General features: G+C 49.3%; 42 protein-coding genes (2 of these 42 cut by a window edge). 19 read left to right on the top strand and 23 right to left on the bottom strand.

From position 1 onward, the window contains the following. From glnE to glnA (PHQ97_04165), 4 genes are all read left to right on the top strand, one after another. Positions 1 to 630, top strand: partial view of a bifunctional [glutamate--ammonia ligase]-adenylyl-L-tyrosine phosphorylase/[glutamate--ammonia-ligase] adenylyltransferase gene (gene glnE / locus PHQ97_04180; GenBank protein ID MDD4391934.1) — the 3' end only. The gene continues 2271 nt to the left of window position 1, outside the view; only the last 630 of its 2901 coding nucleotides appear in the window; its start codon lies off the left edge, out of view; the stop codon is at positions 628 to 630. 200 nt (positions 631 to 830) lie between these two features. Next, positions 831 to 3452, top strand: coding sequence for a [protein-PII] uridylyltransferase (gene glnD, locus PHQ97_04175; GenBank protein ID MDD4391933.1), 2622 nt, complete (start codon positions 831 to 833; stop codon positions 3450 to 3452). A 90-nt stretch (positions 3453 to 3542) separates the two neighbouring features. Further along, positions 3543 to 3881, top strand: coding sequence for a P-II family nitrogen regulator (locus PHQ97_04170; protein MDD4391932.1), 339 nt, complete (start codon positions 3543 to 3545; stop codon positions 3879 to 3881). Positions 3882 to 4177: 296 nt separating this feature from the next. Next, positions 4178 to 5590, top strand: coding sequence for a type I glutamate--ammonia ligase (gene glnA, locus PHQ97_04165; GenBank protein ID MDD4391931.1), 1413 nt, complete (start codon positions 4178 to 4180; stop codon positions 5588 to 5590). Between the two features lie 203 nt (positions 5591 to 5793). Here the strand turns inward: glnA (PHQ97_04165) and purF are convergent, their stop codons facing one another. From purF to PHQ97_04125, 8 genes are all read right to left on the bottom strand, one after another. After that, positions 5794 to 7203 (bottom strand): amidophosphoribosyltransferase, encoded by a 1410-nt coding sequence (purF, locus tag PHQ97_04160; GenBank protein ID MDD4391930.1) that lies wholly within the window; start codon positions 7201 to 7203, stop codon positions 5794 to 5796. Continuing rightward, the gene (gene carB, locus PHQ97_04155; protein ID MDD4391929.1) at positions 7196 to 10429 is read right to left on the bottom strand and encodes a carbamoyl-phosphate synthase large subunit; all 3234 of its coding nucleotides are present in this window, start codon (positions 10427 to 10429) and stop codon (positions 7196 to 7198) included. The genes purF and carB overlap by 8 nt, the downstream gene beginning before the upstream one ends. 259 nt (positions 10430 to 10688) lie before the next feature. Further along, the gene (carA, locus tag PHQ97_04150; protein ID MDD4391928.1) at positions 10689 to 11828 is read right to left on the bottom strand and encodes a glutamine-hydrolyzing carbamoyl-phosphate synthase small subunit; all 1140 of its coding nucleotides are present in this window, start codon (positions 11826 to 11828) and stop codon (positions 10689 to 10691) included. Positions 11829 to 11994: 166 nt separating this feature from the next. Beyond that, positions 11995 to 14346: an FAD-dependent oxidoreductase gene (locus tag PHQ97_04145; GenBank protein MDD4391927.1), complete on the bottom strand. Its 2352-nt coding sequence runs from the start codon at positions 14344 to 14346 to the stop codon at positions 11995 to 11997. Positions 14347 to 14678: 332 nt separating this feature from the next. Beyond that, the gene (locus PHQ97_04140) at positions 14679 to 16313 is read right to left on the bottom strand and encodes a glutamate synthase-related protein (protein ID MDD4391926.1); all 1635 of its coding nucleotides are present in this window, start codon (positions 16311 to 16313) and stop codon (positions 14679 to 14681) included. Next, on the bottom strand, positions 16277 to 17407 hold the full coding sequence (locus PHQ97_04135; GenBank protein ID MDD4391925.1) for a glutamate synthase: 1131 nt from the start codon (positions 17405 to 17407) through the stop codon (positions 16277 to 16279). The genes PHQ97_04140 and PHQ97_04135 overlap by 37 nt, the downstream gene beginning before the upstream one ends. Positions 17408 to 18087: 680 nt before the next feature. After that, positions 18088 to 19419 carry an ammonium transporter gene (locus PHQ97_04130; GenBank protein MDD4391924.1) on the bottom strand — a complete coding sequence of 444 codons (1332 nt, stop codon included), beginning with the start codon at positions 19417 to 19419 and terminating at the stop codon, positions 18088 to 18090. 89 nt (positions 19420 to 19508) lie between these two features. Continuing rightward, on the bottom strand, positions 19509 to 19847 hold the full coding sequence (locus tag PHQ97_04125; GenBank protein MDD4391923.1) for a P-II family nitrogen regulator: 339 nt from the start codon (positions 19845 to 19847) through the stop codon (positions 19509 to 19511). 744 nt (positions 19848 to 20591) lie between these two features. Here PHQ97_04125 and PHQ97_04120 point away from each other — a divergent pair. Genes PHQ97_04120 through glnA (PHQ97_04110) form a run of 3 tightly spaced genes read left to right on the top strand, consistent with a single transcriptional unit; the run spans position 20592 to position 23634 of the window. Further along, positions 20592 to 21809, top strand: a complete 1218-nt coding sequence (locus PHQ97_04120; protein MDD4391922.1) for an ammonium transporter — start codon at positions 20592 to 20594, stop codon at positions 21807 to 21809. A 32-nt stretch (positions 21810 to 21841) separates the two neighbouring features. Then, entirely contained in the window at positions 21842 to 22180 is a 339-nt protein-coding gene (locus PHQ97_04115; GenBank protein MDD4391921.1) for a P-II family nitrogen regulator, read from the top strand. A gap of 41 nt (positions 22181 to 22221) precedes the next feature. Then, positions 22222 to 23634 (top strand): type I glutamate--ammonia ligase, encoded by a 1413-nt coding sequence (gene glnA, locus PHQ97_04110; protein ID MDD4391920.1) that lies wholly within the window; start codon positions 22222 to 22224, stop codon positions 23632 to 23634. Between the two features lie 334 nt (positions 23635 to 23968). On the opposite strand, the gene PHQ97_04105 is transcribed toward glnA (PHQ97_04110), so the two are convergent. Genes PHQ97_04105 through mtnA form a run of 3 tightly spaced genes read right to left on the bottom strand, consistent with a single transcriptional unit; the run spans position 23969 to position 26954 of the window. Further along, a complete protein-coding gene (locus tag PHQ97_04105; GenBank protein MDD4391919.1) occupies positions 23969 to 25321 on the bottom strand; it encodes a radical SAM protein in 1353 nt (450 codons plus the stop codon). Positions 25322 to 25330: 9 nt separating this feature from the next. Next, on the bottom strand, positions 25331 to 25813 hold the full coding sequence (locus PHQ97_04100) for an Lrp/AsnC family transcriptional regulator (GenBank protein ID MDD4391918.1): 483 nt from the start codon (positions 25811 to 25813) through the stop codon (positions 25331 to 25333). Positions 25814 to 25838: 25 nt separating this feature from the next. Continuing rightward, positions 25839 to 26954 carry an S-methyl-5-thioribose-1-phosphate isomerase gene (gene mtnA, locus PHQ97_04095; GenBank protein ID MDD4391917.1) on the bottom strand — a complete coding sequence of 372 codons (1116 nt, stop codon included), beginning with the start codon at positions 26952 to 26954 and terminating at the stop codon, positions 25839 to 25841. Between the two features lie 243 nt (positions 26955 to 27197). On the opposite strand from mtnA, the gene PHQ97_04090 reads away from it, so the two are divergent. Beyond that, positions 27198 to 27632, top strand: coding sequence for a C-GCAxxG-C-C family protein (locus tag PHQ97_04090; GenBank protein ID MDD4391916.1), 435 nt, complete (start codon positions 27198 to 27200; stop codon positions 27630 to 27632). Between the two features lie 84 nt (positions 27633 to 27716). Here the strand turns inward: PHQ97_04090 and PHQ97_04085 are convergent, their stop codons facing one another. Further along, positions 27717 to 28391: a cytidylate kinase-like family protein gene (locus PHQ97_04085; GenBank protein MDD4391915.1), complete on the bottom strand. Its 675-nt coding sequence runs from the start codon at positions 28389 to 28391 to the stop codon at positions 27717 to 27719. A gap of 581 nt (positions 28392 to 28972) precedes the next feature. On the opposite strand from PHQ97_04085, the gene PHQ97_04080 reads away from it, so the two are divergent. Then, the gene (locus PHQ97_04080; GenBank protein ID MDD4391914.1) at positions 28973 to 30556 is read left to right on the top strand and encodes a DASS family sodium-coupled anion symporter; all 1584 of its coding nucleotides are present in this window, start codon (positions 28973 to 28975) and stop codon (positions 30554 to 30556) included. Positions 30557 to 30578: 22 nt separating this feature from the next. Then, positions 30579 to 31019, top strand: coding sequence for a response regulator (locus PHQ97_04075; protein MDD4391913.1), 441 nt, complete (start codon positions 30579 to 30581; stop codon positions 31017 to 31019). Positions 31020 to 31262: 243 nt separating this feature from the next. Here the strand turns inward: PHQ97_04075 and PHQ97_04070 are convergent, their stop codons facing one another. Next, positions 31263 to 31637, bottom strand: a complete 375-nt coding sequence (locus PHQ97_04070; protein MDD4391912.1) for a hypothetical protein — start codon at positions 31635 to 31637, stop codon at positions 31263 to 31265. A gap of 776 nt (positions 31638 to 32413) precedes the next feature. Between PHQ97_04070 and PHQ97_04065 the strand changes: the two genes are divergently transcribed. Next, positions 32414 to 35482, top strand: coding sequence for an MEDS domain-containing protein (locus PHQ97_04065; GenBank protein ID MDD4391911.1), 3069 nt, complete (start codon positions 32414 to 32416; stop codon positions 35480 to 35482). A gap of 159 nt (positions 35483 to 35641) precedes the next feature. Here PHQ97_04065 and PHQ97_04060 read toward each other — a convergent pair whose 3' ends face one another. Then, positions 35642 to 36616: a calcium/sodium antiporter gene (locus PHQ97_04060; GenBank protein ID MDD4391910.1), complete on the bottom strand. Its 975-nt coding sequence runs from the start codon at positions 36614 to 36616 to the stop codon at positions 35642 to 35644. 250 nt (positions 36617 to 36866) lie between these two features. Between PHQ97_04060 and PHQ97_04055 the strand changes: the two genes are divergently transcribed. After that, positions 36867 to 37022, top strand: a complete 156-nt coding sequence (locus PHQ97_04055) for a hypothetical protein (protein ID MDD4391909.1) — start codon at positions 36867 to 36869, stop codon at positions 37020 to 37022. Between the two features lie 89 nt (positions 37023 to 37111). Here the strand turns inward: PHQ97_04055 and PHQ97_04050 are convergent, their stop codons facing one another. The 3 genes from PHQ97_04050 to PHQ97_04040 all read right to left on the bottom strand — a co-directional run bounded on the left by PHQ97_04050 (position 37112) and on the right by PHQ97_04040 (position 41202). After that, the gene (locus tag PHQ97_04050; protein MDD4391908.1) at positions 37112 to 38476 is read right to left on the bottom strand and encodes a response regulator; all 1365 of its coding nucleotides are present in this window, start codon (positions 38474 to 38476) and stop codon (positions 37112 to 37114) included. Between the two features lie 328 nt (positions 38477 to 38804). Then, positions 38805 to 40016 (bottom strand): universal stress protein, encoded by a 1212-nt coding sequence (locus PHQ97_04045; protein MDD4391907.1) that lies wholly within the window; start codon positions 40014 to 40016, stop codon positions 38805 to 38807. A 532-nt stretch (positions 40017 to 40548) separates the two neighbouring features. Next, complete coding sequence (locus PHQ97_04040; GenBank protein MDD4391906.1) at positions 40549 to 41202, bottom strand: acetate uptake transporter; 654 nt, start codon at positions 41200 to 41202, stop codon at positions 40549 to 40551. 649 nt (positions 41203 to 41851) lie between these two features. Here PHQ97_04040 and PHQ97_04035 point away from each other — a divergent pair. Continuing rightward, positions 41852 to 42127: a hypothetical protein gene (locus tag PHQ97_04035; GenBank protein ID MDD4391905.1), complete on the top strand. Its 276-nt coding sequence runs from the start codon at positions 41852 to 41854 to the stop codon at positions 42125 to 42127. Beyond that, positions 42120 to 44543 carry a PBP1A family penicillin-binding protein gene (locus PHQ97_04030; protein ID MDD4391904.1) on the top strand — a complete coding sequence of 808 codons (2424 nt, stop codon included), beginning with the start codon at positions 42120 to 42122 and terminating at the stop codon, positions 44541 to 44543. The genes PHQ97_04035 and PHQ97_04030 overlap by 8 nt, the downstream gene beginning before the upstream one ends. A gap of 315 nt (positions 44544 to 44858) precedes the next feature. On the opposite strand, the gene PHQ97_04025 is transcribed toward PHQ97_04030, so the two are convergent. From PHQ97_04025 to PHQ97_04005, 5 genes are all read right to left on the bottom strand, one after another. Continuing rightward, positions 44859 to 45563 (bottom strand): ABC transporter ATP-binding protein, encoded by a 705-nt coding sequence (locus PHQ97_04025; GenBank protein MDD4391903.1) that lies wholly within the window; start codon positions 45561 to 45563, stop codon positions 44859 to 44861. Beyond that, positions 45550 to 46278, bottom strand: coding sequence for an ABC transporter ATP-binding protein (locus PHQ97_04020; protein MDD4391902.1), 729 nt, complete (start codon positions 46276 to 46278; stop codon positions 45550 to 45552). Before PHQ97_04020 ends, PHQ97_04025 begins: the two co-directional genes overlap by 14 nt. Before the next feature lie 23 nt (positions 46279 to 46301). Continuing rightward, positions 46302 to 47261, bottom strand: coding sequence for a branched-chain amino acid ABC transporter permease (locus PHQ97_04015; protein ID MDD4391901.1), 960 nt, complete (start codon positions 47259 to 47261; stop codon positions 46302 to 46304). Positions 47262 to 47272: 11 nt separating this feature from the next. Further along, entirely contained in the window at positions 47273 to 48148 is an 876-nt protein-coding gene (locus tag PHQ97_04010; GenBank protein MDD4391900.1) for a branched-chain amino acid ABC transporter permease, read from the bottom strand. 207 nt (positions 48149 to 48355) lie between these two features. Beyond that, positions 48356 to 49555, bottom strand: a complete 1200-nt coding sequence (locus PHQ97_04005; GenBank protein MDD4391899.1) for an ABC transporter substrate-binding protein — start codon at positions 49553 to 49555, stop codon at positions 48356 to 48358. 820 nt (positions 49556 to 50375) lie between these two features. Between PHQ97_04005 and PHQ97_04000 the strand changes: the two genes are divergently transcribed. Then, positions 50376 to 50774 carry an iron-sulfur cluster assembly scaffold protein gene (locus tag PHQ97_04000; protein ID MDD4391898.1) on the top strand — a complete coding sequence of 133 codons (399 nt, stop codon included), beginning with the start codon at positions 50376 to 50378 and terminating at the stop codon, positions 50772 to 50774. Positions 50775 to 51129: 355 nt separating this feature from the next. Here PHQ97_04000 and mobB read toward each other — a convergent pair whose 3' ends face one another. Then, positions 51130 to 51615, bottom strand: a complete 486-nt coding sequence (mobB, locus tag PHQ97_03995) for a molybdopterin-guanine dinucleotide biosynthesis protein B (protein MDD4391897.1) — start codon at positions 51613 to 51615, stop codon at positions 51130 to 51132. A gap of 705 nt (positions 51616 to 52320) precedes the next feature. Between mobB and PHQ97_03990 the strand changes: the two genes are divergently transcribed. The 4 genes from PHQ97_03990 to PHQ97_03975 all read left to right on the top strand — a co-directional run. Further along, positions 52321 to 53583: an ABC transporter substrate-binding protein gene (locus PHQ97_03990; protein ID MDD4391896.1), complete on the top strand. Its 1263-nt coding sequence runs from the start codon at positions 52321 to 52323 to the stop codon at positions 53581 to 53583. After that, on the top strand, positions 53580 to 55577 hold the full coding sequence (locus PHQ97_03985; GenBank protein ID MDD4391895.1) for an ATP-binding protein: 1998 nt from the start codon (positions 53580 to 53582) through the stop codon (positions 55575 to 55577). Before PHQ97_03990 ends, PHQ97_03985 begins: the two co-directional genes overlap by 4 nt. A gap of 19 nt (positions 55578 to 55596) precedes the next feature. Continuing rightward, complete coding sequence (locus tag PHQ97_03980) at positions 55597 to 56289, top strand: response regulator (GenBank protein MDD4391894.1); 693 nt, start codon at positions 55597 to 55599, stop codon at positions 56287 to 56289. A 235-nt stretch (positions 56290 to 56524) separates the two neighbouring features. After that, on the top strand, positions 56525 to 57671 hold the 5' portion of the coding sequence (locus PHQ97_03975) for a rhodanese-like domain-containing protein (GenBank protein ID MDD4391893.1). It continues 608 nt past the right edge of the window; only the first 1147 of its 1755 coding nucleotides appear in the window; the start codon lies at positions 56525 to 56527; its stop codon lies off the right edge, out of view.

Below are 57671 nucleotides of genomic sequence, written 5' to 3'. Positions count from 1 at the left end.
CATATTCTGACCGCACACACCCAGGCCGGTATTTTGTATGAAACCGATATGCGGCTCCGGCCCAGCGGCAGTGCCGGCATTCTGGTCAGCCACATTGAATCGTTTGAGGCTTATCAGCTTGAAACAGCGTGGGCATGGGAACACCAGGCACTGGTCAAGACACGGGCCATCACCGGAGACCCGCGTCTTACGGCCCGATTCGAATCTATCCGAAAAGCCGTCCTTTCCGCACCCCGGGACAAAAGCAGCCTTCGAAAAGACGTCATCGACATGAGAAACCGATTGGGAAAAGAGCTGCTCGTGCCGGACCCGGACATCTTCGATCTCAAGCAGGGTCCGGGCGGGATGGTGGATATCGAATTTCTGGTGCAGTACCTGGTGCTGCTCAATGCCTGCAACCATCCTGAACTGACACGATGGACCGATAATGTCCGGCTGCTTCAGACCCTGGCGTCTACAAAAATTATGGATCCATCCACGGCCCTCTTTCTCAGGAAGGCATACCTCAGCTACCGGTCCGTGGCTCACCGGCTCAGCCTTCAGGAAAAACCGGCCAGGGTGGAGGCCGGGCAGTTTGCAGACGTCAGAAAAGACATAACGCGCATCTGGAAAAAGGTATTCGACACCTGATTTTTTATCTTGCAGCTGCTGCAGGTTACATTGTAAAAACTCATATTCAGCCCTTGTTTGTCATTCGACTGAAAAGACAAGCCAATATATTTCAGTGTGTTATGAATTCACGCCTGCGCGGGAATGACGGGTTCGGACACTTTTTACGAATTCATCAATATTAAGCTTTCAAATTCCATTGCCCAGAGGGAAAAACGGATATGGCCCCACCCGATATGAAGACAATCATCAACACCCTGAAGGAAACCCGGCAGTTGCTCATTTCAAATTTTTTAAACTACACTGCCGTAAATTTTATGAAACATCATGCCGATGTTCTGGATGAATATTTCTGCGCCGGTTTTCATCTGAACCAGTCCCGATGCAAAACCCTATCCGCATTTCCATATGCCATCGTTGCACTGGGAGGTTACGGACGCAAAGAGCAATGCATCCATTCGGACGTGGATCTTCTGTTTCTGTTCAAACGAAGCATTCCTGACAAGGCCGTGCAGCTGATCCGGGACATGCTGTACCCGCTGTGGGATATGGGGCTCGATGTCGGCCATGCCACACGAACCTTGAACGAATGCCTCAGCCTGGCCGGTCAGGACATTGAAGTACTGACGTCTTTGCTGGATGCCCGGCTGGTATGCGGAAGCCGGCAATGGTACGATCAGCTGATGATGCAGCTGAGAAAAAAAGTTATAACCCCCGGATCCGACCGGATCATCCAGTCGCTGGTTCAGCGCAATGAAGACCGCCATCAGCATTTCGGTGATTCATCGTATCTGCTCGAACCCAACCTGAAAGATGGCCAGGGCGGATTAAGAGATTACCACACCATTTTGTGGATCGCCAAAATCAAATCCGGACTGAAGCAACCGGAAGATCTGGAAACAATGGGGTTTATGTCTCACGATGAATATCATTGTCTGACGGAGGCCCTTTCCTTTATCTGGCACGTGAGAAATATCCTGCATGCGCTTTCCGGCAGAGTATGCAACCAGCTGTATTTTGAATTTCAGATCAAGATATCCCAGGCCCTCGATATCAAAGAAAAAGATGGCCATATGCCGGTTGAAATTTTTCTGGGCACGCTTCACGAAAAAATGGACTGGCTCAAACATGAATTTTTATTGTTTCTCAATGAACAGGGCTACCGGCCCATAGGGAGGCTTCCCATGGATTCCATTGGCCGGACGGCTGACAGCGATCTTCGCCTCATCAAAAACACCCTGCACTTTGCCAGCCCGTTGAAAATTCTGCACCGTCCGGATCTGCTGTTGAAGATATTTGAAGAAAGTGCTCGTCTCAATATTCCGTTAAGCGCCGAAGCGATCCGCATGGTGAGGGAATTTTCCCATCTTGCCGATGACACCATTGTAAACTGCCCGTCGGCGGTTGAATCATTCAATCATATCCTGCTGTCCCCCGTTCGACACTTCAACGTTTTGAGTGAAATGATGACAACCGGACTTCTGGTTCAGATCATTCCCGAAATGGGGGCCATTGTCAACCGGATACAATATGACGAGTATCATCTGTACCCGGTGGACAAACACACCCTTCGGACCGTCAAAGCCGTCAAGCAGTTTACCCTTGCGCCGGAAAAGCCTGAAAACGAATTTCAGGAACAGGTATACAAAGAGCTGTCAAAGCCCCTGCTGCTGCTATGGGCCGCACTGCTCCATGATATCGGAAAAGGGGTTGCCGGAGAGGATCATTCTGACGCAGGCGCAAAACTCGTTCGGACGATTCTGGCAAAAAAAAAGTTCTCGCCGTCCGATATCGACACGGTGGCATTTCTGGTCCGGGAACATCTGACACTGATTACAACAGCGACCCGACGGGATATAAACGATGAAGAGACGGCCATCAACTGCGCGAGCAAAATCCGGGATATTGAACGGCTGAAAATGCTTTACCTGCTGACCGTTGCCGATTCCATGTCCACAGGCCCCAAGGCATGGAATGACTGGACCGGATCGCTGCTGAGAAACTTTTCCCTGAAGGTCCTCAACGTTCTGGAAAAAGGGGAACTGGCATCCAGCGAAGCCGTGGAAATCGTCCGGGAAAAAAAAGGACGGGTGCTGAATTCGATAACCGAACCGGAAGACAGAAAAAAGGCGGAATCTTTACTGAATTTTATGGCTCCCCGATATCTGCTCTACGCCAATGCAAACGATATTGTCACTCACATCCAGCTTTACAGCCGTCTGGAACATGCCGATTTTGTATGGGACATCAGCCGGTCCGAAGAAACCAATACCCGGACCGTCACCATCTGCGCCCGAGATTTTCCCGGTCTTTTTTCAAAAATCGCGGGTGTTTTCACCTTAAACCAGCTTGATATTCTTGACGTACAGGTATACACTTGGCGGAATAATATCGCGCTGGATATTTTTAAGGTCAAACCGCCGCCGGATCTGATATTTGAAAACGAACGATGGGAACGCGCAGAAGAACATCTGCAGTCGGTTCTTTCCGGCAAGCTGAATCTGTCGACTGCCCTTCAGGAAAAACTGGCAGATTACGGCAGATACATCCCCTATACATCCAAACGAAAGCATAAAATTGTCGTCGACAATGAAGGCTCCAGTTTTTTTACTATCATCGAAGTCTTTACCTATGATTTCCCCGGGCTCCTGTACCGAATTACCGATGCGCTTTTCAGATGCGGACTCGATGTCTGGGTCGCCAAAATTGCAACCAAAGTGGATCAGGTTGTCGATGTATTTTATGTCAGAGATTTTGACGGACAAAAAATCGATGCGCCGGATCAGGTGGAGGTAATAAAAATCGAAATCGCAAAGGTGCTGCCCGAAACGGGCTCACTGTAACCTGCGCCGGAAATTAAGATCAGGGTCCGGAATTGATCAGATATCCACACCCCGCGCACTTTATTTTCTGCTGTCAAAGGAGGTTTATTCATGAAAAAAATTGAAGCGATCATCAAACCGTTCAAACTCGATGATGTCAAAGAAGCCCTGAATGAAATCGGTATTCAGGGAATGACTATAACCGAAGTGAAAGGATATGGCCGGCAGAAAGGACACAAGGAGATCTATCGGGGAGCTGAGTATATCGTTGACTTCATACCCAAAATAAAAATAGAAATCATTGTGGAATCTGAAATGATCGACCGTGTTCTCGAAACGATCCGAAAAGCATCGAAAACAGGCAAACTGGGAGACGGAAAGATTTTTGTAACACCGGTTGAAGAGGTCATTCGGGTGCGTACCGGAGAAAAAGGCAAAGATGCCATATAGCCGCCTGCGCAATTTTCGTTTTTTCTGAAAACATTCACAAATCCCCCCTTTTTAAACGGGGGATTTTGTTATATAAGCATTAATTTTCAGTAACTGTACCGAGCCCGATGTCATGCACTCAAGGTAATGTTTTAAAACCTCTGTTGCGGACGGACATGCAACTCACTCGAATTGAAACGGGCCTGATGCCCCTGCGTTCAACGGCATTCAGTGTTTCAAGCTCTGATTTTCTGCGAACGCTGTGCTCTCTGTAGCAAAAAAAGGGCAGTTGATTTAATCTTAAGGAGTATAATGATATGACGCCTGAACAAGTACTTGAAATGGCCCGCACTCACGGCGCCAAAGTCGTGGATATACGATTTCTGGATTTACCGGGAGTCTGGCAGCATTTTACCGTCCCGATCAGTGAACTGACCGAATCGAGCATGGAAGAAGGATTCGGTTTTGACGCATCCAGCATCCGGGGCTGGCAACCGATTCATGCCAGCGACATGATCGTGATACCGGATCCGTCCACGGCCAGAATGGATCCGTTTTTTGAAGTCCCCACCCTGGTTCTCATCGGTGACATTGCCACCCCCATCACCATGGAACCCTATTCCCGGGATCCCCGCTATATTGCCCGAAAAGCCGAACGGTTTCTGCTCAACAGCGGCATTGGTGATACCGCATATATCGGTCCGGAAGCCGAATTTTTCATCTTTGACGACGTCCGGTTCGAGTCCCGGCAAAACGGCTGTTTCTATGAGATCGATTCTGTCGAAGGCATCTGGAACAGCGGCCGGCAGGAATCCCCGAACCTGGGGTACAAGACCCGATATAAGGAAGGCTATTTTCCGGTCCCCCCGATGGACAAATTTCAGGATCTCCGGACTGAAATGATGCTGACCCTTCAGGATCTGGGCATCGATGTGGAATGTCAACATCACGAAGTCTCTACGGCCGGCTCATCGGAAATCGACATACGTTTTAAACCGCTGGTGTTGATGGGCGACCAGCTCATGTGGTTTAAATATGTATTGAAAAATGTCGCCACACGCCACAACCGGACCGTAACCTTTATGCCGAAACCGATCTTTGACGACAACGGCAGCGGCATGCACATCCATATCAGCATCTGGAAAGATGGCTATCCCCTGTTTGCCGGAAATAAATACGCAGGGATTTCCCAGGAAGCCCTCTACGGGATCGGCGGCATCCTGAAACACTGCAAGGCCCTGTGCGCCTTTACCAACCCGACCACCAATTCCTACAAACGCCTTGTCCCCGGCTTTGAAGCCCCGGTCAACCTGGCTTATTCGGGCCGGAACCGCAGTGCGGCCATACGGCTTCCCATGTATTCATCTTCACCGAAATCAAAGCGGATTGAATTCAGAACCCCTGATCCGGCCTGCAACGGGTATCTGGCGTTTTCAGCCATCCTGATGGCAGTCATCGACGGCATTGAAAACAAAATCGATCCGGGCGATCCGATGGACAAGGACATCTACAACCTCCCCCCCGAAGAGCTGTCAGTGATACCGACAACACCGCCGTCTCTGGAAGCGGCTCTTCAAGCCCTGAAGGAGGACAATGCGTTTCTGAAAAAAGGGGATGTATTTACCCAGGACGTGATTGATATGTGGATTGAATACAAAACAAAATCCGAAATCAATCCGGTCAAATTACGACCCCATCCGCACGAGTTTTTTCTGTACTACGATATATAAAAAATGACTGGCCCTTCGGGCCTTGAGGAGCGCGCTTCGCGCTGAAGGGGCGCTTCGCTTGAGGGATGGCCCTTCGGGCCGGGTAAAAAACAAAAAGCGGCTGGAAACAGTGAAAACTTCCAGCCGCTTAAAATATATCCATCGACAACTTGTGACTCACGACTCTTGAGCCTCACGACGCACGACTCTCGACTCACGACTGCCTACCCCCGCTCCATACAATTCTTGCTCAGGCATTCATCAAAGGCTACCGGATATTTTCCGTCAAAGCAGGCTTTGCAGAAATGATCCTCCGGATTCGGGATACCGGTGGCACTCAGCAGCCCTTCCAGGCTCAGATAATGCAGGGAATCCAGGCCCAGAAACCGGGTGAGTTCTTCCTCTGTCTTGCTGGCGGCAATCAGCTCCCCCTTGGTGGAAAAATCAATGCCGTAATGGCACGGAAACCGGTGCGGCGGTCCGCTGACGCGCATATGCACTTTCCGGACGCCTAATTCGCGAAGGGCCTTGACCCGGGTTCGAACCGTTGTACCGCGGATAATGGAATCCTCGATGATGATGATATCCTTTCCCCTGAGCAGCTCCTTGACCGGATTTAACTTAACCCGAACGCCGAATTCGCGCATGTGCTGGGTCGGCTGAATAAAAGTCCTGCCCACATAGTGATTTCGGATCATTCCCATTTCAAAGGGAATCCCGGATTCTTCCGAATACCCCAGCGCGGCATAAGTCCCCGAATCCGGAAACGGCATGACCAGATCGGCATTCACCGGCGCTTCCTGCGCCAGCCGCCTGCCATGCGCCTTTCGGGTCAGATACACGTTCTGTCCGAATATCGTGCTGTCGGGCCGGGCAAAATAGATGAATTCAAAAATACAGAATGACTTTTTGGCAGTATTTGGCAGGCGGATACTCCGTATCCCGTCCTTTCCGATGATCACGATTTCACCAGGCTCAAGCTCCCGGACGAAGTCTGCCTGAACCAGATCCAGGGCGCAGGTTTCCGAAGCCAGAATATAGTGACCATTTAATTTGCCGAGGCACAGCGGACGGAATCCGTTGGGGTCCTTCATCCCGATGAGCTCTCCTTCACTGGTGAGAACCAGAAACGAAAACGCTCCCTTCAACTGAGAGGCCGTGTTCACGAGGGCCTTTTCCAGACCGAATTTCAAATTTTTGACAAACAGATGAAGAAACACCTCACTGTCGATGGTCGTCTGAAAAATAGACCCGGTTTCCTCAAGCTCCTGTTTCAGGGTATGGGCATTGACCAGATTTCCGTTATGAGCGACGGCATAGGATTTGTTTCTGTGGTGGGCCTCAAACGGCTGGGCATTGGACAGAATGGAACTGCCGGTGGTGGAATAGCGCACATGTCCGATGGTGCTTCCGCCCTGAAGCTGTCCCAGATGCCCCATGTGGAATACATCGGAGACAAGCCCCATGCCTTTGTGCGCGGTGATGTTATTTTCCCTCGCCACGGCAATGCCGGCGCTTTCCTGCCCCCGGTGCTGAAGGGCATACAGCCCGAAATAGGTCAGCTTGGCGGCATCCGGGTGGTCATAAATTCCGAAAAGCCCGCAGGCTTCCCTTGGTTTTTCCTGATCAAACATGATGATGATGGTACTCCTGAATGGGTTTTACGGTCAGCGGTTTTTCCATCCGGGCTTTAATCGCCGTGGACATGACCATGGCGCCGGCCGTAGTGGTCACATAGGGAATATTGTACTGGATGGCCGCCCGGCGGATCATATACCCGTCACGACGGGTTTCATGGCCGCTTCCCGTATTGATGATCAAATCAATGTCCCCGTTTTTGATGGCATCGACCACGTGGGGCCGTCCGGACGAAACCTTTTTGATCATGGTGTTTACTATACCCTGAGAACTTAAAAATGTCGATGTCCCCTTTGTAGCGACAATTTTAAATCCCAGGCTCCGGAACTGAGTTACTGCGGCAATCACCTTTTTCTTATCACAATCTTTGACGCTGATAAACACGGTGCCCCCTGAAGATGGCAGATTCTGAGCGGCACCGAGCTGGGCTTTGGCATAGGCCGCCCCGAATTGGGCATCGATCCCCATCACTTCCCCGGTCGATTTCATCTCCGGCCCCAGGAGGGTATCCACCCCCGGAAACCGGTTAAAAGGCATCACCGCTTCCTTGACCGCCACATGCGACAGAATCTTTTCCCGGCTCAGGCCCAGCTGCTCCAGGGTTTTTCCCAGCATCACTTTGGTGGCCAGGCGGGCCAGCGGAACCCCGGTTGCCTTACTGACAAACGGAACGGTTCGGGAGGCTCTGGGATTGACCTCCAGAATATACAGCCGGTGATCCTTGATCGCGTACTGGACATTCATCAGGCCGATCACATCAAGTTCGGCTGCCATGGCTTTTGTGGCCCGTGAAATTTCCATACACATCCCGTGGCTCAGGCTGTAAGGCGGCAGAATGCAGGCCGAATCCCCGGAGTGGACACCGGCCGCTTCAATATGCTCCATGATGCCACCGATAATGGTGGTGGTCCCATCGCAAATGGCGTCCACATCCACTTCCGTGGCGTCTTCCAGAAATTTATCGATAAGTACCGGATGGCCGGGCGATACCAGCAGCGCCAGCCGGGTAAAATTTTCCAGTTCCCCCTGATCATAGACAATTTTCATGGCTCTTCCGCCCAGCACATAAGAGGGCCGGACAATCACCGGATAGCTGATCTTATCGGCTACCGAAACGGCTTCCGCCACGCAAAGCGCAATGCCGTTGGCCGGCTGAACGAGTCCGAGTTTTTTGAGCATCGCCTGAAAATGTTCCCGGTCTTCAGCCCGGTCAATGCTTTCGGGCTGAGTTCCCAGAATCGGGACCCCGGCCTCGGCCAGAAGACCGGCCAGGTTCAGCGGCGTCTGCCCCCCGAACTGGACAATCACGCCGTCGGGCTTTTCGGTTTCCACGATATGCAGCACATCTTCCCGGGTCAGCGGCTCAAAATACAGTTTGTCAGATGTATCATAATCGGTACTGACCGTTTCCGGATTGCTGTTGACCATGATGCTTTCGATGCCCTCTTCCCGCAGGGCAAACGACGCGTGACAGCAGCAGTAATCAAACTCGATCCCCTGGCCGATCCGGTTCGGACCGCCACCGAGAATCATGACCTTTTTACGATCCGTTACCCGCGCCTCATTTTCGGTCTCATACGTGGAATAATAATACGGGGTAGCGGCTTCAAATTCCGCCGCACAGGTGTCCACCAGTTTGTATACCGGCCGGATACCCAGCTGCATCCGGCGCTGCCGGATCTGCTCTTCCGTGCCGCCGGTCAGATGTGCCAGCTGAATATCCGAAAACCCATAAGCCTTGGCCTGTTTGAGAAGATCATCACTCAGGCTGCCGCTGTTGGAGATGGTCTGTTCCATTTCAACGATCTGCCGGAGCTGATGTAAAAACCACGGATCAATCCGGGTCAGCCCGTAAATCTCTTCGATGGGCATCTGCTGAATCAGGGCATGGCGCAGGTAAAAAATGCGCTGGGAATTCGGAGAAGCCAGTTTCTGTTCGATCTCGGATAACGGGATCCGGCGCTGCTCGATATCGCTGATATCCTTTCCGTCCGCGCCCAGGCCAAAACGGCCGATTTCAAGTGATCGCAGGCCCTTCTGCAGCGCCTCCTTGAAGGTTCGTCCGATGGCCATAATTTCGCCGACCGATTTCATGGACGTGGTGAGGTAATCCGGTGTTTCGGGAAATTTTTCAAATGTCCACCGGGGGATTTTCACCACACAGTAATCCAGCGCCGGTTCAAATGCGGCCAGAGTTTCACCGGTAATATCATTGGGGATTTCATCCAGGGTGTAGCCCACAGCCAGTTTGGCGGCAATTTTTGCAATAGAAAAGCCCGTGGCTTTCGACGCCAGTGCTGAACTTCGAGATACCCGGGGATTCATTTCCACGACAATCATCTCGCCGTTTTCAGGATTGACGGCAAACTGGACATTGGAGCCGCCGGTCTCGACTCCGATTTCCCGCATGATCGCGATGGCGGCATCTCTCATGCGCTGATACTCCCGATCGCTCAGGGTTTGAGCCGGCGCCACGGTAATACTGTCTCCGGTATGAACGCCCATGGGGTCCATATTTTCAATGGAACAGACAATCACCACATTGTCATGCCGGTCCCGCATCACCTCCAGTTCATATTCCTTCCAGCCCAGTACCGACTGCTCCAGCATCACCTGGCCGATGAGACTGGCATCCATACCCGCTTTGGTCTGCTGTTCCAGTTCCTCCGGATTATAGACAATGCCCCCGCCGGTACCGCCGAGGGTAAAACTGGGACGGACAATAATCGGGTAGCCGATCTGCCGGGCAATCCCGCGCGCCTGCGCCAGGGTCGTTGCGATACCGCTTTCCGGAATTTTCAGACCGATCCGGTGCATGGCCGTCCGGAACTGTTCCCGGTCTTCGGCTTTTCCAATCGACGCCAGATTGGCCCCGATCATCTCCACACCGTATTTTTCCAGCACGCCGGTTTTAGCCACCTCCACGGCGGTATTCAGACCTGTCTGCCCGCCCAGTGTGGGCAAAATCGCATCGGGCCGCTCCTGTTCAATGATACGGGAGACGACTTCGGCAGTGACCGGCTCAATATAAGTACGATCCGCCGTTTCCGGATCGGTCATGATGGTAGCCGGGTTACTGTTGACCAGAACCACCTGATAGCCTTCTTCTTTCAATGCCTTGCAGGCCTGGGTCCCGGAATAATCAAACTCGCATCCCTGGCCGATGATGATGGGGCCGGCGCCGATAATCAGAATTTTTTTAATGTCAGTACGTTTGGGCATGGCTAAAACCAGAGACTTTCATGTTTAGGGTCACGGAAGGAATAAAACCCACAAGTACTGCGCAGGATTTTCGGAGTCTCGCACACTCGCTTACCTGTTCGTCTTCAAGGCGTATCAAAGCGTGCATACTTGTTGTACGTACGCTTTGATGCAACGCCGAAGACGGACGAAAAGACAAGCAAGGCTGTGGAATTTATTTTTTTCGGGACCCTCAGTTCGTATGAATCGCATACCGGGTTTTGTATTCGACAGACCCGGTTCAGAACATCGCCATCATATCTGCGAATTGCGCAAACAGATAATCCGCATCATGGGGACCGGGGGACGCCTCGGGATGATACTGAACCGCAAAGACCGGAAGGGTCCGATGCCGGAAGCCTTCGAGTGTATGATCATTTAAATTGATGTGGGTGATATCGACATCATGCTTCCGGATACTGTCGATATCCACGGCAAACCCGTGATTCTGGGAGGTGATTTCAACACGCCCGGTCTGAAGATTTTTTACGGGCTGGTTGCCTCCCCGATGGCCGAATTTCAATTTAAATGTCTTTGCCCCCAATGCAAGCCCGAGCAACTGAATTCCCAGGCAGATACCGAACATCGGACGATATCCCAGCAGCTCACGTATCGTGTCGACCGCGTACTGAACCGGTTCGGGGTCCCCCGGCCCGTTGGACAGAAAAATACCGTCGGGGGCCAGATGCCGAATCGTTTCAGCCGTCGTGGATGCCGGGACCACAAGCACCTCGCATCCGGTCTGTTCAAGACGCCTCAGGATATTGTACTTGATACCGAAATCAAACGCGACCACCGATGGCTGGATTCCTTTGAAATTCCATATCCGCTTTCCCGATAAAAGCGCATCCAGGGTACAGGGAATCGATCCGCCCTGACGCCAGAAACAGGGCGATGAAATGGTAACCGTTTTCACGAGATCCATTCCGACCAGAGACGGAGCGACCGTTGCCTTCCGAACCAGAGACAACGGATCGAGATCCTCTGTGGATATCACGGCCCGCATGGCGCCGCATGTCCGGATATGACGAGTCAACGCCCGGGTATCGAGCTGATCGACACCAAGAATCCGCTGCGCTTTCAGATAATCGGCCAACGTATCTGTGGACCGGTAATTGCTGGGAAAATTCTGGTATTCTTTCACGATCAATGCCGACACCTGGATTTTATCAGATTCAACATCTTCCGGATTGACGCCATAACTGCCAATCAGCGGCCAGGTCATGGTCACCATCTGACCTTTATAGGACGGGTCGGTCAGCACCTCCTGATAGCCGGTCATACTGGTATTGAACACTATCTCTCCGGAAGTCTCGCCCGGTCCGGTAAAACTTCGGCAGGCAAATGTCCTGCCATCTTCCAATGCTAACAATGCTTTCATCGTATAATTTTATCCGCCTGTCATTAAAAATTAGCATGGCCCAAAATGTTGGATGGAATATTCACCGGTCACAGCGGCCCTAACATAAACTATTTTTCAAAATCATCAACAGAAAATATGAAACCGGAAAAAAATCCGGAAACCGATTCAGCGTGCCGTGACATTCCTACGCCAACGGACTGTTTTCCTTCAAATCCCATATACCGCAGGGACAGGCTGACGCACAGAATCCGCAACCGATGCACAGAAGATCATCAACCCGCATTTCAAAATCCCCGTCCCCGGTTTCGTTCCGGCTGATCGCCGCCTGGGGACAAATTTCAACACACAGGCCGCAATCCCGGCAGGTTCCGCACGACGAGCATTGCTCTCCGCACTGGTTCATATCATCGAAGCGGGTAATTCTCGGATCGAAATATTCCAGGGTAATCCGTTTTTTGTCGATCATCGTCCGATCGGAAAAAGACGGTTTTTTCCCGTTTAACATATCGATGATGGCTGACGCGGCTTTCCGGCCGGAGCCAATTGCATCGATCAACAGACCGGGTTTGGCCATATCTCCGATGGCAAAAATTTTGGGATCCGACGTCCGGCCGTACTCATTGACCCGGACAAACCCGCGCTCAACCGCCACACTCTCGGGCAGAGAGTCCAGATCCGGGGCATCGCCGATGGAGACAATCACGGTATCGGCGGGCAGCACCTCACCGGTGGTCAGCCTGACGCCTTCAGGAATAATCTCACTGGTAAAGCAGGGCCACTTAAACGTTGCCCCGATGGCCACCGCCTCATCGCGCTCCTTGCCAAAAGATGCGGGCTCCTGAACATCGATGAGGGTAATGTCCCTGGCACCAAACCGATAGGCTTCAGTGGCCACATCACAGCCCACATTGCCGGCACCGATGATCACAACTCGCTTACCCGGGTTGGCCTGACCGGCTTTTGCAGCAACCAGAAATTCCAGTGCGGTTATCATCCGCTCTTTTCCCGGCACCGGCAGGGTCCTGGGTTTCTGGGCGCCTCCGGCAAATACCACAATATCGTAGTCCTCACGGAGCCGCTCCACATCCGCCCGGTTCAACCGTTGCTGAAGATGAATATGCGGCACCACCTGCCGAATCCGCTTCAATTCGGTAGAAAGCACCTCTTCGGGAATACGGCTGGAGGGAATTGCCGACGAAAGCTTTCCGCCCAATTCAGGAGATAAATCAAAGACAGTGGCTTCAACGCCTGACTGGCGCAATTGCCAGGCCACGGAAATACCCGAAGGCCCGCCTCCGATCACGGCAACTTTTTTACCAGATAGCGGCGGCATTTCGGGAAGTGAGGCACGGATACTGGCCTGTCCCAGTTTGGTCACATCGATCGCCGGCATGGCCGCTGTCTGCCGTGTACAGTTCTGCATGCACAGATTGGGACACAGGTAACCGCAGACCGTTGCCGGAAACGGCGTATAGGACAACGCCAGATCGATGGCTTCATCCAGACGACCTTCCCGTATCAAGGCCCAGCGCTGCTGTACCGGAATCCCGGCCGGGCAGCCGGCTTCACATGGCGCCATATACTGGCGATTTTCCCAGACCGGAACAAACCGTCTCAACTCGCCGCTGGTAATCACCGGAATCGGGCTTCTGTCCAGATTCGTAAGATCTCCAATCAATCCGCCTTTCCCAAGTTCCTTATCCCAGATGTCTTTTCTGAAAGCCGCCATGGATCGGCGTTCGATGAGGCTTTTTTCCTGAGGTGTACGGCAGGTGATCAGCTGCCACTCACGGCGGTCGGAGAGCATTTCAAACAGCTCACTGCGCCCGATACATTCCAGGTACGGGTTCAGTTGTTTGATCAGCCAGTCCCAGTCCTCATCTGAAACCGGAACCTGCCTGGCATCCGACTGACTGAAACCGCCGTGCGGGCCACGGAAAAAGACCTTCCCCCCCACCATACCGACCAGCGGCCGATAGCCCAGAATATTATCCGGATTTTGAGGCTCCACCCCGCAGATCACGGCAATGCCGCCGGCCATAAACTCTCCGAAATAATCCCCGACAGAGCCCAGAACCCACAACTGCGGCGGGGCAAAGCGAGGATTTTGCTTGGTCATGGTCATGCCGCGGGCGCCGATACTTCCGGCTATATATACGGTTCCCTGTGCCATGGCATTTGCAACGCCATTGGACGCATTGCCATGAACGACAATGTCGGCACCGGCGTTGAGCCAGCCGACATCATCGGAAGCCGGCCCCATCACATCGATCCGGGTACCGAAAAATCCCATGGACCCCAGCCGCTGACCGCTGTGCCCCTCAACCATGATATGAACCGCTTCACTTCCGACCTTCCACAGACGCCCGCCGATTCCGTGCTGACCGAAAGCATCCACTTTAATATATCGGTATCCCCGGGCCACCGCATTCTGAACCATCTCTTCAAGGACCCGCGACTCAAGCCTTTTGCCGTCTATTTTCCCTGAAATTGCAAAATACTGATTTTGATTCTGGAAACTTTTCATTTTTTTCATACCTCTTTAAAATATTTTGCCGCGGATCTACGCGGATCATCGCGGATCTTTCTTTTATGAAGAATAACCAAAACTTCTTTTGAGCTGATCTTTTCTATCCGCGTAAATCCGCGGCTTATTTTTTTGCGTTTTTTGTGACTTTTTACGGCTATCAATCTTTGGATTCCGTTTTTCATGCTCTTCGTGGTCGGTTTAAAAATGAAAATTCATATACTATCAAGTAGTTATCACTGTTTCTCCGGATGGTGCAACCGTCGAGGGCAGCCCGATGGCTGCCGATTTTTAATTGGCATCGGCTGGCACAGCGACTTTTTATTTCAGTTCAGCCAGAATCACACGACGTACTTGATATCGAGTCGCTGAGCCGCATTAAAATCACTGATTCCGAGGGCATCGGACATCCCGATAGGCAACGATGTCGATCGGCCAAGGGGCGCAATGATTTTCCTGAATTCAGTATCAAAGCTCAAAAATACATCCACTACCCGCTGGGCCACCAATTCCGGATCCAGACGCCTGTACAGCCGGGGATCCTGGGAGGTTATCCCCTTGGGGCACTGGCCGATATTACAGATATTGCACCGGTCCGACTCTGAACCCAGACACCCGGCAGCAGCCTGCATGATATATTTGCCGATCTGAACCCCGCTGGCTCCCAGCATGATCAGTGCGGCGGCATTGGCGGCCAGGTTGCCGTTTTTTCCGATACCCCCGCCGGCAATCAGCGGAATTTCATTCTGCTTACCCAATTTTACCAGATTCAGATAACAGTCCCGAATATTGCTGGCAATCGGATGCCCCATATGGTTCATGGAAACGTTGTATGCGGCTCCTGTGCCTCCATCTTCCCCGTCGATTCCCAATCCTGAGGCATAGGGATTTCGGGTCAGGTTATTGAGTACTGCCAGAGACGTGGACGTTGCCGATATCTTCGGATATACCGGCACCCGGTATCCCCAGGCCATAGACATGGACTGAATCATTTTAGCAACCGACTCTTCAATAGAGTACTGGGTCTGATGCGTCGGGGGGCTCGGCAGGCTGATACCTGCGGGCACGCCCCGTATGGCCGCAATGAGGCTGTTGACCTTATGCCACATGAGGAGTCCGCCATCACCGGGCTTGGCTCCCTGCCCGTATTTAATTTCAATAGCACACGGATCTTCTTTCATCTCCGGAATGGCATGAATGATTTCATCCCAGCCAAAATACCCGCTGGCAACCTGTAAAATCACATGTTTCAAAAACCGGGACCGCAGCAGCCTGGGGGGGCACCCCCCTTCCCCGGTAGAAATTCGTACCGGCATGCCCAGTTCTTCATTCAGGTATGAAACGCCCATCTGAAGCCCCTCCCACATGTTGGGAGACAAGGCGCCAAAGGACATGCCGCCGATTATCAGGGGATAAATTTCCCGGACCGGGGGTATCCATCCGTTTTCCTTCAGACATTTTAAATTTTCCTCAGGCGGCAGCACCCGGCCCAGCAGCGTTCGGATATCAAATTCATGACGCCCGGCATCCAGGGCCGGATCTGTCAACATGGAAATCCGAATAAACTTGATCTGGTCCAGCAGGCTTTCCGAATTATTACGGCGACCTCCGCGGCGGCGGGGCTGCCCGCCCCGGTCGATATGAAGACGCAGCTTATCGGCTTCGTCGCTTTTGGCCGGAATGATCGCGTCATTCGGGCATACCAGGGTGCACATGCCGCATCCGACACAGCTGTAAGCCGGATCGGTTTTCTGACGAATACCGAAATACAGACTGAAATCATTGGCTGGAGTCTGCAGAAGACCCAACGAAGTCGTTACCGTCCGTTTCCGGAAGGCTCCCAGCTCGATCGCCTGAACCGGACATACGGCGCAACAGCGTCCACAAAGCGTACATTTATCTTTATTCCAGGAGATCTGCCAGGGCAGGTCCTTGATGCTTAAGCTGGATGGGGTAATGATTGCATTTGACAACATAACTTAACCTCCTGTCGATCCGGACCCACAATGACCGTATCCTGGTGCATGGGTTGAAAATCTCTTGATTTATCCCGATCCGGAATCGCAAAATCCAGACCGCATATTTCTGAAGAAAACGCGTAACGTCCCGGTCGTCCGCCGACCACTCCGGGTCTGAGCTTCTTGCGGTCCTGGACCATGAACATCGAATAATCGGGCAAGGACCCGATGACACAGTTCGGACCGTCAATAATCAGCCTTCGGCATGATCTTTTCAGCTCTTTGAGCAGCAACGCATCGGGGTGTCCTTCGATTTCATGATTCTGAAGCGGGGTGATAATATGTTTGTAGGACTCGATATCAAGCCCCAGCCGTGTATACATATAATGAAGAATATGGGTAAAAACCTCCGAATCGGACTGATAGCCGCCATACCCCGAAAAGCCTCTGGACTCCAGAAACTCTCTGACCGGGATAAAGGCCGTATTTTCGCCATTGGTCATGGTGGAAAACCCCTGAATAAAAAACGGATGGCAGGCATACAGATTAATGGCATAATTTGTATTCTGCCGGCCCTGAGACATGATAATCCGGGCTTTGAGTTCCTTTCTGTCCAATCCGAGATAAGTGCCGACTTTGAGGGGGTCACCGATTTCCTTGATCATGATCACATCCGGCCAGAACGAAAACACGATCATATCCTGGGTTTTTTCGCCCATTTTGCGAAGTGTTAACCGGATATCAAAAAGTTTTGAGGCTTTCTCATCCTCGGTCAACCCATCCCACGCCTCGGGATATTCATAGGCCCGAACCAGGTATTTATCTCGTTTAGGGACCCCGTCCGGCGGCGTTTTCGGCACTTTTATGGACAGTTTGTATTTGGTCATGAACCCGATATCCATCATAAATTTATCCAGAGTTTTCAATCCCTTTTCGCTGAAAATTCCGGACAGGATCGGGCAGTTTTTCATATCCTCAAAGGGTCCGCCAAGATCCCTCAGAAGCAGTCCGACACCGGACCCGTCATGGCCCTCCCGCATGACGTCAAGCGCCTGAATAGCGATCATCGGTGACAAGGGCTCTTCGCTGGTTATCGAAAATAAACGGCACATATAGTTTCTCCTGATACTGCCGGAACCACTTGAATACAATCCAATTCCGGGCATTGGCCATCACGTTAATATTATCTTACACTTCACGTTTCAGATGTTTCGTCCAAAACATCCAAAACGTCTTTTCCTGATCAAAGCCTGGATTTTTTAATGCAAAGAAGGGAATGAAATCGAGCGCGATCTGATCATCGTGTTCAAAACGGATGCGATAAATTTGATTTTCCTGAAGGGTATTGTGCTTGTGTTAACCCCTTTTTTTCAAAACAAAAATTTAACCCATTTTAGAAATTTTTTCATTTTATTTCAAGCCCAAAAACATCGCCCCCGTTTCCCGAATAGCCACTCCTCCGCATTTCTGCTGTCCTGAAAATCCAGAGTTCTCGCCTCGTAAAAGGGTAATCAAATTAGATGCAATATATATACCACATGCAAAGCAACAGACCACGGAATAGACATATTTATTATATTTTCAGGGAGTTTTCATTAAGGGATAAGAAAAGCGCCGGGGGAAACCGAGGCGAGACATGCTACATTTTTGTAACTTATCCTTAATGTCCTACATTTACGTAGAAGATGTAAGGGCTACCCGAAGAAACACCGCTGTTTCATCAGGCAGCCCCGAATCGGCCTGCCGGTTGCATACACACTTGAAAGCATGGGCAGGCTCCGCGAATTACCGTTTAATTCTGTGCATAGGAAGACACTTCAAAATCCGGATACGCGTCTCCCCCGTGCTCTTTGACATCAAGGCCTTCTATTTCTTCCTCAGGGGTAACCCTCAACCCGCATGTTGCATCGAGAATTTTGAACAGAATAAAGGCCGTGAAAAACGTCCATATGAAACAGGTACCAATTCCCAGCACCTGAACCCCGATTATTTTTGCTGATGTTCCCCCCATATTAAAAATGCCTGCTGCCAGCGTTCCCCAGGCCCCGTTTACACCGTGAACAGAGATCGCACCGACCGGATCGTCAATCCGGATTTTATCAAAGAACAGTACCGAAAGGACCACCAGGATACCCGCAATCGCGCCGATGATGATGGCACTGGTCGGAGATACCGAGGCGCACGGGCTGGTAATGGCGACAAGTCCGGCTAACGCGCCATTAAGACTCATCCCCAGTTCAGGCTTGCCGAATTTAATCCATGAGGTTATCATTGCCAGAATACAGCCTGCGGCAGCAGCCAGATTCGTATTGACAAAAATCATGGCGATATCTTTATTGGCCGCGGTGGTCGAACCCGGGTTAAATCCGAACCATCCCAGCCACAGGATAAATACCCCGAGAGCGGCCAGCGGCATATTATGACCCAGAATCGGCTTGACCCTGCCATCCTTGCCGTATTTGCCGATCCGCGGCCCCAGCACGATCGCACCGGCCAGCGCGGCCCATCCCCCCACGGAATGAACCACCGTGGAGCCTGCAAAATCGATGAATCCGAGCTTTTCAAGCCATCCACCGCCGTGAAACAGGCTCCCCCAGGCCCAGCCGCCAAATATCGGATAGATCAATGCGCTGACGAGAACACTGTAAATCAGATAGGCTGAAAACTTGGTTCGTTCCGCCATAGCGCCGGAGACGATTGTGGCGGCAGTTGCTGCAAACACAACCTGAAACATCCAGAAGGCAAGCACCCACGGATCACCCCCGGGAGTAAAATCACTCAGGAAAAACCCGCTTGTACCGATCCATCCGGTTTTGGATACCCCGAACATCAAGCCGAACCCGATTGCCCAGTACGCGATCGAACCCATTGAAAAATCCATCAGGTTTTTCATCATAATGTTGATCGCATTTTTTGCCCGGGTGAATCCGGCTTCCACCATGGCGAATCCGGCCTGCATGAAAAATACAAGGGCCGCCGCAATCAGGGTCCACACATAGTCGGCATGGGTCTGAACAAGATCTATGGCGATTTTATTGGATTCTGGTGTGGCCGGAGCATCCCCGGCCCACAGACCGCTGATGGGCAGCATCATAAAAATAAACAGATAAGCGATCGTTTTCATATATTCATTTCCTCCTGAAAATGACATTTTCGTATTTACGCCAACAGTTGACTTCCTATTGCAAAGTTCTGCTGATTGTTTATGGCAGTTCATATGGCTTCATTGCCCGTTTCGCCGGTTCTGATTCGAACGGCTTCTTCTATCGGCAACACAAAAATCTTACCGTCCCCGATTTTACCGGTGGCAGCATGTTCTATGATTGCCGAGACCACTCTGGAAACCAGCGTTGCCTCGACCACCACTTCGATCTTGATCTTCGGCACAAAATCCACCTGATACTCCGCCCCCCGGTATGTCTCTTTATGTCCCTTCTGCCTGCCAAACCCCTTGACCTCACTGATGGTCATTCCTGTTACCCCGATTTTGTTAAGCGCATCCTTGACTTCGTCCAGCTTGAACGGCTTTAAGATGGCTTCGATTTTTTTCATGGCATCTTTCTCCCTTTTTTTTATTTAACTGTCGTATTATTCATTCCCGGGATCGTTTAGAACGAATCAATGAGCAAATGCTGTGCCACACCCGTGGCGCAGCATCAAAAAAAAAAAATAACCCACTGTTATAATAGATTATTTAGTCGTATATTTTATATTTTCTAATCTTTACGGCCCAATAAATGCCTACATTTATGTATTTTTTAGCAGATTATTTACATTTATGCCGGGTACAGTCTGCTAATTTCATACCAATCCGTATTATACCTGACAGATGCGCAAGACCCCGGCCAGCCGTGCGATTCTGAAATCACCTTCACGATCAATCAAAAAAACACCACAATCATTTCACTATTTGCCGTCTCTCCTTTTTTATCCGCTTACTGAACCGCAAATTGAACGATATTGACAATAAAGACGTTTAATTTATATAATTTAACGTGTTGTCATTCGGCGCGACCCCATATTGTTTCACTGCGCGCGACGATAGCTTTCCTCGAGATTGCCGGAAACAATTTTCCACATTTTTGTATATTCACTCATCCGTTCAAACACAATTGTAGATCAGCATTCTGTAGCTAAACCATCATTATGTTTCTAACCATTCGATTTTTATTGATATTTAAAATTTTTTAAAAAATGGCACATGATTTGCTTTCTAATTTAGAAACTCCATTCCGGGTGAATCTTTCCCCGGTTGTGTATATAACTAAAATGCGAAGACAAGCAGGAGGTCAATTCATGATAAATGCCGGAGACACATCCTTTATGTTGATATCCTCAGCGCTCGTGATGTTCATGACACCGGGGCTTGCATTATTTTACGGCGGCATGGTCCGCCATAAAAATATACTGTCCACGCTCGTTCAAAGTTTTATCTGTCTGGGCATCGTATCCATCATATGGATTTGTTACGGCTATTCGATGGCGTTTGGTCCGGATATCGGCAGTTTCATCGGCAACCTGGACTGGGCCTTTCTGAACGGCGTCTCATTGTCTCCGGGCCCATACGCAGACAGCATCCCGCACCTGCTTTTCTGCTGTTTTCAACTGATGTTCGCCATCATTACCCCGGCGCTGATTACCGGTGCATTTGCAGAACGCATGAAATTTTCAGCCTTTTTGCTGTTTACGGTTCTCTGGACTACATTGGTGTATCTTCCGGTATGCCATTGGGTCTGGGGCGGCGGCTGGATCGGAAAAATGGGCGCTCTGGATTTTGCCGGCGGAACCGTCATCCACATCAATTCGGGAACCGCTGCGCTGGTGTGCGCATTGATGATCGGCAAACGAAAGGGCTGGAGAAAAGAACCTTTCATGCCGCACAATCTGTCCCTGACAGTTCTGGGAGCAGGGATACTGTGGTTTGGCTGGTTCGGATTCAATGCCGGCAGCGCGCTTTCCGCAGGCGAGACCGCTTCCCTGGCATTTATGAACACCCAGCTGGCAGCCGGTTCCGCAGCCGTTTCATGGATCATATCCGAATGGATATTACACGGAAAGCCAACCACTCTCGGCGCTGCATCCGGAGCCGTAGCCGGTCTGGTGGCCATTACCCCGCCGGCCGGATTTGTCGGCCCGGTTTCCTCGGTCATCATCGGACTGCTGGCCGGCGTCATCTGTTACCTGGCGATAAGCCTGAAAAACCGATTCAACTACGACGATGCGCTGGATGTTGTGGCTGTGCATGGTATCGGTGGTTTGTGGGGGGCACTGGCAACCGGATTGTTTGCCTCGGCAGCCATGAATCCAGGCGGTGCAAACGGTCTTTTTTTCGGCAATCCCAAACTTCTTGGTTTTCAATTTATCGGAGCACTGGCGACGATTCTGTTTTCGGCTGTCGTCACCGCCATCATTTTAAAGGGAATCGATCTTACCGTCGGGCTCAGAATCACCGATGAGGATGAAGTTCAGGGACTGGATCTGTCACAGCACAGTGAAGTCGGCTTTTCACTCTAATCGGAATAAAAAATCAGAAGGATCTGATCATGATAAAAAAAATTGAGGCCATCATAAAACCGTTCAAACTGGATGCGGTTAAAGACATCCTGAATGAAATCGGAATCCAGGGGATGACCGTCTCCGAGGTTAAAGGGTATGGGCGCCAGAAGGGGCACAAGGAAATTTACCGTGGCGCGGAGTATATTGTCGATTTTATTCCTAAAGTTAAAATTGAAATTTTTTTGGCATCGGACCGGGTTTCCCAGGTCGTAAAAGAAATCTGCCGGGTGGCGTACACCGGAAAAGTAGGAGACGGAAAAATTTTTATCCTGCCGGTTGAAGATTCCATTCGGATACGAACCGGGGAAAAAGGGGCAGACGCTCTGTAATAAAAGAACGTTTATTATCATCATCATAAGGAGATAAACCAATGACACCCAAACAGGTACTCAACATGGCGCAGGAAAACAACGTTAAAGTCGTTGACATTCGTTTTCTTGATTTTCCGGGAATATGGCAGCATTTTACGGTTCCTTTGAGCGAACTGGACGAAACCAGCTTTGAAGACGGATTCGGATTTGACGGCTCAAGCATCCGCGGCTGGCAGCCGATTAACGCCAGCGACATGCTGGTGATACCGGACCCGGCAACCGCACAAATAGACCCGTTCTTTAAAGTTCCGACCCTCGTTCTGATCGGCAACATCGAAGATCCGACGACCCGTGAATCGTATTCACGCGATCCCCGATATATTGCCAGAAAAGCCGAGGCCTACCTGAAGACCACCGGTATCGGAGATACCGCCTTTATCGGACCGGAAGCCGAATTTTTCATCTTCGATGATATCCGGTTCGAGTCGGGCCGAAACGGTTCGTTTTATAAAGTCGATTCCATCGAGGGCATCTGGAATTCCGGCCGGGATGAAGGCCCCAACCTGGGGTATAAACCCCGCCACAAGGAAGCATATTTTCCGGTACCGCCCACGGACAAGTTTCAGGACCTTCGGACCGAGATGGTGCTGACGCTCCAACAAGTGGGAATCGATGTCGAATGCCAGCACCATGAGGTGGCCACAGCCGGACAGTCCGAGATCGATATGCGGTTCAAGCCCCTGCTTCAGATGGGCGACCAGCTCATGTGGTTCAAATATGTATTGAAAAACGTCGCCTATGCCCATGGGAAAACCGTCACATTCATGCCCAAGCCGCTGTTTGAAGACAATGGCACCGGCATGCATACGCATATCAGCATCTGGAAAGACGGAAAACCGCTGTTTGCCGGCGACAAGTATGCCGGCGTCTCGCAGATGGCGCTTTACGGCATCGGCGGCATTCTCAAACACTGCGGCGCACTGTGCGCGTTCACCAACCCGACGACCAACTCTTACAAACGTCTGGTACCCGGATTCGAAGCCCCGGTCAACCTGGCATACTCGAGCCGGAACCGTAGCGCCTCGATTCGAATCCCCATGTACTCGTCTTCGCCCAAGGCAAAACGACTCGAATTCCGGACACCGGACCCGTCGTGTAACGGATATCTGGCATTTTCCGCCATACTGATGGCCGTTCTGGACGGGATTGAAAACAAGATCGATCCGGGCGAGCCACTGGATAAAAACATTTACGATCTTCCACCGGAAGAACTGGCGGAGATTGCCTCCGCACCGGGCTCTCTGGAAGAAGCGCTCGCTGCCCTGAAGGCGGATCATGACTTTTTATTAAAAGGGGATGTATTTACTCAGGATTTAATCGATAAGTGGATCGAGTATAAAACAACAAATGAAGTCAATCCAGTCAAACTGCGTCCGCATCCGCATGAATTTTTCCTTTATTACGATATATAAAAGGAGAGCGCCACTTCGTGGCTGCAGGAGCGCTTCGCTTTAGGAGCACTGCGTTTGAGGACCGGCCCTTCGGGCCTTGAGGGGCGATTCGCTTGAGGGAAGAGGCGGATCAATGGCGATCTGCGGCATGAACAACGCCGGAATATAACGATTTATGATTGAAACAGGTGATATGGGTAACAGTGAGAAATTATCTTCGTATTTCCTTCCTCGATCCATCGTGTATTCCGGCGTTTTGCAATATATTCCGTTTGCCCTTCCTGACACTTCGTTCATCATCGATAACATATCGTATACACACACAATCACGACATTTTGGCACAGTTGTTGACCATCAGGATCTTGCTGAAACGGCAGTCAGTGCTTTCAGGTGAGACATCACGCGCCAGGAAAAGCGTTCATCCTGACAGGGGGATATGGCATTATTGGTAAACAGGGGATCGGATTGAAGATCGTATCGCGAGGATGACACCGCACGGTCCCAGAGACGGGTACCGGGGATGGGGGTATAATGGGCCAGAATTGGCGTGATGCCGCTTTGCTTGACTACCTGTACGGACGCTTCAACCGACTGGATGCATTGACCGGGAAGCCCCACAAGCAGATAGGCCCCGACCTGATCGCTTGTAAAACCGGCGGCTCTCAGATATGACACGGCCTGTTTGAATTCAGTTTCGGTCACTTTTGCATCCAGCTGCGAGCGCTGATCAAAACCGGCGGTTTCCAGCCCCAGACGAAGGGTTATAAACCCCGCGTCAGCCATCAACCGTGCCAGATCTTTTGTTATTTCCCGGATATGAACCGCGTTCGGCGTATGAAACCGCAGAGGAAGTCCCAGTCGGATAATCTCTTCAAACAGCGGCCGCGCATGACGGTCGGAATCCACGAGCAGCGCATCGTCATAAAAAACGAAATCTTCGATTCCATACCGCTTGTGCCAGTAGAGGAGCTCTTCGACAACCAACCCCGGCTCCCGCCTCATGAATTCAGGATCGAGAATGCGGGATGCGCAATACGCGCAGTTGTACGGGCAGCCTCTGGAAGTCAGAACCGGCACATAATTAATGGAGTTTTGCAGATAAAAGGCCGGCCAGGGATAGGTGTCGAGATTTTCCGGATCAAATTTCAGCGGGACGGACACGCCGGTCACATCAGCGATCCGATCCAGAATGATCCCGTCTGCAGGACCCGATACGATGATATCTGCACCGGAGTGGATTGTGGCATGATCCCGGCAGAGGGTTGCATACACACCGCCCAGGATTACCGGTACGTCCGGAAACTGTTCCCGGATCATACCAATGGTTTCCTGTACCCCCGGATACCAGTAGGTCATAATCGATGTCACCATGATCACATCCGGCGCCGGGAGGGACTTCAGATCCTGCCTGAACCATTCGGGCCGGATACCATATCGGGAAAAATTGCGATCGACATCTTCAAGCCCCCGGGGCTTTGGAAGCGGTGTTTTCAGATACGGGCCCCTGCCGTACCGGGCAGAGGGATCGGTTTTGGGCGCCCGTGGGTGAAAGCGGTCCAGACAATCGATGTAATGAACAACAAGCCCGTGACGCTCCAGAATCGATGCCAGCGTAAGAAGCCCCATGGGCTTTGCCCAGAAATCATATGCGGCAAAATCATGAATCCAGGGATTTACCAGAAGAATATGTGGCACATCGTATTTCACAGGAAAAAATCAGCCTTCTGTTTCGTCTGAAAAATACTGCATGGATACTTTTTTTAATTCTCTGCGGCTGAACAGCAGGCTGCAGGTATCAACAGAGGCCTTTTCTTTCAGGCGTTGAACAATTTCACGACAGCTGGCTTCATCCCTGCCGTGAACCATGGTATACAGGTTATAGGGCCAGCGGTCTGAGGGATCGCGGCGGTAGCAGTGCGAGACCTCTTGAAACGAGGCCATGATCTGTCCCACCTCTTCCACACGCGTTTCCTCCACCTTCCAGGCCACCATCACGTTGGCGGTAAAGCCTGACCTCTGATGGCGCAGCGATGCGCCAAAGCGCCGGATAATCCCCCGGTCAGAAAGGGTTTTGACCGTGTCCAGCAACGTCTCCTCGGAAATACCCAGCTGCTCGGCCATTATCAGATAGGGACGTTCTATAATCGGAATATCGTCCTGGAGTACACGGATGATCTTTTTTTCAAGTTCAGTCAGCATGACGGACACCGCTATACGATACAGGTTAAGGGTTATGAGATAAGCGTTCGGGGAAAAGCCGTCTGATATCCTCTTCGGTGGCCTGACAGATGCCCCGCTCGGTGATAAAACCGGTAACCAGCCGGGCCGGGGTTACATCAAAGGCAAAATTCGCCGCCGGGCTCCGGGGCGGAGCAATCAGCACCTGTGTCGGTTTTCCCCGATCCACACCATAAACATATCGAACCTCATCCGGGTCACGCGCCTCAATGGGAATCTGCCCGATCCCATCCGTCAACTGCCAGTCAAAGGTACTGGACGGAAGAGCCACATAAAAGGGAACATGATTGTCCCGGGCAGCAAGCGCCTTGAGATAGGTCCCGATTTTATTGGCCACGTCCCCCGTTCGGGTTGTCCGGTCAGCGCCGACAATCACCATATCCACCATGCCATGCTGCATGAGGTGTCCGCCGGCATTATCCGTAATGACGGTATGATTGATGCCCTGCCTCCCAAGTTCCCATGCAGTCAGCCGGGCTCCCTGGTTAAGCGGCCGCGTTTCATCCACCCAGACATGGACATCGATGCCCTGTTCATGCGCCATATATATCGGCGCCGTCGCTGTTCCGTATTCCACACAGGCAAGCCATCCCGCATTGCAATGCGTAAGAATATTAACCGGTCTTCCGGCTTTTGCCCGACTGATCTCATCAATCAGTGCCACCCCATATATTCCGATATTTCTGCAATTGTCAATTTCAGTTTCAACGATCTTCTCAACCGCGGCACGGGCGACCTGAACCCTGTCCGATGCAATATCCGCCGCTAGCACCTCCGCCAGAACCTGATCAACGGCCCAGGCCAGATTCACCGCGGTCGGTCTGGCCGTTTTTAAACGGGCGGCCTCATTGATCAGGTAACCTTCCGAGATATCTTTTCCGCTGGAATTCACCGCAGCCAGATACAACCCATATGCACCGGTCACACCGATCAGGGGCGCACCTCTGACCACCATGGACTTGATTGCGACAATCACATCATCGACAGAGACAAGGTCCACAACCTCACATGCGTGCGGAAGCCCTCTTTGATCAATCACCTTGACAATCGTCAAATCCTGCGCCAGCCAAATAGGCCTGAGGGTCGTGCCGTATGTTTCCATCACCAGATAATTCCATGATAAAAAAAGTTGAGACCCGATATCTTCCTGTGATAATTGATTCGGAAAAGGTAAACATACAAAATATCGAAACGAAATGCTATAAAAATAAGAGTCGTGAGTCGAGAGTCCGCAGTCGAGAGTCGTGTGGCCGCAAGCGTGAATCATGATTTTTGGCCCTCGACTCACGACTCTCGACTCACGACTCACGACTCACGACTCACGACTGCCCCCGAAAGGCTCCCGATGCCCGAACTGGAAACAATGATCAACGACAGGGTTCATGATTATTATTGGAACATGGATATGAACTGCGCCTCAACGACGCTGAAAATTCTCTCGGAGATATTTATGATATCTTTGAACCGCCAGGTCAAAGATGCGGCAACCGGGATGCACGGCGCCGGGCAATATGGCGCTCAATGCGGTCTGGTGGAAGGGGCCTTGATGTTTATCGGCATCATCGGCAGGGCAAAGCAGATCCCGGATCAGCAGATCATCGCGTTATGCCGGGACTATGCAAGGCAGTTTGAAGCCCGGTTCCACAGCCTGATATGCAGGGAACTCCGGCCCCGGGGATTTAACCCGGATAATCCGCCACATCTGTGTGAACCCCTGACGCGAACGGCCATCCGGTTCGATATTCATTTTATTTCGGATGCGCTGCATATCCGGATATAAGGATCTTAAAAAACCATTCAGGAATACAAACCGTCGACATCATGGCTCACGGCCTAAGATGCCGACGGGTCCCAAATCATCCGGTTACAGCTTCGGATAAAGCGAGGCGATCATATCAATGGCTTCCGGGATGCTGAACTTTCCGGTATTAATGACCATATCATAGTTCATCGGGTCGGCGATATCGGCATTAAAATACTTCCGGACAAACGCTTTCCGGTCTGATTCCGTGCGAATGGCCCTTCGCCTCGCCTCTTCTTCAGGAACACCGAACTCGTTGGCGATATTTTTCACCCTGACATCCAGCGCCGCTTCGATTCTGATACTCAGCTTCATATCTTTCGGGATAATAAAATTTGCGCCCCTTCCAACGATGACGGCCCGACCGTGCTCACCGATGATTCCGACCACTTTCATCAGATGCTGCATATACTGATCCGGCCATAAATGTCTCGAATCCACAAGTGCTGACACCCACTCGTGCAAGGTTGACACCCCTTTTTCATCAAGCGTTTCCACTAATCGGGTACTGATATTGGCACTTTTTGCCATCTCGTGAACCACTTCCTGATCAAACAGATCCAGACCCAGTTTTTCAGCAAGCCCTCTGGCAATCAACCGTCCCCCGCTGCCGGGCTCCCTGGACAGAGTGATGACGGGGTAATACACCTCTTTCTTTTTCTGTTGAGCAACCATGGCCTGCCATTTTTGAACCTGTTCCTCGATAATCTGCTGGATAGAACGGCTGACTGTTTTCATAATGCCTCCTTTATCCTGTTCAAACCTGGTATCACACTTCAAAATTTTTCTGCACCATGAGCATGAAGATGTTTTTCGAATTCATATGACTTTCGTCATAACAACCACTTGATAAAACGAATCACACCGGTATAAAAGAAGTAATGCCAAACTGATTTTAACCCGTAAATGATCTTTTCGAAATCTGGATCGGACACTGGCTGGTGTCCTTTTTTATGGAAAACCAATGGATGGTCGAACCGTATCGGCAGAAATAAAAATGTTACCCGATGGTCATAATGAATGTTATTTATAATTTATGATAATACACAAATAGTGTCAAGGCGAAAACACCTTACTAGACATCTGTCTATCCCTGCCGTTCTGACTTTAACTCACGAGGCAGCCAGATATTTGTTTTATTCATTCAGGCATTCTGTTAAAATTAAGCGCTCAGTAAGAATGAAGCGCACCGTCTTGCAGGGGCCCTGAGCCATACACCATTTAGCAGCACATTTCCTCCTTCATTCCTGAACCCCGCGGCCATTTTCATGGCCTGACACTCGGCATTCCGGCTGAAAGAAAGCGCTTAAGGAGGCATTTTGTTTTATAAATCCAGAAAATTTCAAACCGGCTTCGCGTTTTTACTGGGTCTGATCGTTCTGCTGCTGCCCATATCCGAAGGCACAACGTTTCGCATCGATGGAGACAGCCCCCGCCAGATGCTTGACCAGGTACGCAAACAGTTCTCTCCGACCCTCCGGAATGATTCAACAGGCCCGGGCTACCTGATAAAAACAAAACCGTCATGCCACCTTAAATTACCCGGAACATTTCTCCTGAAAAAAACGCAGGAAGTCAGCCTGTCTCATATCCATATCGAATTTATTGACGGCCTTTCCCCGAAAGCGAAACGGTTTCTGGCGGTACTTGCCGTATTGATCTTTTTATTTATTACCGAGCCCGTTCCCCTTGAAATCACGGCAATCTGCGTCGGGGTATTTCTGGTGATCATGCGGGTCAGTGAGGTAAAACAGGCCTGGGCCCCTTATATGCATCCGGTCGTCGTGTTTATCATGTGCTGCCTGATTTTCGCCATTACGCTGGACAAGGTCGGGCTGACCCAACGCCTGGGTTATTTTATCATCAAAAAAGCCGGAACCGGAATCACGCGGTTTACATTCACCATAGCAATTGCGCTCGGGCTTGCATCATCGATCATTCATGATGCTGCCGCCTGTGCGGTTGGAATTATCACCATTCTTCCATTGATGAAAGCAGCCGGAATAGACCCCCATACCAACACGGCAAAATTCATGATGCTCTCCATCCCGTTCGCATGTTCCTGTGGCGGAATGGGTACGTTAATCGGCGGCGGCCGCTGCATGGTGGCCGCCGCGTTTCTGAAAGAATTTACCGGAATGGAAATCAGCTTTATCGACTGGGCACTGTATGCCATGCCAGCGGCCGTGGTGACCGTTCCCGTCTCCGTGCTGGTGGTGTATCTGGTCTTCCGCCCCGACCCGGCATTGCGTCTGCCTGAATTTAACGAAAATGAAGCCGGGCCATGGACCCGTTCGGAAAAAAAAGCTTTTTTCATCATCCTGACAACATTTATCCTGTGGGTGACCAAGGAATATCACGGCGCAGACTATTCGGTAACCGGAATGCTGGGCGTTTCCGTGCTGGTTCTTTCCGGAATTCTGAAATGGGAAGACATTCACGTCAATCTGGAATGGGGCACGGTTTTATTTATTTTCGGCGGAGGGATTTCACTGGGACTTGCAATGGGCTATTCGGGGGCGGCGAACTATCTGGCCCATCTGTTTTTCCCCGTCCTGCACAACGGCGGATGGTTTACACTGTTGATCGGAATCTGCATATTTGGTGCACTGGCGACCAATATCATGGCCAATGTCGCGGCCGCAGCTTTGATCCTTCCGATTGTCATTCCCATTGCTCAGCTGGAAGGTGTCAACCCGGCGCTGCCGGCCCTGTGCCTCGGAACCGCCACATCATTTGCCATGCTGCTGGTGATCGGATGTCCGCCCAATGCCATTGCATACAGCTACCGCTATTTCAAGGCCTCTGACCTGACCCGGGCCGGAATTGTCGCCACCCCCGTTCTGCTGGCCGTCCTCATTTTTGTGGCATCCGTCTGGTGGAAATTCCTCGGCCTTATATGACTGAAAACAAGGAGATTTTTTCATGATAAAAATCCCGATACAGGTCCTTGTCGTGGATGATGACAAAGAATTTGTAGATATGATTTCATCCCGGCTGGGAAAAGCCGGTGAAAGAGTCACGCCGGCATATAGTGGCCATGAATGCCTTGATCTGCTTCGCAAAAAAGATATCGATGTCGTCCTTCTCGATATCGGCATGCCCGGGATGAATGGCATACAGACGCTGAAAGAATTGAAACGACAGTTCCCCCTGGTGGAAGTCATTATCATGACCAGCCACGGCTCGATCCAGAGTGCGGTCGAAGGGATGAAACTCGGCGCCTTTGATTACCTCCTCAAACCGACGGAGCTGACTGAACTGCGCGAAAAGCTTGAACAGGCGAGAACTCGGAAAGAGGAACATGCCGACCGGATCAGACGAGCGGAAACCCGATTTTTCCTGAGAAAAATCGGCGATGTCTGATCGCGTAAAAAAACGTTCTCTAAGTGATGCAGATATGATATTAATTACAGCTGTCCTATCGATTGAATAGGATTAATGCCCGCGTGAGCCGCTCAAGACAGACGATCTCCATGCGCATTTCATATGACTGAAAAAATTCAGGAAAGTGTTTAACCGTTCCATGCAATCCCTGCTGAGCTCGCCGGATAACCGGTTCAAATTTCTATCGCTGTCTGCATCTGTTCTTGCTACGGTCATCGTCACCTATGTGGGGACACCACCATCACCTTTGTCAACGGACTGTACTGCAGTTATTTCAACCGGACGGAAAATGAACTGATCGGTCAACGATTCTTTGACTTCATTCCAGAACATGAGCAGGAAAATATCCGAAAGCATCTGGCCTCTTTTACCCCCCGACAACCGGTCATCAACTATGAGCACGAAATCATCCGGACGGGCGGACAACTGGGCTGGCAGCACTGGATCGACCGGGTATTTTTTGACGCGCAGGGGAATGTGACCGAATTTCAGTCCATCGGAATGGACATCACGGAACGTAAACAGGCCGAAATAGAGCGACAGAAAAGTGAATCTGCCACTGCCGCTGGGCATTGTCAAGAAACTTATGATTGTCATCGATGGATCTTCTAATGGTAATGCCAGAAAACTCGATGAGAAAAGAATCGCCGGGTTATGCACAAATCCGGCAGTGTCATTGCCGAAAACCGGATCCGCATCACCGGCCAATGCATCACATATTCGTATTGACAACAGAAGCGCAGTCAGTCCCCGAAACGTCATTCCTTTTAACGACGATTTTAAGGATTTTTAGCAGCTTGCCCCTTCCTGTGCGGATTTTCTCCCGGCGGGAGGACGGCGGAACGCTATCGCTTGAGGAGCACTTTGTTTGAGGCAAAAGATAAGAAGCAAACCGGTTTTATTTTGTAACGCCCTCAAGAAAGCAAAGCGCCCGCCCCTCAAGCGTAGCGTCCCTCCGCCGGGCTGGCTTCACCCCCAAGCTCCCGGGGTTCAAAAAATCATTTTTGAATACCTGAAAAACGGTTTGAACCCTTCAGCGATTTCAAGCCGGATGCTTTTTGCATCCAAGATGAAAAATTATTTATTGCAAGACGCATTTGATCAATATAGACTGATTTTATTTGGTTTGATTGCTGTCAATTGATCAACGGTAAGCTTCCAGCCAATTTACAATTATCATTTTCGCTCCCCCGCTCAACAGAATCTCGCCACGATAAATTTGCATCTGGAGGCTTTTATCTTATAACATCCTTAAGAGCGCAAAACTCCGGCCCGGGTTTCCTGAGAAAAGTACGTAAAAACGACTGTCCTGATGAAGATGGTACTCCGGGTTCGTAAAACTTCCTGAATTTCATGAAAGGGTCTTACGTCAGATGAAAACACATTCTTTTCTGCGAACGATTGAAGACCTGAAACCGGGTGATCATGTGTGCAGTATTTACAAAACCGATCAGGAGTACAGAAAAGCGGTTACGCTGTTTTTGCGACAGGGCCTGAAACGAAATGAAAAGCTGCTTTATATAGCGGATCAGGACCAATTTGAGACGATCATCGGGTATTTTAGAAGTGATGGCATCGAGATTGACGCCCTGCTGAGAAGCGGTCAACTGGGTGGCGTTTCTCTTGAAGATGCCTATCGAACAAAAGGCATTTTTGATCCTGACCGGATCATCAATCTGATTCGCCGTAAAACCGAACCGATCTTACTTGAAGGCTACAGTGCCCTGCGGGTAACCTGCGATCTGACAAAAGCCATTGAAGGGCTTCATGACGCTGGGCAGGTGATCAAATATGAGTCCGGGCTGAATGCATTCCTGACCGGCAGTCCGTGTCTGGTCCTTTGTCTGTATGACAGACGGTATTTAAAACCCGATCTTCTTTTATCTGTGTTGACCGTACATCCAAAAGTGCTGATAGAGACGGAAGTGATCGAAAATTTTTATTATATGCCGCCGGAAGAGATGCTGTCTCCGGATGTTTCTGTTAAAAATTTAAACCGCTGGTTGCATAATCTGGCGGATCGCAAACGACTGGAGATGGAATTGATAGACAGCGAAAAACATTATCGCTCGTTTTTCGAGAACTCGCCGATTTCATTGTGGGAAGAGGACCTGTCGGATGTCAAACAGCATATCGTTCAATTAAAAAAAACCGGAGTAAAGGATTTTGAAAAATATTTTAAAACACATCCTGAAGAGGTTCGTCTCTGTGCCGGATTGGTCAACATCGTCGATGTAAATGAAGCGACCCTGCCGCTTTATAAGGCAAACGACAAAAAAGAGTTATTCACTTCTCTGGATAACGTTTTTGGTGAAGCGTCTTATGAGGTTTTCAAAAAAGAGCTGATTGCCATAGCCGAAGGCTGCTTGACATTTGAAGGTGAGGCGGTAAACAAAACGCTGACAGGGGAAACAGTCGATCTTTCCCTCAAATGGTCGGTAGCTCCCGGGCATGAACAAAGCTTATCAAAAATACTGGTATCTATCATCGATGTCACCGAGCGCAAACGCGCAGAGATGGCTTTAAAGGAAAGTGAAAACCGATTTCGATCGATCATCGAAAACACGCAGGCCGGTTACTTTTTAATCGATAAGGACGGCATCATTCAAAATGCCAACCAGGCCCTGGCCAAGCTATATGGTTTCAGTGCCGTCGATGAGATTGTCGGCAGGCATTTTAATATATTTCAACAAAGCGTCGATATCGAGCATGCAAAAAAAATGTTTTCCGGTTTAAAAAATGGAGATCAGCAATATCTCACAGGGGAACTGAGCAGAAAATGCAAGGACGGCTCGACAGGATATCACGTCTTTTCCGCACGGCCTGTCATCCATTCACAGGAAACGACCGGCATCGAAGCGTTCATTATCGATACGACCGAGCGCAGGTACCTGGAAGAAGCGTTGCGGGAAAGCGAGAAAAAGTATCGATTACTGTTTGAGAAAATGCTCAGCGGTTTTGCCATGCTTGAAATGGTTTGTGACGAAAATAAACATCCGGCTGACTGGCGCTACATTGAGGTAAACCCTTCCCATGAAAGGCTGACAGGGCTTAAAACTGATAAAGTTATCGGCCGCACCGTCAGAGAATGCTTTCCCGGTCTGGAGGACTCATGGTTTGAAAACTTTGCCCGGGTCGAACAAACAGGCGAGCCCATGCAGATTACTGGCTATCTTAAAGGACTCAACAGTTGGCAAAAACTTTTTGTTTATCGTCCAAAGCCCGGCTTTATTGCCTTCACATTTGAAAATATAACCGATGCCAAAAAGGCTGAATTGGAAAAAAAGCGGCTTGAGGACCAAATTCGCCAGGGTCAAAAAATGGAGGCGATTGGCACCCTGGCCGGGGGTATCGCCCATGATTTCAATAACATTCTCGGGATCATTCTGGGAAACGCTGAATTGGCACTGACTGAAACAGTAAAAGGCGGGACCGTTCATACCCGGTTTGAAGAAATAAAAAAAGCCTCTTTACGGGCAAGAGAATTGATCATGGAGATCCTGAATTTCAGTCGCAAATCCCAATATATTCGAAAACCTGTAAATGTGGTTCCGATTGCAGAGGAATCGTTACGGATGTTGCGTGCCTCCATACCGAAAAGCATCGAAATCAGACAATCTTTTTTGACAACGACCGATACGGTTTTGGCCAATCCAATCCAGATCAATCAAATTCTTATAAATCTGTGCACCAACGCCGTACAGGCAATGAATTACGAAGGGATTCTGCAAATTACAATCGACCAGGGCAATCTCGAAGAAAAAGATATCAAAGGGGCTCAAGATTTAAATCCGGGAGATTATTTAAAAATTTCGGTTAGCGATACCGGCTCCGGAATAGAGCCGGAAATAATTGATAAAATATTTGATCCCTACTTTACAACCAAGGCAGTCGGCAAAGGCGCGGGCATGGGCCTTGCTGTGGTTTATGGCATTGTCAAAAGCCATGATGGGGCAATTACGGTACACAGCAAAGTCGGAAACGGATCTGTTTTCAACGTGTTTTTGCCTGTTATTGCGCATGTGGACAAACCGGCGGCGGATGAGCTGATTAATAAACCCTTTCCAACCGGAACAGAAAGAATCCTGTTTGTCGATGACGAGAAAATGCTGCTGGCTGTGGCCAAGCAGATGCTGTCATCACTGGGTTATAGCGTCAACTGTCAAAACGATCCAGGAGCGGCACTGAACCTGTTTCGTTCAAACCCGGACACATTTGACCTGGTCATAACCGATATGACCATGCATGGTCTGTCCGGGCATAAACTGGCGGTCGAGTTGATGAAAATTCGTTCAGATATTCCGATTATATTATGTACCGGTTTCAGTGAACTGATTGATGAAGACAAAGCGATGCAAATGGGAATCAAAAAGTTTCTGATCAAACCCATGGGCATCAGAAACCTTGCCGAAGCTGTCCGGGAGGTGCTGGATAAAACATAGATCACCGCACTCACAGAAAATTATGACATATCCATTTAAAAGGGGCTGGTCCTCTGTGATCTCTGTGGTTCAAAAATATTTTCCCAAAAAAACAGGCAAAGATCCGCGTAAATCCGCGGCTGATCCTTCATTTTACCAACTCAACGATCAAGTGCGGAATCAGGATTTAAATAACAGCCAGGCCACATAGGCGGCATAAATACTGATCAGGACCAGGCCGTCTTTTCGTGTCACTGTCAGCGTTTTTCTCATCATCAACCACGGCAGAAAGCTGGTAGCCATCATGACCAGGTAATCGATGAACAGACCGCTTCCGAAAAAACCGCCGGAAATCTGAATCGGCCGTACGAGTGAAGCCGTGCCAAGAACACCGAGAATATTAAACACGTTGCTGCCCACCAGATTACCGATACTGATATCCATCTCTTTTCTCACCGCCGCAATCACAGAGGTGGCCAGTTCCGGCAGTGATGTACCCAGGGCAACAACCGTCAGGCCGATAAACTTTTCACTGAACCCGAAAACTTTCATGATGGCCACCGACGAATCGACCAGGAAATCAGCGCCGACAACCACTCCGGTAATACCGGCAACAACCAGCCCCGACTGTTTAAGCCTCGACCCCGCAACCATCCTGTGCCCGTCCGCGTCACCCGGAGCGTCTTCAACCCTGCCGGCAGCCCCCCCTTCTGCAGCGCTTCTGTAGTTCAAAACGGTATACACGATGATCCCTGCAAACAGCGTTGCCCCTTCAACCCTGCCGATCATCCCGTTGATCGAAATCAGCAGAAGATATAAGGAAATTCCCAGCATCACCGGAATATCGCGGCGGATAACGGAGCGATGAGCCCGGATAGGCTGCACCATGGATGACAGTCCCAGCACCAGCGCGATATTACAAATATTGCTTCCCACCACGTTTCCCACGGCGATCATGCTCTTGCCTTTGATCGAGGAAACAAGACTGACCACCAGCTCAGGCGCTGAGGTTCCGAATGCCACCACCGTCAGGCCGATGACAAGCGGACTCAGTCCCAGACTTCTCGAAAGGCCGGATGAGCCCTTAACCAGCCACTCGGCCCCGTAATACAGCATGAACAAGCCAACTACGAACAGCACAACATGTTGCGTCATTTCTTCAGTATCCTTTGAAACTTTATTTCCAATGGCATCCGGCGGGAGAATTTGGCCGCCGATTTCACCTTATATTGCTCGGCCTCCACGGCGGTCTGATTCCTGAGCCGTTGCCTTGAATATCCGCTTACAATTGCCTGCTGACTCTGTCGAATTCAAATCCGATGGTATCTGCAACTGGTCTCACACACCATGACACATTCACAAACGCGATGTTGTTTTCCTGTCTTCCCCATGGATTGGCACCAGGATGATTCATTTTAAAACCGTAAGCGCCGATGCATCCGGTCTGGCTGCGTTACGAAAGCCCGGACAACAAAACCGGAACAACAGCGTTTTAAATCAGGCAGTTGGCGTTTTGGCCACCTGCGCCATTCTGACGCATAAATTCCGGCTTATTTTTTAATTCCGAATTTTCGGCGGTGTGATGCAGCCTCTAAACGGAACAAAGGGAAGCCTGAGCATATGGAGGGGTATCGGCAGAGGCGATCAAGCCTATTTTTTTATTTTCCGATGGAATCCACACTTCATAAAAAGGGCCACGCAATCCGGGCAAAGCTGTGTTCCCCTGGCTTCCTCGACGATCTGGAGCGCCTTGTCCACGGGCATACCTTTCCGGTACGGCCGGTCACTGGTCAACGCGTCATAGGTATCGGCCACAGCGGTCATTCTCGCCCACAGAGGAATGCTGCCCCCTTTAATGCCATGGGGATACCCCTTACCATCGATTCGTTCATGATGAGATAAAACAATTGGAATAATATCGGAAAGACTCGGAATGGATTTGAGTATATTGGCGCCAATCACCGAATGCTGCTTGACGTGCTCAAATTCTTCACCCTCCAGCCGTCCGGGCTTCAGAAGGACATTATCCCGCACACCGATTTTCCCGATATCATGCAATCTGGCCCCTATGGTCGCCGCTTCTATTTCTTTTTTGTCCGCACCCGAAAGAGAGACCATCTCGGAAACGATAGCCGCGACCGACTCGGAATGGCCTTTTGTATATTGATCCCGTGCCTCCAGCGCCGATATCAGACTGGTGATGCTGGCCAGCATCAGGTTCCGCTCCATATCCAGACGTTCCTTTTCCTTGAGCAGCAAAAGGAAATGATCGGAGAGAAGCTTTTCGATCAGTATCAACAACTGATCCATATTAATGGGCTTGACCATATAAGCGGTCGCCCCGTACTGCGTCATCCGCTTCATATGCGCCCGGTCACTACAGGCGCTGACGGCTACGAAAGGAATATCGGCCCACTGCGGATTCTGATGAATCGCTTCACAAAAGTCCAGACCGTTCATCTCCGGCATATCAATATCACTCAAAATCAGATCCGGCCTTTGTTCAGCAATTTTATTCAGGGCATCCTTTCCGTTCTGAGCGGAAAGCACCTGATATCCTGCCCTGGCCAGACCGTTGCTCATTATTTTACGGATACAGAACGAATCATCTACGACCATGATCCGCTGACGCTTTCGTGTATTGAATCTGGACAGCACATCTTCTGCGATTGAATTCAGACTGTGCCACGCATCATTTTTTGAGACATAAGCGGCTGCGCCCGCATTATATCCATCGCTGACATGCGCATCCGTATCAAAAGAACTGAGCATAATAACGGGGACCGCATGTGTCTGGGGATGGCTCTTTAACCGTGAGCACAAATCACATCCGTTCATTCCCGGCATTTCATAATCGGTAATGATTAATTCGAATTCACCGTTCACCGCACATTCAAAAGCGGCCTGTCCGTCAACCGCCTCCTGGATCTCGGCATTCAAGGGCGATAATAGTCTTTTCAACCCCAAACGGACGGTTGAACTGTCATCGACGATCAAAATACGATTTTTCTTCACCAGCCTACCCCCAAAAAGCAGCCGAGACGATTAACCTTTTTTAAACTACTTATAAATTGTTCTCTGCCACGTCAAGTAAATTAAAATATCATGTATAGAATTATGGATTATGACACTGCCAGGATATCCCTGCGCTTTTATATCCTCAGCACAAACCATACCAAAAACTTATTTGCCGGCCACTTTATCCATGAAATCAAGGGGCACAAGCGTTTATCCCGAAACGAGTGCTATTCAAATTTTTCAAATAACTGCCCGTCGGTTTATGATAAAGTGTTAAAATTTGCTATTTTCGCAAATTCAAACCATTTCAACACGTCAAGACGGGCTATGTCCCAACAACCCAGACCGCCATTGTGTTTGCCAGTTCGAGGACCTTTTTACTGACCCGGCCCATGATGATTTCCTCGACAATATTTAAGCCGCGGCGTCCGATAACGATACTTTCAAAACCACCGGATTTGGCCTCCTCGATAATTGCTGCCGCACGACTCATTCTCAGGGTTAAAACCCTGGAAGTCACATGCCCCGGATCAAATCCGGATCTGACAAGTGCGGCGGTGGCCTCTTTAATGGCCGGCCCGATAATTTCCTGATTCAAATCCAGCCAGGTTTTTTCCTGTTCCGGCAAAAACAGTTGATCCGATCCGACCTTAAAACTGCTTAAAGACTTGATCACATGACAGACCTCCACCCGGCAGCCGGATGCCCCGAGCAATTGCCCGATGGAATCGATACCTCTTGCGGACTGCACTGAACCGTCTATACACGCCAGGATCTTTTTCGATACGGGCTTGCCGCCAACCACCACCAGGGGAATTCGCGGAATTTTATCAATGAGCCTGATGGGCGTACTGCCAATCAGTATGTCTTTCAATTTACTGAGCCCGCTTCGACCAACGATTAACGCGCTATAGCCATGTCCGACTTCTTCGATAATATCCCTTGATATGCCATAGCACTTATGCTGAATCTTTTGATGAACGGCATCCCGTGGGAAACCGTCATCTATCAACACCTCAACGGCTTTTGACATAAAATCCGCGATAAATTTTCGCCGATCTTTCTTCCACCCGTTAATTTTTGGCAATTTAGATTCCAAAATTGGCATTTTCCCCATATCCAGGAATATATCCGGGATATCATTTTCTACATGAAAAAAAACAATCTCCGTCTGTTCAACGGGAAACAATGCACCCACATATTGAACCGCGCCAAGAGACTGCGGGGAACCATCAACAGCGATCAAAATTTTTTTACGACTGTTTTTGCCCTTCACATTTCCTCCTCTGGAAATTAAGTTATCACACCCGACCGTCATCAAGCTGGCAACGGGTTGACAGCCGGCCGTGGATGGTCGAAAGGCCGCCTCATATCCAGCTGCTTCACAAACTTCAGCTCCTTGCTCCGTCCGGCAAAGGATGAAACGAGATACAAAAATTGAACCGATACGAAACCGTACAGCCGAAAGGATGTACTTCTCTGCAGTTTTTTCCAGAGATACCACAAGGCAGTGTCCATCCATAGATTCGGTCTTCACCGGATGGCCTCCACCATGTTTCCGATCCGAAAACGAGTTCACCCCGGATCAGGAAAATAAAGGCGTTGATCGCCGGAATCAGATGAAACGGCCATGGATGCAAACAAGGTTAAAGACAACGACTGGAGCCTGAAAACATGTCCTGTTTCAGGACGGACTCACCTGATAACGATCAGGTGAGTTGATGATATTTCGATCAGAAAGGACTAAGGCAAGAAGAAGGTCACGGATATGGCGTAAATATCATTATCCTTTCGATAGGATTATCTTTACATCTGACGCCACATTCAGTCAATATCATAGTTCTTTATCGACGGCGTCGTAAAAAAACCCGTGCGCGGTGCGCTTCATTCCGTATTCACTGCGGTGCAGACAACGGCACTTCATCTCACGAAATTCGCGATGCCTTGAAATTGAACTTTTTACTTTTCCGTCTCGATTTTAAGTTTTTACGAGTTCATAAATGGTGAGCCCATTTATCTGTAGACAAACATGAGTTAAATATGCGCAATTTCACCCCTGTTATTCAGTACTATTTTACCGGCCCGATCGGCATGACGATTTTGCCGTATATTTCGTTTAATACCTGCGCCATTGCCGCATATATGGCTGAAAAACCGCAAACGATGCCTTCATAACCCGCAATATGCTTAATAGTAACACTGCCGGTTGCATCACCCCAGGCCAATAAAAAAAACAATACCGTCAGTGAAAGGAAAACGAACTGAAGCGCTTTATTAACTCTGAGCGTTCCGATATACATAAAGAATGTAAACAAGCCCCACATAAATAGATATGCCGCCATTGCGCCGTTTGTAGGTGCCTGCCACAACTGGTATTTAGGTATAAGAATCAGGGCAACCAGAGATAACCAGAAAAAGCCATAGGAAGTAAACGCAGTTGTTCCAAATGTATTATTTTTTTTCCACTCCATGATACCGGCAATGACCTGAGCAGTCCCCCCATAAAAGATGCCCATAGCCAGAATCATCGAATCCATTGGAAAAAAACCGGAATTATGAATGTTTAAAAGAACCGTTGTCATACCAAAGCCCATCAACCCGAGAGGCGCCGGGTTGGCATGCGTATCTACAATTGCTACTGTATCTTTTGCCATTTTTCCCCCTGCTAAAACTAGTAAAAAGGGGGGTGAAATTGCGCTGTGCAGGAATGTTATATCGAGCAAATATATACATTTCATTCGCAAGTCAATAATTAATTGACTTAAATACCATCATGTTCTCTGAATTTAAGAGTTTAAGCAATGGCAAAAGGACTCGATTTACATCTTGTCTCTGACCGGTTATCTGCTATCGGCGGTCAGATGTCGGGTGGCCGAAAGCCGGGTTTCAAAAGCAGGCGGTATCCGGCTTTTCAGAGACCCCTTTTGGGTATCTAAAAAAGCGCTCTGATAATTAACTGACATCCGCCTGCGATGTAACGGCTGATCCGATACCGTCTCTGCAATTGGGTTTGATGTTTTCTGAATATAATTTTTGGAAATCTGTTCTTGCTTACCGGAATGGCAGAAGCTATCCGGATAACCGAAGGGGATCTTCTCACCCGCCCCCCAACAAATTATATTCACGGCTATTGATTCACATGTCAATTTATGCAAATAATCAATGGTTGATATAAATCAGAGTCCATCATTCATAAATCCAATTTTCCGAAGTCGGGCGCTGACAGGCGGTTTCAATCCAAAAATGGGATTTTTACCAAAAAACAATAAAATCAAAAGATTGAGAGGAGACGTGCCAAATACGCCGCACAAACAACCCCGCAGATTGGCACAGATACCAAACAGATAAGCGCAGACCTGAAAAAGGCCATTGATGGGATGGAGACAGGTTAACCGTAACAAACCCTTAACCGGCCCGAATCAGACGGCTCGGGAGTCAGAAATCACAGGCCAGCTGCAAAAAAGCTTTGAACATTCAGCAGCGCTGGATATCATCACCGCTTCGTCGAAACATGACAGTGCCCATTTCTCGCTATATACGATTTCAGGTTTCCGGCAGCTGAAGCGACAATTTATATTGCTGACTGAAATCCGTATGATGGGAAATAATATCGCTAAACCACAACAGGAAGTATTGAGGTATGGCTAAACCCAAAAACCCGTCTGACATCATGAAAAACCGCGCCAGACGGGAGCATAAAACGTTTATCAGCCGGATGCTCGGCTGGATGGTATGGATTGCTATCTGCCTTGCACTGTTTGGAATCATTTCCGCTGCCGGGGTATATACGTACTTCAGCCGGGATCTTCCGGTCATTTCATCGCTGAAAGACTACCGCCCCCCCATAATCACCAGCGTATATTCGGATGATAACCGAAAAATCGCGGAATTTTACAACGAGCGGCGAATCGTGACGCCATTTACCGAAATCCCGGAAATGCTGACCCATGCATTTATCGCGGCTGAGGATGCCCGGTTTTACAAACACAAGGGCATTGATATGGTCAGCATCATCCGGGCGTTTTTCAAAAATATTGAAGCCGGCTCCATTGTTCAGGGCGGAAGCACGATTACCCAGCAGGTAACCAAATCGTTCCTGCTGACCTCCGACCGGACCTATACACGAAAAATCAAGGAGGCCATTCTGGCCTACCGGATCGACAAGGCATTCAGCAAGGAGGAAATCCTTTATCTGTACCTGAACCAGATTTATCTGGGACACGGAGCATACGGCGTGGAAGCGGCAGCGGAGAACTACTTTGGCAAATCCTGCCGGGAACTGAATCTGGCAGAATGCGCCGTCTTAGCCGGCCTGCCTCAGGCGCCGAGCCGCTACTCGCCTTTCAAATATCCTGAAAAAGCGAAAGAGCGCCAGATCTATGTGCTGAACCGGATGGTGGCCGAAGAGTACATCACCAACATCGAGGCGACCGAAGCCATCGGCACACCGCTGGACATCAAGCCAAGAAAAAACTGGTACATTGAAAAAGTCCCTTATTATACGGAATATGTCCGGCAGTACATCGAAAAAACTTACGGACCGGATATTCTGTACAGGGAAGGGCTTCAGATCTACACGGCGGTCAATATCGAAATGCAGAAGGCAGCAAGGGAACAGATTGAAAAAGGTCTTTATGAACTTGACAAGCGTCAGGGATACCGGGGCCCTTTACGTAAACTTGCCCCGGAGGAATTCGAGGCCTTTTCCTTCGAACTTCAGAATGAACTGGATCAAAGCGGCATGCTCCAGGAAGGAGCAACTGTCAAGGGCGTTGTGATCGAAGTTGATGATGCGAAAAAGCTTGCTGTCGTCCGAATCGGTAACAGCCGGGGCACGATTGAACTCACCGATATGAAATGGGCCAGGAAACCTGACCCTGAAGTTGCTTCTTACGAAAGCAGTCTCAAACAGGTAAGCGACGCGCTGCACGAGGGGGATGTCATACAGGTAAAGGCCCTCCATCCAGTTAAAGACAGCGGCACCGATGGCCCGCAGACGTGGAAACTTTCACTTGAGCAGGAACCGAAAGCCGAATCGGCGTTATTGAGTATTGAATCCGAAAGCGGGATGGTAAAAGCGATGGTCGGAGGACGTGATTTCCGGAAAAGCCAGTTTAACCGGGCGATTCAATCAAGGCGTCAGCCCGGCTCAGCCTTCAAACCCATTATTTTCGCCGCTGCCCTTGATAAAGGATACACCCCGGCGACCATCATTATCGATTCGCCGATTGTGATGGAAGATACCATTCACAATTTTAAATGGAAGCCGAAAAACTATGCTGAAAAATTCTATGGCCCCACGCTGTTTCGCGAAGCCATGGCAAAATCCAGAAACGTGGTGACGATCAAGATACTAAAAGATATCGGTATCGATTACGTAATCGATTATGCAAACCGGCTGGGCGTCACCTCACATCTCAACCGGGATCTGTCCATTGCACTAGGCTCATCCGGGGTCTCTCTGCTGGAAATAGTGAGGGCGTATTCCGTGTTTAATAATATGGGTTATCTGGTAGACCCGGTGTTTATCACCAAAATCGTCGACCGGGACGGGAATATCCTTGAAGACACCCTCCCGAAGCGAAAAAAAGTGATCGACAGCAGCACGGCCTACATTATGACAAGCCTGCTTGAAAGTGTGGTCAAAACGGGTACAGGACGCCGGGTAAAAGCATTGAACCGTCCGGTAGCCGGTAAAACCGGAACCACCAACAACCTTTTCGATGCTTGGTTTGTCGGGTATACCCCTCGCTACACCACAGGCACATGGGTCGGCTTTGACGACGAGGCTACCCTGGGGAAAGAAGAAACCGGTTCCCGGGCCGCAAGCCCCATATGGCTGGGCTTTATGCAAAAAATATTGGAAGACAAACCCGTCAGGGTCTTTCAGGTTCCTGAAGGCGTGATATTCTGCAAGATCGATTCGAAATCCGGTCTCCTGCCGATCTCAGAATCCAAAAAAACCATATTCGAATGTTTCAAGGAGGGAACCGCCCCAACCGAATACGAAAAAAAGGCTGATGCCATCACTGGACCGGACGAATTTTTCAAAAGCGGATTCTAACCCCTTTGAGGGAAAAGGTCCTCCGACATGCAGCCAGAGGACCTTCTAACAGAAGGAGAACGATCAGGCAAACACTATCCGACCCATTTAAACAGGGTACAATTTCAAATCAGCGCCCTTCGGGCGGACTCACGGAGCACTGTCACTGGAGAGGCACTTTGCTTGAGGCAAGAGGCTTTTATCTTATGACATCCTCAAGACATCAAAGCTCGACCCGCCCTTCAAGCGCAACGTCCCCCAGTCTGTAACCTGCTGATAGCAATTAATCAAAAAAAAATTCTATACAATATTTGGACAGCCTACTGAAGGGCCCTGTCATATCCCCAGATAGGCCTCTTTCACATGGTCATTTTTCATCAGCTCTTCCCCGGTACCTTCCAGAACATTGCGGCCGTTTTCCAACACGTAGGCCCGGTCACACATGGCCAGCGTCTGAGTGACATTCTGCTCGACAAGCAGCACGGTCACCCCCTCCTCATTGACCCGCTTCACCAGACCGAACACTTCCTGTACCAGAAGCGGAGACAGACCCAGGGACGGCTCGTCAAACATCATCAATTTCGGTTTTGACATCAGGCCCCTTCCGATAGCCGCCATCTGCTGCTCTCCCCCCGAGAGAGTCCCGGCCATCTGCTTTCGTCGCTCCTGAAGCCTGGGGAACAGGCTAAATACATGTTCCATCGTCTGATGTCGTTTTTTTTTGGCCTCACCGAACAAAGACCCCATGATCAGATTTTCCTCAACGCTCATATCCGAAAACAACCGCCGGCCTTCAGGAACATGAACAACGCCGTGTTCTATAATTCTGTTCGGCGGAAGTTTATCCAGACGGACGCCTTCAAATTCAATGGAACCGGATCGGGGGCTGATCAGAGACGATACCGTCCGGAGCGTCGTGGACTTCCCGGCGCCATTGGCGCCAACCAGCACCAGAATCTCTTTTTCCTTCACTTCAAATGTCACATCCCAAAGGACCTGAAGATCTCCGTAAAACACATTGATATTGTTAACCTTGAGCATGCTCTTCTCCCAGATAGGCTTCAATGACGGCCCGGTTGGCGGCAACCTCTTTTGGCGTACCTTCGGCAATGGTACCCCCGAAATTGATTGCATGAATGCGATCGGATATAGTCATGATCACCTTCATGATATGTTCTACAATCAGGATACTGACCCCGCTTTCCCGAATTTTTCTGATCAGTCCAATCGCTTCATCCAGCTCTCCCGGATTCAGCCCGGCCGCAGTTTCATCCAGAAGCAGCAATTCCGGTTTTGTTGCCATTGCCCTTGAAATTTCAAGTCGTTTTCGGCCTCCGATCGGAAGACTTTTTGCCAGCTTATCCCTGTCCTTGTAAAGATTACAAAATTTCAACACGTTCAGGGCTTCCTCCCGGGCGGCCTTGATGGTATTGACCCGACAGAAAGCCCCTGCCATGACATTATCCAGAACCGTCATCCGTGCCAGCGGCTTCACCACCTGAAATGTCCTGCCGATTCCCAGCTTGCAGATCTGGTATGTTTTAAGCCCCTTGATACTTTTGCCCTTGAGCAGAATATCCCCGGAGGTTATGGGATAAAAGTTGTTGATACAGTTAAAGGTGGTGGTTTTACCCGAGCCGTTGGGTCCGATCAATCCCAGTATTTCTCCCTGCTGAAGCTGAAAGGAAATATTGTCCACCGCTTTCAGACCGCCAAACGTTTTGGTAAGGTTTCTGACTTCAAAAAATACCGGCATAGGATTTCTCCATTACATACAGATTAGGAAGAGGTCTTGATTCGAAACACATTCCGTTTAATTTTATTCCAGTCACCGACCACGCCATTGGCCAGAAATAAGATAACGAAAATTACCAGCAGGCCGAATACCAGCGCATGTGACTGACTGACCCATTGGGGCGCAAGACCGAAAAAAGAGCTTCGGAACGTTTCCTGCAGCCCGACCATGATAAACGCGCCCACGGCGGGTCCCATAATGGTGGCAACTCCGCCGACAATACCGACCAGGATGGACATGATGGAAATGTAATGCATCGAAAACACGACCTGGGGATCAATAAACGCCATATAGTTCATGTAAAACGCCCCGGCCATTCCGGTAAAAAACGAGCTGACCAGAAGCGAGACATTCTTGTACAACAAGGTACTGATTCCAAGTGATTCGGCCGCATCCTGATTTTCCCTGATGGAAACAAAGTAATACCCCCACTTTGACCGCATGATCCGGTATATGGCATACACGCACAGCACGGCCAGAGCCAGGGCAATATAGTAATACGGAAGTTTGCTCCTGAACGTCTGCATGATAAGGATGCCGACCATCCCATCGGTCAGGCTTTCCCAGTTGGTAGCAATCAACCGGAATATTTCACCCCCGGCTAACGTCGCCAGGGCGAAATACGGTCCACGCAACCGGAAACAGACCCAGCCCACAAACAGACCGACCAGCATGGACGCCACCCCTCCGAAAAGCATCCCCCACCAGGGCGATATTCCCAGCTTTGTGGATAGAATCCCGGCGGTATACGCGCCAACCCCGAAAAAAATGGCGTGTCCAAAAGACACCTGACCGGTATATCCGGCCAGCAGGTTCCAAGCGGAGCCGATGACCACCCACATCAATGCGATAATAACCAGATGCTGGTAGTAATCAGACGCAACGACAAGCGGAAAGAGTAAAAATACGATTCCCAGAACGGCGTATACAATTTTCTTCTGCATAATATCCTCGACTAAATCTTGGTCAACCGTTTCAAACCTCCGGGAAGGAATACCAGGACAAGGATGAAAATCACGAACCCGATCATTTCTTTATATCCCATTCCGATATACGTAGCGCCCAGAGATTCGGTGATCCCCAGGACAAGCCCCCCCAGTATGGCGCCGACAGTGCTGCCCAGCCCTCCCAGTATCGTAATGACAAATGCTTTGAGGGTAAACGGCCCTCCGATGTCCGGGAAAAGATAAAATATCGGAATCAGAAGCGTACCGGCAGAGGCAACCAGCGCTGAACCCAGGCCAAAGGTAATGATCGTAACCCGGCTGCTGTTAACGCCCATCAGAGTGGCGGCATCTTTATCCTGCGCCGTCGCCCGGATAGACCGGCCGATATCGGTCTTCAGCAGAAACAGGAACAGGGCCACCGTAAAGCCCACCGCAAACAAAAAGGCGATACACATCGGTAAATTAAACGAAATATTTCCCATAAAGAAAGCTGACGAGCTGTATGAGGTTTTTACGGTTTTATAATCGGATGAAAAAATGAACCTGGCGATTTCAGCCAGTACCATCCCGATTCCGACGGTCATCAATACCTGGTTCTCCGGCAGAATCGATTCCACCTTCATCAACGGATTCAACAGGAACTTCTGGATAGCACTGCCCAGCAGAAACAGCAGCGGCATGCTTACCAGCAGCGAAAAATACGGGTCCAGATGCAAAGTCTCAAACAGAACAAACGTAATATACATGGACACCATCATCAACTGGCCGTGAGCCAGATTAATGATTCCCATAACGCCCATGATCAGGGTCATCCCTATCCCGATCAGACTGTAAATTCCACCGATCAGAATTCCGGCGACAAGGGTTTGGAGGAAAACTTCCATAGGAATTCCTTTCAATATAGCCGTTTCACAATTCAGTATCCATCTCAACCCTTATCAGGCTGTTGAAAAACTCCACCTCAGGCCGCCGCACGGCGTTTCGCATCTCTCGCCAATGCTCACATAGTGAACCCGGGCTGCGCTTGCCGAATCACAGCGAACCTTGTCGGTCAACCCGATTCTTGTTTTTCAACAGCCTGTTATGCCGGGCTAATATTTCCAGGTATTTAACCAGTCCACGGGGTAGAAAAACGGTTTTGTAGACAAATCCGACGGCCAGACCATCTCTAGCTTCCCATCAATCCACTGCACGACATAGGTGGGCAGCTTATTCTGATTTTTCATTTTACCGTAGGAAACAAATTTGACCGCCCCGAAGATTGTCATCATATCCGTTTCAGACAGGGCTTGTTTGACATCTTGCGTATTGAACGATTTGGCACGCTTCAGCGCGTCCGCAATCACATAGCATGCCGCATATGCCTCTGCTCCATGATATTCGGTAGGTTTATTATACCTGGTCACAAATTTGTTGAAGTAATCCATCGCGCCCGGATAAGGCAGCACCTGATGCCACAGGGTGGCGGAAATGACTTTTTCAGAAGCAATCCCGGCATTCTGATAAAATTCCGGCAAGGTAAAACCGGCCGCACCGCCAATAAACATTTTGGGGGTGAGTTTTAATTCCTTTGCCTGCTTCATCAACAAGGATGCATCCATAATATAGGATACCATGTAGAGGATATCCGGATTTTCCCGCTTCACCTGAATCAGAACCGGCTTAAAATCGATCCCGCCATGTTCGTAGCCTTCTTTCAGGACCACTTTGTAACCGAGGCTTTCACAGGTTTTTGCAAACGATGTGGCCCCAGAGGTCCCGAACAGCGAGTTTTCATAAAGAATTGCAACCGTTTTGGGTTTGACAACCTGTGTCAGCAGGGTTTCGATTGCACCCGCGTATTCACTGACCGGCGGATTCAGACGAAAAATATAATCCCACCCGGAGGTGGTGATTTTATCTGCCGAGCCTGTATTCACTAAAAACGGTATCCGGTTCTGCTGACATACCCCGGCAACGGCATAGGTTACGCTACTGCTGTACCCGCCACCCAGCATCACCACTTTGTCTTTGGAAATCAGCTTTTCCACGACCGACCGCCCGACTTCGGGACGCCCCGTATCATCTTCTATCAGAAGTTCCAGAGGAGTTCCGTTAATGCCACCGGCGGCATTAATTTCTTCCACGGCCATTTCAAATGATAATTTTTCCACCTCTCCGAACTTGGCCTGATCGCCGGTAAGGGGAAGAACAACGCCGACCTTCACCCCATTTGCCGCGATACAATTTCCTGCCAGAAAAACAAAAACAGTTAAAACACAAAAAACAGCCCCTATATGTTTCTTCATCATACGTTCCTCCACATTTTGTGCATTAGCTTCATTTTTAAAAAGCATTTACCAAGAGCAGGCTGGCCGAAAAAAACAAAAAAATGGACTCTATCCAGTCTCTATTTCATAAAAAACACCGCTCAAAAAAACGAGTACTCCCCGTAGGAACTGAATTTGAGTATTGAAAAAAGATAAATTTTGAATCCAGGCACAGATCAAGGCAAGTATCGCTGAGAGACAGCTGAAATAAACCGCGTTGAGGATTTATCGTGAAAAAACACACATATTAATATGCTTAACGTATCGGGCACATACACGATATACCCTGCGGAAAGATCATGTTTTATCCACTCGATAAGTGATTAAATTATAATTAGGCATTTACTGCATGTCAAGCAATAAGTCTATCAGGCTATAATTGCTAAATCATATTCAGACCGTAAATTCCGTTATGACCGCCGCATGACAAATTCAGGGAAATTTTTTACTGTTTCATGACCCACCCGCGCACTTGTTTCACTCCCGAGTCGATCTGCACCGATCTGCGCATAAAATTTTCGAAACAGACCGGGTTGTGAATATCGCGTGTATTCTATTCGCAAACCCGGCAAGCGCAAACAAAATGGACACAACTCTCGTTCGAAATAATAGAAAATCAATTGACAGGCGAGTCAATGTCGGCTAACTGAAAAATGTTAAACAATTATGATTATTATCCGATACCGGAATACGATCGATTTAAACGACAATGCGGACATTTCAATCAACCTGTGCTACCCTTCGCATAGGGGGCAGGATTATTTTTTAAAAAACCGTCAACCTGGATTATAAGGTCGAACAGATGAGTAAAAAACCCTTTAATTACTGGCAGGACCATTCGGCAAATTACCTGATCATGGCAAACCAGTTCGAAAAACGAAAACCGATGGATTCCCCGGACGGACATGGCAAAAAAACTGGAGACTGCGGGGACTCGGTTGAATTTTTTCTGCGGGTGAATCAGGGCATACTTGAGGATATTTGTTTTGATATAGATGGCTGCAAAAACACCAATGCCTGCGCAAACACGGTAATTCACCTTGCCGAGGGCGAAACCATCGATGAAGCATGGAATTTGACGCCGGAAGACGTTATCAACTATCTGGAAACATTGCCGGAAGATTCCAGACACTGCGCAGAACTGTCCATGGGCGCATTTTACCTGGCATTATCCAGTCTGAAAAACAATAAGCCCGGGTAAAAAATAAAATGTCCCCCGGCTGTACAGCCGAAAACAATGACAAACTGCCCCTGCGCGCCATACCCGTCTCATAGCGGCCATTGCCTTTAACTTTTTAAACACGCTAACCCGGAGAAAAGATCGCGCAGATGAGTAAAAAGTCCTTTGATTACTGGCAGGACCATTCGGCAAATTACCGGATCATGGCAAACCAGTTCGAAAAACGAAAACCGATGGATTCCCCGGACGGACGGGACAAAAAAACCAGAGACTGCGGGGACTCGGTTGAATTTTTTCTGCGGGTGGATCAGGCCATAGGCCCAAAATCGTCACTGACATCGCACACCGTCAGGGGCAGAGGCTCTCTGCGACCTTCTCAAAGAAACCGATTTTCTATAAAATCGGCCAATTCTTTTATATCATCCAGACCGAAACGATCGATGGTGACATCGATATCATCATCGGTCACAATCGCCACAATGTCATGGCTGTCGGGATGCCACAAAGGCTCGTGATGAACGGCCCGGCGAAAAATCTCTATTTTAGGTTTGTCAGCCTTCTTGAACCCTTCGGTGATAACAAGATCCATTCCTTCAAAATACTTCAGCAGATCATCCAGTGAATCTTTCTGACAATCTTTTATAAATCCTATCTTATCCGAGGATTTTACCATTACGGCGTCCGCGCCGGCATTCTTGTGTCGCCAGCTGTCTTTTCCCTTTTGGTCAATATCAAAACCATGGAAGGAATGTTTAATGACACCGATTTTATAACCCCTTTTTTTCAGTTCCGGGATAAGTTTTTCAACCAGCGTGGTTTTCCCGGAATTGGATTTTCCGACAAATGAAACAACGGGTAGCATGGCAAGCACCTTGAATTATCACATAATAACTTTATCAACGACCGTGTACTGCCCGTTTCAGGGCACTACATCACACCAGACGATGCTAAGGGCTCACTCAAAAATAACTTCCCATTTTAAGCGCCGATGCATCCTGCCAGGCTGTGTTACAAAAGCTCGGAATATACTTGATATTCCTGCACTTTCGTGCCTTGCCAGACAGGCGCCTCAACACTTAAAATTGCGAGCCTGTTTTTGATCGAGCCCTAAACAATCCCTGACGCCGCATCAGGGATAAATAGCAATTTTTGATTTTTATGTCTGAATAATAATCTTGTCAAGCGATAGATTCCATTTTCATGGCAACCGCGTTCAGCGAATAAAAATATATTATTTTTTGTTCCTCTGCTTCCGGAAATCCGGCTTCCGGCTGGCCGGGCAAACAACGAAAAGCCACCCATAAGGATTGTTGCACACAGAAGCGTCAGCCTCTCTGATTTATTCCTTTAAACCTTGACAGTGTTTTTTTTTCATCTATAATTTCATTTATTATATCGATGTTTATATCGATTAACTATTTTGAATTTAAAGACATACCGACACAGAATACAACGAACGCGTTCATTTCCCCCCGATCTCAATCGGTCAATGCATACGGTTTATGTTTCATTTTGACTGATGCATAAAATTAGTCGTAGATTCTCTGCTGTGTTGAGGAGACGCTCAGTGAAAAAGGCCATCCGCTTTTTGTTGATTATTTTTTTAAATTTCGTTGCACTGTCGGCATGCAACCAGAACGAACAGATAGAATCCCGCCTGAAAAATCCCATCGGATTTACCGACACTGAAATTATTTTCGGATCGTCCCTGGCACTCAAGGGACACGCCAGTTTTTTAGGAACGCAGACCCTTCGCGGTGCCATGTGCTACATTAAATATGTCAATGATCAGGGGGGGGTCCACGGCCGAAAAATAAAAATCATTGCCCGTGACGACAGTTACGATCCACCCCAATGCGTGGCGAACACCCAGCGGCTGATTATCGAAGATCGAGTCTTTGCCCTTTTTTGTTACGTCGGCACGCCGACAACCGTAAAAATTCTACCGATGGTTGACAGCGCAAAGATTCCGATTCTGGGAATGTTTACCGGTGCCAATGCCCTGCGGGAACCGTTTAACCGCTATGTTATCAATGTCAGGGCTTCATATTATCAGGAAACCGGCACAGCGGTTAAACATCTGGTCGAAGATCTGGGGATCAAAAAAATTGCTGTCTTATATCAGTATGATGCCTATGGCTTTGACGGCCTGACCGGTACGGAACTTGCGCTTAAGGAATATAATCTGGCTCCGGTTGCCAGCGGATCGTATATCAGGGGAACCCTCGATGTCGAAGAGGCATCGAACAAAATCATCGCCTCCGGAGCAGATGCCGTTGTCATGATCGGCACCTCAAAGCCATGCGCCGAATTCATCAAGCGTTCAATCAGCAAGGGGGCCCATCCGGTTTTCTATACCCCGTCGTTTGCCGGATCAGAAGATCTCGCCAAACATTTGGGACCGGACATCGACGCCACGGTGATCATGTCGCAGGTAGTACCCCGGCCGGAAGGCACCGAAGACCAGATTCGTCTTGGAAAAACCATGGAATTTGCCACCCTTCTCAAACAGTATTATCCGGATGATGAACCCGACTTTGTCGGATTTGAAGGCTATATTAACGCGAAGGTTCTGGTAGAGGGATTACAACGGGCCGGAAGAAACCTTACCAGGGAACGGTTCATCGATGCCATCGAGTCTATTAACGGATATCCGCTCGGTTATGATATTACGATCTCATTCAGCCCTACCGATCATCAGGGGATGGACAGGGTCTATTTCACCCGGCTGGAAAACGGCAAGTTCATGCTGATCAATGAAGGCTGGACATCCATTAAAAAAGACATCCTTGGGCAGGATAAAAAATCAGTTTCAGCTGAGGGTTCATGAGACGACTATTAAATATCAACCTGAAAAACAAATTCTTCTTCTCCATCATGGCCGTAATTCTCATTATCAGTGTAACCATCGCCTTTCTTGCCCGGTTGATGCTGGTCAGCACCCTGACCTCTGAACTGGAACTCAGGGGATTGGCACTGGCCAGCAGTATTGCTGACAGCAGCAGCGGCTATTTGCTTGACAAAAATTACCCGGGCTTATTGAGCATGATTTTTGATGTTCAGCAGGTCAGCGAACGCAAAGACCTCATCGCATATATTTTTATCACCGATCCGGACAACCAGGTAATCAGCCATACCTTCACCCGTCCTTTTCCCGAAAAACTGCGCCTGGCAAACCCCATACCGCCGGGGCAGAATAAAAGCGTAAAAATGCTCCGCATCGACGAAAATACCGCCTTTGACATTGCCCTGCCCATCAAAGAGGGAATCTACCGTATCGGAACCGTGCATGCGGGACTCAACAAGAGCCATATCGACACGTTGATGGATCAGCTCAAATTTATCTTTATAGGCTTTATTCTGTTGATCATCGTCATTGTATTTATCATCAGCCACAAACTGGCGCTGTACATCACCGGGCCGATCTCAAACCTCATCCGGATTTCCAACGAATTCAGCCGGGGCAATTTTGACGTTCAACTCGACAATATCATTGACGGATGGAAACCCACTGATTGCCCGGCTTACGGCAATCCTGACCTGCCGTGCAAACTGATCGAAAAATCCAAGGATGGTTTGGATACCGCGCAAGACAAAGCATCCGGAAACCTGAGCATCTGCCAGCAATGTCTGTTTTTCGGCAAGCGCAAGGGGGACGAAGTGGTCCAGCTGACCAACTCTTTTCAGAATATGATCTGGAGGATCAAGCCCTATCCCAAACAACTGCGGGAAACCGAACAAAAATACCGCTCGCTGTTTGACAGCGGGCCGGACCCGATCTTTGTTGTTGACCGGAATACACTTGAAATTATTGACGCCAACCCCAGAGCGTTTGAAATTTACGGGTATTTGAATGATGACCTGATCGGCAAATCCATCCTTGATCTGGGTCCGAAAACAAATACCAATGCAGATTACCTGACGTATTTTCAAAAAGACAAAAATGCCCAGGGTTGCGTTTATTACCCTAAAGTGCTTCAATATAAAGAAGGGAAAAAACCGTTTTATGTCAATGCACATGCCTGCGCCATCAGTTACAAGGAAAAACCGGCCATTATTATCGAAGCCACGGATATTACCGATTTGATTGAAAAAGACGCTCAACTCATTCAAGCCAGCAAAATGAAATCCCTCGGCGAAATATCGGCCGGCATTGCTCATGAAATCAACCAGCCGCTCAATGCCATAAAGCTCGGCAGTGAATTTCTCGGGATGATGGCCACCGAAGATCTCGATGTCCCAAAACCGGAATTTCTTCAGATAGTCAATGAGATCAGCAGCCAGGTGGACAGAGCTGCCGATATTATCAATACCCTGCGCTCGTTTGGCAGAAAAGACAGTCTGATAAAAGACAAACTCGATCTGAACAAGCCCATCCGGGGGGCCGTATCCACGATCGGCAGACAATTCGAACTGGAAAACATCTCCATCAAACTGGAACTCTCGGACCAGATTTCCCCGATTTCAGGTTATGATAACCGGCTTCAGCAGGTATTTCTCAATCTGGCCACCAATGCACGGGATGCCATCAAAAAAAAGAGTCGAAAAGAAGGAAACACGGATGGAGGAACCATCACGATCAAAACCTATCAGTACGGGAAAAAAGTGTTCGCGGAAGTTCAGGACAAGGGCATTGGCATTCCCAAATCGGTGATGGACAAAATTTTCGAGCCGTTTTTTACCACCAAGGAAGCCGGACAGGGAATGGGCCTGGGCCTGGCGATTACCTACGGCATAGTTAAAGACCATGATGGTGATATTAAAATTTTCAGCAAAGAGGGTGAAGGAACCACCTTTACACTGAGTTTTCCTGCGGCCGCATAATTTAAAAAAGGAAATGCGCATGAACAAGATACTGATTATTGATGATGAAACCCCCACGTTGACCATGTTTCGTTTTCTCCTGAGCGCATACGGATATACCGTCTTGACAGCCGAAAATGGCGAAGCAGGAATTGCGCTGTTTGAACAGGAAAGGCCCCCCCTGGTTCTGACGGATATCAAAATGCCCGGTATGGACGGCATCGAGGTATTAAAACGAATCAAAAAGATCGAACCCAAAACAGAGGTTATCGTCATTACCGGCCATGGGGATATGGATCTTGCCATCAAGGCGCTTAACCTGGACGCAACCGATTTTATCAACAAACCGATTCAGCGTCAGGCCTTGAATCAGGCACTCAAACGAGCAGAGGAACGGATAAAACTTGCCAATAACAAAGAGCAGGAAGTTTCCGTAGAAGAAAAGGAAGTAACGGCAGTAATTCATATTCAGGGTAACATTTCCTCTCATTCCGAGTCGATTTTACAGGAGGCCTATAAAGATGCCATTGCAATGAACAAGGGCAAAATTACCCTGGCATTCAATGAAAATGCGTCCATCAATGGGGCAGGGATTGCCATTTTGACGCAGCTGCTTCTGGACGCCCAGCAGAAAAATTTCAGAATTTTTGTGACCGGCCTGTCCGAGAATTTTAAAAAGGTATTTAATATTGTAGGGATTTCAAAACTTGTGGAAGAGATAGTCGCCGATTAATTCACGTTGTGCATTAACAAAAAGGCGGCCTCTTCCGAAAACAAGCTCTCAGGGCCTCGACAAAGACAAATTGTGCCGACGCCTTTACCCCACCGACAAGACAACGGAGAAGCAGCGCTCCGTATCCGGGATTGAAGCTGCAGGTTATATTGACCTGTCTTAAGCTGCGGTGCTAGTTAAAGATCGTCAGAATCGTTCACTTCATCTGTTGACCGAACTGTTTGGCACAGGAGCTATGGACAATACAAACATTTCAGAATTAAAAGCGGTTCTCGAAAAAACCCAAACGATCAGGGATGATCTGGAACGAAAAGTATTTTACTACCAGACCCTGATCGATACGACGCGGGAACTCGCGGGCCTGATCCAGCCTAAAAAAATAATGGATACATTTTTGTTGATGGCCATGGGACCCTTTGGGATCACCCACGGTCTTTCCGCCCTGATCAATACCAAAACCAGAGAAGGGCACATCTCCTGCCGGGGATTTTCAGATTCTGTCGTTTCAAGGCTCAAAGACAATATTTTTCAGATCTGCGAAGAATATTTTACCAATACGGATTTGCAGGCCGTATCCATTCCGCGCATCAAAGTAATCACCAAAGATAACATCGCAGACCATTCCCTGTTTCCGGATCGCACCCGCGTTTTGATTTTGTGGACCATCGATGAGGTGTATTCCGGCCTGTTAGGATTTAGCGGAAAATTCACCGGCGAATCGTTGACCGAAGAGAATATCGATATTCTGCTAAGCCTGACGAATATCCTCATGAACGCTCTTTCACAAGCCCTGTCCACCCGGAATATACGCCAGCTCAATTCAGATCTCGGCAATAAAAACACCGAACTGGAAAAGGCGTTGAATGAAGCCAGACAAGCTCAGGATGAACTTGATAAACGCGTATTTTACCTCCAGACATTTTATGACTTGAACTCGGAGCTGAGTCCGATCATAGAAATGGACAGACTTATCGACAGTTTCCTGCTCATGACCATGGGCGCTTTCAGTCTTGGAAAGGCCTTCATCCTTCTTTACGACAGAGACAGCAAAATCGTTCGCACCGCCGTCCGGGGCATGGATTTGAAAAAGGAGATCCTTCCGGATGTGGCGGAAAGACTCTTTTATGAAAGTTTTGAGGCAACGGACCAGAGAACCTTAACCCCCATGAGCGTTATGAGAATTGCGGACACCGACATCCTGAATAAAGACCCGTTCGGTCTGTCAGCCAATTCCGCTCTGATGTTTCTGGTTGATCAAACCTTCATGGGGCTTGTGGGAATCGGTTTGAAAATATCCAACACCCCGTTAAGCCGGGATGAAGACACGCTGCTGTTTAACTACGCGACAAATTTTATCGTCTATCTGAAAAATACGCGGTCTT

Source organism: Desulfobacterales bacterium, assembly GCA_028704555.1.
Classification (GTDB): domain Bacteria; phylum Desulfobacterota; class Desulfobacteria; order Desulfobacterales; family JAQWFD01; genus JAQWFD01.
The sequence above is the reverse complement of the archived record's forward strand: the minus strand, read 5'-3'. Positions and strand labels throughout refer to the sequence as shown.

Excerpts from the sequence above, each read along its gene's own strand:
- glnD (MDD4391933.1), top strand. The coding sequence starts at position 831 with ATGGCCCCACCCGATATGAAGACAATCATCAACACCCTGAAGGAAACC.
- PHQ97_04170 (MDD4391932.1), top strand. The coding sequence starts at position 3,543 with ATGAAAAAAATTGAAGCGATCATCAAACCGTTCAAACTCGATGATGTC.
- glnA (MDD4391931.1), top strand. The coding sequence starts at position 4,178 with ATGACGCCTGAACAAGTACTTGAAATGGCCCGCACTCACGGCGCCAAA.
- purF (MDD4391930.1), bottom strand. The coding sequence starts at position 7,203 with ATGTTTGATCAGGAAAAACCAAGGGAAGCCTGCGGGCTTTTCGGAATT.
- carB (MDD4391929.1), bottom strand. The coding sequence starts at position 10,429 with ATGCCCAAACGTACTGACATTAAAAAAATTCTGATTATCGGCGCCGGC.
- carA (MDD4391928.1), bottom strand. The coding sequence starts at position 11,828 with ATGAAAGCATTGTTAGCATTGGAAGATGGCAGGACATTTGCCTGCCGA.
- PHQ97_04145 (MDD4391927.1), bottom strand. The coding sequence starts at position 14,346 with ATGAAAAAAATGAAAAGTTTCCAGAATCAAAATCAGTATTTTGCAATT.
- PHQ97_04140 (MDD4391926.1), bottom strand. The coding sequence starts at position 16,313 with ATGTTGTCAAATGCAATCATTACCCCATCCAGCTTAAGCATCAAGGAC.
- PHQ97_04135 (MDD4391925.1), bottom strand. The coding sequence starts at position 17,407 with ATGTGCCGTTTATTTTCGATAACCAGCGAAGAGCCCTTGTCACCGATG.
- PHQ97_04130 (MDD4391924.1), bottom strand. The coding sequence starts at position 19,419 with ATGAAAACGATCGCTTATCTGTTTATTTTTATGATGCTGCCCATCAGC.
- PHQ97_04125 (MDD4391923.1), bottom strand. The coding sequence starts at position 19,847 with ATGAAAAAAATCGAAGCCATCTTAAAGCCGTTCAAGCTGGACGAAGTC.
- PHQ97_04120 (MDD4391922.1), top strand. The coding sequence starts at position 20,592 with ATGATAAATGCCGGAGACACATCCTTTATGTTGATATCCTCAGCGCTC.
- glnA (MDD4391920.1), top strand. The coding sequence starts at position 22,222 with ATGACACCCAAACAGGTACTCAACATGGCGCAGGAAAACAACGTTAAA.
- PHQ97_04100 (MDD4391918.1), bottom strand. The coding sequence starts at position 25,813 with ATGCTGACTGAACTTGAAAAAAAGATCATCCGTGTACTCCAGGACGAT.
- mtnA (MDD4391917.1), bottom strand. The coding sequence starts at position 26,954 with ATGGAAACATACGGCACGACCCTCAGGCCTATTTGGCTGGCGCAGGAT.
- PHQ97_04090 (MDD4391916.1), top strand. The coding sequence starts at position 27,198 with ATGCCCGAACTGGAAACAATGATCAACGACAGGGTTCATGATTATTAT.
- PHQ97_04085 (MDD4391915.1), bottom strand. The coding sequence starts at position 28,391 with ATGAAAACAGTCAGCCGTTCTATCCAGCAGATTATCGAGGAACAGGTT.
- PHQ97_04075 (MDD4391913.1), top strand. The coding sequence starts at position 30,579 with ATGATAAAAATCCCGATACAGGTCCTTGTCGTGGATGATGACAAAGAA.
- PHQ97_04070 (MDD4391912.1), bottom strand. The coding sequence starts at position 31,637 with ATGACAATCATAAGTTTCTTGACAATGCCCAGCGGCAGTGGCAGATTC.
- PHQ97_04065 (MDD4391911.1), top strand. The coding sequence starts at position 32,414 with ATGAAAACACATTCTTTTCTGCGAACGATTGAAGACCTGAAACCGGGT.
- PHQ97_04060 (MDD4391910.1), bottom strand. The coding sequence starts at position 36,616 with ATGACGCAACATGTTGTGCTGTTCGTAGTTGGCTTGTTCATGCTGTAT.
- PHQ97_04055 (MDD4391909.1), top strand. The coding sequence starts at position 36,867 with ATGATTCATTTTAAAACCGTAAGCGCCGATGCATCCGGTCTGGCTGCG.
- PHQ97_04035 (MDD4391905.1), top strand. The coding sequence starts at position 41,852 with ATGGGATGGAGACAGGTTAACCGTAACAAACCCTTAACCGGCCCGAAT.
- PHQ97_04030 (MDD4391904.1), top strand. The coding sequence starts at position 42,120 with ATGGCTAAACCCAAAAACCCGTCTGACATCATGAAAAACCGCGCCAGA.
- PHQ97_04025 (MDD4391903.1), bottom strand. The coding sequence starts at position 45,563 with ATGCTCAAGGTTAACAATATCAATGTGTTTTACGGAGATCTTCAGGTC.
- PHQ97_04020 (MDD4391902.1), bottom strand. The coding sequence starts at position 46,278 with ATGCCGGTATTTTTTGAAGTCAGAAACCTTACCAAAACGTTTGGCGGT.
- PHQ97_04015 (MDD4391901.1), bottom strand. The coding sequence starts at position 47,261 with ATGCAGAAGAAAATTGTATACGCCGTTCTGGGAATCGTATTTTTACTC.
- PHQ97_04010 (MDD4391900.1), bottom strand. The coding sequence starts at position 48,148 with ATGGAAGTTTTCCTCCAAACCCTTGTCGCCGGAATTCTGATCGGTGGA.
- PHQ97_04005 (MDD4391899.1), bottom strand. The coding sequence starts at position 49,555 with ATGATGAAGAAACATATAGGGGCTGTTTTTTGTGTTTTAACTGTTTTT.
- PHQ97_04000 (MDD4391898.1), top strand. The coding sequence starts at position 50,376 with ATGAGTAAAAAACCCTTTAATTACTGGCAGGACCATTCGGCAAATTAC.
- mobB (MDD4391897.1), bottom strand. The coding sequence starts at position 51,615 with ATGCTACCCGTTGTTTCATTTGTCGGAAAATCCAATTCCGGGAAAACC.
- PHQ97_03985 (MDD4391895.1), top strand. The coding sequence starts at position 53,580 with ATGAGACGACTATTAAATATCAACCTGAAAAACAAATTCTTCTTCTCC.
- PHQ97_03980 (MDD4391894.1), top strand. The coding sequence starts at position 55,597 with ATGAACAAGATACTGATTATTGATGATGAAACCCCCACGTTGACCATG.